General features: G+C 48.2%; 47 protein-coding genes (2 of these 47 cut by a window edge). 17 read left to right on the forward strand and 30 right to left on the reverse strand.

Features of this window, described 5'->3' with window-relative positions; translation table 11 throughout:
* Together wecC and wecB are read left to right on the forward strand one after the other, a co-directional pair.
* Positions 1-741, forward strand: the 3' portion of a protein-coding gene (gene wecC, locus Q3C19_RS07880) for a UDP-N-acetyl-D-mannosamine dehydrogenase (protein ID WP_302728414.1). 462 nt of this gene lie to the left of the window's left edge; 741 of the gene's 1,203 nt are visible here — the last part of the coding sequence; the start codon falls outside the window, past its left edge; its stop codon occupies positions 739-741.
* 19 nt (positions 742-760) lie between these two features.
* A complete protein-coding gene (wecB, locus tag Q3C19_RS07885; protein ID WP_302728416.1) occupies positions 761-1,900 on the forward strand; it encodes a non-hydrolyzing UDP-N-acetylglucosamine 2-epimerase in 1,140 nt (379 codons plus the stop codon).
* A 285-nt stretch (positions 1,901-2,185) separates the two neighbouring features.
* Here wecB and Q3C19_RS07890 read toward each other — a convergent pair whose 3' ends face one another.
* The 6 genes from Q3C19_RS07890 to metG all read right to left on the reverse strand — a co-directional run bounded on the left by Q3C19_RS07890 (position 2,186) and on the right by metG (position 10,379).
* On the reverse strand, positions 2,186-3,424 hold the full coding sequence (locus Q3C19_RS07890; RefSeq protein WP_288911048.1) for a glycosyltransferase family 4 protein: 1,239 nt from the start codon (positions 3,422-3,424) through the stop codon (positions 2,186-2,188).
* 41 nt (positions 3,425-3,465) lie between these two features.
* Complete coding sequence (locus Q3C19_RS07895) at positions 3,466-4,587, reverse strand: glycosyltransferase (RefSeq protein WP_302728418.1); 1,122 nt, start codon at positions 4,585-4,587, stop codon at positions 3,466-3,468.
* A gap of 62 nt (positions 4,588-4,649) precedes the next feature.
* Positions 4,650-5,861: a glycosyltransferase family 4 protein gene (locus Q3C19_RS07900; protein WP_302728420.1), complete on the reverse strand. Its 1,212-nt coding sequence runs from the start codon at positions 5,859-5,861 to the stop codon at positions 4,650-4,652.
* Positions 5,849-6,781 (reverse strand): beta-1,6-N-acetylglucosaminyltransferase, encoded by a 933-nt coding sequence (locus Q3C19_RS07905; RefSeq protein ID WP_302728422.1) that lies wholly within the window; start codon positions 6,779-6,781, stop codon positions 5,849-5,851. The genes Q3C19_RS07900 and Q3C19_RS07905 overlap by 13 nt, the downstream gene beginning before the upstream one ends.
* On the reverse strand, positions 6,778-8,223 hold the full coding sequence (locus tag Q3C19_RS07910) for a lipopolysaccharide biosynthesis protein (protein WP_302728424.1): 1,446 nt from the start codon (positions 8,221-8,223) through the stop codon (positions 6,778-6,780). Before Q3C19_RS07910 ends, Q3C19_RS07905 begins: the two co-directional genes overlap by 4 nt.
* Positions 8,224-8,336: 113 nt before the next feature.
* Positions 8,337-10,379 (reverse strand): methionine--tRNA ligase, encoded by a 2,043-nt coding sequence (gene metG, locus Q3C19_RS07915; protein WP_302728426.1) that lies wholly within the window; start codon positions 10,377-10,379, stop codon positions 8,337-8,339.
* A gap of 165 nt (positions 10,380-10,544) precedes the next feature.
* Between metG and Q3C19_RS07920 the strand changes: the two genes are divergently transcribed.
* The 7 genes from Q3C19_RS07920 (at position 10,545) to Q3C19_RS07950 (ending at position 22,197) form a co-directional block, all read left to right on the forward strand.
* Complete coding sequence (locus Q3C19_RS07920; protein WP_302728428.1) at positions 10,545-11,384, forward strand: PepSY-like domain-containing protein; 840 nt, start codon at positions 10,545-10,547, stop codon at positions 11,382-11,384.
* A gap of 454 nt (positions 11,385-11,838) precedes the next feature.
* Positions 11,839-12,441 carry an RNA polymerase sigma-70 factor gene (locus Q3C19_RS07925; protein ID WP_277120754.1) on the forward strand — a complete coding sequence of 201 codons (603 nt, stop codon included), beginning with the start codon at positions 11,839-11,841 and terminating at the stop codon, positions 12,439-12,441.
* A gap of 125 nt (positions 12,442-12,566) precedes the next feature.
* Positions 12,567-13,550 carry a FecR family protein gene (locus Q3C19_RS07930; RefSeq protein WP_302728431.1) on the forward strand — a complete coding sequence of 328 codons (984 nt, stop codon included), beginning with the start codon at positions 12,567-12,569 and terminating at the stop codon, positions 13,548-13,550.
* A 189-nt stretch (positions 13,551-13,739) separates the two neighbouring features.
* Positions 13,740-16,973 (forward strand): TonB-dependent receptor, encoded by a 3,234-nt coding sequence (locus Q3C19_RS07935; protein ID WP_302728433.1) that lies wholly within the window; start codon positions 13,740-13,742, stop codon positions 16,971-16,973.
* Positions 16,974-16,995: 22 nt separating this feature from the next.
* Positions 16,996-18,672 carry a RagB/SusD family nutrient uptake outer membrane protein gene (locus tag Q3C19_RS07940; RefSeq protein ID WP_302728434.1) on the forward strand — a complete coding sequence of 559 codons (1,677 nt, stop codon included), beginning with the start codon at positions 16,996-16,998 and terminating at the stop codon, positions 18,670-18,672.
* A gap of 244 nt (positions 18,673-18,916) precedes the next feature.
* Complete coding sequence (locus Q3C19_RS07945) at positions 18,917-20,029, forward strand: FN3 domain-containing metallophosphoesterase family protein (protein ID WP_302728506.1); 1,113 nt, start codon at positions 18,917-18,919, stop codon at positions 20,027-20,029.
* A gap of 107 nt (positions 20,030-20,136) precedes the next feature.
* Positions 20,137-22,197 (forward strand): acetate--CoA ligase family protein, encoded by a 2,061-nt coding sequence (locus tag Q3C19_RS07950; RefSeq protein ID WP_071148113.1) that lies wholly within the window; start codon positions 20,137-20,139, stop codon positions 22,195-22,197.
* 142 nt (positions 22,198-22,339) lie between these two features.
* Here Q3C19_RS07950 and Q3C19_RS07955 read toward each other — a convergent pair whose 3' ends face one another.
* The 14 genes from Q3C19_RS07955 to Q3C19_RS08020 form a co-directional block, all read right to left on the reverse strand.
* Positions 22,340-23,173, reverse strand: a complete 834-nt coding sequence (locus tag Q3C19_RS07955; RefSeq protein ID WP_302728436.1) for a fimbrillin family protein — start codon at positions 23,171-23,173, stop codon at positions 22,340-22,342.
* A 22-nt stretch (positions 23,174-23,195) separates the two neighbouring features.
* Positions 23,196-24,671, reverse strand: coding sequence for a fimbrillin family protein (locus tag Q3C19_RS07960; RefSeq protein WP_302728438.1), 1,476 nt, complete (start codon positions 24,669-24,671; stop codon positions 23,196-23,198).
* Between the two features lie 17 nt (positions 24,672-24,688).
* The gene (locus tag Q3C19_RS07965; protein WP_302728440.1) at positions 24,689-25,345 is read right to left on the reverse strand and encodes a YiiX/YebB-like N1pC/P60 family cysteine hydrolase; all 657 of its coding nucleotides are present in this window, start codon (positions 25,343-25,345) and stop codon (positions 24,689-24,691) included.
* 83 nt (positions 25,346-25,428) lie between these two features.
* Positions 25,429-25,833, reverse strand: a complete 405-nt coding sequence (locus Q3C19_RS07970) for a DUF4878 domain-containing protein (RefSeq protein WP_302728442.1) — start codon at positions 25,831-25,833, stop codon at positions 25,429-25,431.
* A 6-nt stretch (positions 25,834-25,839) separates the two neighbouring features.
* A complete protein-coding gene (locus tag Q3C19_RS07975; protein WP_302728444.1) occupies positions 25,840-26,250 on the reverse strand; it encodes a hypothetical protein in 411 nt (136 codons plus the stop codon).
* Positions 26,251-26,386: 136 nt separating this feature from the next.
* Complete coding sequence (locus Q3C19_RS07980; protein ID WP_071148107.1) at positions 26,387-27,163, reverse strand: hypothetical protein; 777 nt, start codon at positions 27,161-27,163, stop codon at positions 26,387-26,389.
* Positions 27,164-27,190: 27 nt separating this feature from the next.
* The gene (locus Q3C19_RS07985) at positions 27,191-28,699 is read right to left on the reverse strand and encodes a hypothetical protein (RefSeq protein ID WP_302728446.1); all 1,509 of its coding nucleotides are present in this window, start codon (positions 28,697-28,699) and stop codon (positions 27,191-27,193) included.
* A gap of 27 nt (positions 28,700-28,726) precedes the next feature.
* Complete coding sequence (locus Q3C19_RS07990; protein WP_302728448.1) at positions 28,727-29,527, reverse strand: hypothetical protein; 801 nt, start codon at positions 29,525-29,527, stop codon at positions 28,727-28,729.
* A gap of 231 nt (positions 29,528-29,758) precedes the next feature.
* Entirely contained in the window at positions 29,759-30,484 is a 726-nt protein-coding gene (locus Q3C19_RS07995; RefSeq protein ID WP_302728449.1) for a hypothetical protein, read from the reverse strand.
* Between the two features lie 10 nt (positions 30,485-30,494).
* Entirely contained in the window at positions 30,495-31,577 is a 1,083-nt protein-coding gene (locus tag Q3C19_RS08000; protein WP_302728450.1) for a hypothetical protein, read from the reverse strand.
* Positions 31,578-31,638: 61 nt separating this feature from the next.
* Complete coding sequence (locus Q3C19_RS08005; RefSeq protein WP_302728451.1) at positions 31,639-32,418, reverse strand: Ig-like domain-containing protein; 780 nt, start codon at positions 32,416-32,418, stop codon at positions 31,639-31,641.
* Positions 32,419-32,443: 25 nt separating this feature from the next.
* A complete protein-coding gene (locus tag Q3C19_RS08010; protein WP_302728453.1) occupies positions 32,444-35,542 on the reverse strand; it encodes a tubulin-like doman-containing protein in 3,099 nt (1,032 codons plus the stop codon).
* A gap of 57 nt (positions 35,543-35,599) precedes the next feature.
* A complete protein-coding gene (locus Q3C19_RS08015; RefSeq protein ID WP_302728455.1) occupies positions 35,600-36,187 on the reverse strand; it encodes a hypothetical protein in 588 nt (195 codons plus the stop codon).
* 1,237 nt (positions 36,188-37,424) lie between these two features.
* Positions 37,425-38,144, reverse strand: a complete 720-nt coding sequence (locus Q3C19_RS08020; protein WP_302728457.1) for a 5'-methylthioadenosine/adenosylhomocysteine nucleosidase — start codon at positions 38,142-38,144, stop codon at positions 37,425-37,427.
* Positions 38,145-38,345: 201 nt separating this feature from the next.
* Here Q3C19_RS08020 and Q3C19_RS08025 point away from each other — a divergent pair, with 201 nt between their 5' ends.
* A complete protein-coding gene (locus Q3C19_RS08025; protein WP_302728459.1) occupies positions 38,346-40,859 on the forward strand; it encodes a YfhO family protein in 2,514 nt (837 codons plus the stop codon).
* Between the two features lie 120 nt (positions 40,860-40,979).
* Here Q3C19_RS08025 and Q3C19_RS08030 read toward each other — a convergent pair whose 3' ends face one another.
* A complete protein-coding gene (locus Q3C19_RS08030) occupies positions 40,980-41,537 on the reverse strand; it encodes a DUF4890 domain-containing protein (protein ID WP_287641963.1) in 558 nt (185 codons plus the stop codon).
* Positions 41,538-41,867: 330 nt separating this feature from the next.
* Here Q3C19_RS08030 and rbfA point away from each other — a divergent pair, with 330 nt between their 5' ends.
* Together rbfA and Q3C19_RS08040 are read left to right on the forward strand one after the other, a co-directional pair.
* Entirely contained in the window at positions 41,868-42,203 is a 336-nt protein-coding gene (gene rbfA / locus Q3C19_RS08035; RefSeq protein ID WP_022163826.1) for a 30S ribosome-binding factor RbfA, read from the forward strand.
* Positions 42,200-43,444, forward strand: a complete 1,245-nt coding sequence (locus tag Q3C19_RS08040) for an FtsX-like permease family protein (RefSeq protein ID WP_302728461.1) — start codon at positions 42,200-42,202, stop codon at positions 43,442-43,444. The genes rbfA and Q3C19_RS08040 overlap by 4 nt, the downstream gene beginning before the upstream one ends.
* On the opposite strand, the gene Q3C19_RS08045 is transcribed toward Q3C19_RS08040, so the two are convergent.
* From Q3C19_RS08045 to aroQ, 3 genes are all read right to left on the reverse strand, one after another.
* Positions 43,428-44,057 (reverse strand): O-methyltransferase, encoded by a 630-nt coding sequence (locus Q3C19_RS08045; protein ID WP_071148544.1) that lies wholly within the window; start codon positions 44,055-44,057, stop codon positions 43,428-43,430. The genes Q3C19_RS08040 and Q3C19_RS08045 overlap by 17 nt on opposite strands.
* A 275-nt stretch (positions 44,058-44,332) precedes the next feature.
* Positions 44,333-45,790 (reverse strand): pyruvate kinase, encoded by a 1,458-nt coding sequence (pyk, locus tag Q3C19_RS08050; protein ID WP_022163829.1) that lies wholly within the window; start codon positions 45,788-45,790, stop codon positions 44,333-44,335.
* 131 nt (positions 45,791-45,921) lie between these two features.
* Complete coding sequence (gene aroQ, locus Q3C19_RS08055; RefSeq protein ID WP_022163830.1) at positions 45,922-46,341, reverse strand: type II 3-dehydroquinate dehydratase; 420 nt, start codon at positions 46,339-46,341, stop codon at positions 45,922-45,924.
* Between the two features lie 68 nt (positions 46,342-46,409).
* Here aroQ and xerD point away from each other — a divergent pair, with 68 nt between their 5' ends.
* The 4 genes from xerD to Q3C19_RS08075 all read left to right on the forward strand — a co-directional run bounded on the left by xerD (position 46,410) and on the right by Q3C19_RS08075 (position 52,033).
* A complete protein-coding gene (gene xerD / locus Q3C19_RS08060; protein WP_302728462.1) occupies positions 46,410-47,369 on the forward strand; it encodes a site-specific tyrosine recombinase XerD in 960 nt (319 codons plus the stop codon).
* A 131-nt stretch (positions 47,370-47,500) separates the two neighbouring features.
* Entirely contained in the window at positions 47,501-49,192 is a 1,692-nt protein-coding gene (locus tag Q3C19_RS08065; RefSeq protein ID WP_302728464.1) for a tetratricopeptide repeat protein, read from the forward strand.
* Positions 49,193-49,363: 171 nt separating this feature from the next.
* Complete coding sequence (locus tag Q3C19_RS08070; protein WP_302728466.1) at positions 49,364-50,422, forward strand: DUF4369 domain-containing protein; 1,059 nt, start codon at positions 49,364-49,366, stop codon at positions 50,420-50,422.
* A gap of 72 nt (positions 50,423-50,494) precedes the next feature.
* Complete coding sequence (locus tag Q3C19_RS08075) at positions 50,495-52,033, forward strand: YifB family Mg chelatase-like AAA ATPase (RefSeq protein WP_302728468.1); 1,539 nt, start codon at positions 50,495-50,497, stop codon at positions 52,031-52,033.
* Positions 52,034-52,595: 562 nt separating this feature from the next.
* Here Q3C19_RS08075 and Q3C19_RS08080 read toward each other — a convergent pair.
* Genes Q3C19_RS08080 through Q3C19_RS08090 form a run of 3 tightly spaced genes read right to left on the reverse strand, consistent with a single transcriptional unit; the run spans position 52,596 to position 53,508 of the window.
* Complete coding sequence (locus Q3C19_RS08080; protein ID WP_071148090.1) at positions 52,596-52,817, reverse strand: hypothetical protein; 222 nt, start codon at positions 52,815-52,817, stop codon at positions 52,596-52,598.
* The gene (locus Q3C19_RS08085) at positions 52,814-53,287 is read right to left on the reverse strand and encodes a DUF3990 domain-containing protein (protein ID WP_277120730.1); all 474 of its coding nucleotides are present in this window, start codon (positions 53,285-53,287) and stop codon (positions 52,814-52,816) included. Before Q3C19_RS08085 ends, Q3C19_RS08080 begins: the two co-directional genes overlap by 4 nt.
* Entirely contained in the window at positions 53,284-53,508 is a 225-nt protein-coding gene (locus Q3C19_RS08090) for a DUF3791 domain-containing protein (protein ID WP_177601701.1), read from the reverse strand. The genes Q3C19_RS08085 and Q3C19_RS08090 overlap by 4 nt, the downstream gene beginning before the upstream one ends.
* A 394-nt stretch (positions 53,509-53,902) precedes the next feature.
* Here Q3C19_RS08090 and Q3C19_RS08095 point away from each other — a divergent pair, with 394 nt between their 5' ends.
* Entirely contained in the window at positions 53,903-54,388 is a 486-nt protein-coding gene (locus Q3C19_RS08095) for an S-ribosylhomocysteine lyase (RefSeq protein WP_022163836.1), read from the forward strand.
* A 130-nt stretch (positions 54,389-54,518) separates the two neighbouring features.
* On the opposite strand, the gene Q3C19_RS08100 is transcribed toward Q3C19_RS08095, so the two are convergent.
* The 3 genes in view from Q3C19_RS08100 to Q3C19_RS08110 are tightly spaced (at most 19 nt apart) and all read right to left on the reverse strand, a layout consistent with a single transcriptional unit that may run on beyond the window.
* The gene (locus tag Q3C19_RS08100) at positions 54,519-55,811 is read right to left on the reverse strand and encodes a zinc-dependent metalloproteinase lipoprotein (RefSeq protein ID WP_302728473.1); all 1,293 of its coding nucleotides are present in this window, start codon (positions 55,809-55,811) and stop codon (positions 54,519-54,521) included.
* Between the two features lie 19 nt (positions 55,812-55,830).
* Complete coding sequence (locus Q3C19_RS08105; protein ID WP_071148086.1) at positions 55,831-57,003, reverse strand: Omp28-related outer membrane protein; 1,173 nt, start codon at positions 57,001-57,003, stop codon at positions 55,831-55,833.
* 19 nt (positions 57,004-57,022) lie between these two features.
* On the reverse strand, positions 57,023-57,671 hold the 3' portion of the coding sequence (locus Q3C19_RS08110) for a DUF6029 family protein (RefSeq protein ID WP_071148085.1). The gene runs 917 nt beyond the window's last position; 649 of the gene's 1,566 nt are visible here — the last part of the coding sequence; the start codon falls outside the window, past its right edge — the gene reads right to left on this strand; its stop codon occupies positions 57,023-57,025.

The following is a 57,671-nucleotide window of genomic DNA, read 5'->3' on the forward strand; positions in this document are numbered from 1 at the left end:
AATACCCTTTACGAACTGGTGCACAACGATCGTGTAATAGGTGGCATCGATGAGGCTTCGACCGACAAGGCCATCGAGTTCTACTCCGCCTTCGTGCAAGGTAAGCTGCACCGTACCAATGCCCGTACGGCCGAGATGTGCAAGCTGACGGAGAATTCCAGCCGCGACGCGCAGATTGCCTTTGCCAACGAGCTGTCCATGATTTGCGACCGTGCCGGTATCAACGTGTGGGAGCTCATCGAACTGGCCAACAAACACCCGCGTGTCAACATCCTGCAACCCGGTTGCGGCGTGGGCGGACACTGCATCGCCGTAGACCCGTGGTTCATTGTTTCCGACTATCCCGAGCAGGCACAGCTCATCAAGCGCGCCCGCGAGACCAACGACTATAAGGCCGACTGGTGTGCCAACAAGGTGCTGGAAGCCTGCCGTAAGTTTGTCGAAGAGCAGGGACGCGAGCCGGTAGTAGCCTGCATGGGCCTGGCTTTCAAGCCCAACATCGACGACCTGCGCGAGTCGCCCGCCAAGTATATTGCCTCGCGTGTGGTTTCGGAGAGCCGTGCCGATGTGCTGATTGTGGAGCCCAACATCGAAACCCATCCCAGCTTCCACCTGACCGGCTATGAAGAGGCTTACCGTCGGGCCGACATCGTGGCGTGGTTAGTGCGCCATACGCCCTTCCTCAGCATCCCTAAGGACAGCTCGAAGATAGAGCTGGACTTCTGCGGGGTAAGAAAATGAAATAAAAACAGACTGACCCATGAAAAAGATACTGCTTGTTTTCGGTACCCGCCCCGAAGCCATCAAGATGGCACCGTTGGTGAAAGCCCTGCAAGGCGACCGTGAGGCTTTTGAAACCCGTGTTTGCGTCACTGCCCAGCACCGCCAGATGCTGGATCAGGTGCTCGAAGTGTTTGACATCGTACCCGAGTACGACCTGAACATCATGGCGCCCAATCAGGACCTGTACGACATCACTTCGCGTGTGCTGCTGGGCTTGCGCGACGTGCTGAAGGACTTCCGTCCCGACGTGGTACTGGTTCACGGCGACACTACGACTTCTATGGCCGCTTCGCTGGCTGCCTTCTACATGCAGATACCCGTAGGACACGTGGAAGCAGGGCTGCGCACGTACAACATGCTGTCGCCCTGGCCCGAAGAGATGAACCGTCAGGTGACCGACCGCATCACTTCGCTCTACTTTGCTCCTACCGATCAGTCGCGGCAGAACCTGCTGCGCGAGGGCGTGGCCGACGGAAAGATATTCGTTACCGGAAACACAGTCATCGACGCCCTGCTGATGGCGGTGGACATTATCGACCACAAGCCGGGCATGAAGGAAAAGGTGCATGCCGAACTCCTGTCCAAGGGTTACGAGGTGGGCCGTCGTCCCTACATCCTTGTCACCGGACACCGTCGCGAGAACTTCGGCGAAGGCTTCCAGCACATCTGCCGTGCCATCCGTGAGATTGCCGGTCGTCATCCGGAGATGGACATTGTCTATCCCGTCCATCTGAATCCCAACGTGCAGAAGCCCGTCTATGAACTGCTGTCAGGACTTGACAACGTACGCCTGATTGCCCCGCTGGACTATCTGCCTTTTGTTTACGCCATGCGTCACTCCACCCTGCTGCTGACCGACAGCGGTGGCGTGCAGGAAGAGGCTCCTTCGTTGGGCAAGCCGGTACTGGTGATGCGCGACACCACCGAGCGTCCCGAAGCCGTAGAGGCAGGAACGGTGAAGCTGGTGGGTACGGATGCCGATGCCATCGTGGCCAACGTGTCCGAACTGCTGACGGATGCGGATATGTATCGCCGCATGTCCGAGACTCACAATCCTTACGGCGACGGCCGTGCCTGCGAACGGATTGTAAAGGCGCTGACCGAGGCCGTACGCTGAGGCTTCCGGTTGGCTTTGGGCTGGGACGGCTGTGGCCGCCAGCCTGTTTTCTGATGCTATTTCCCTGGTGATATGGTTGCTGCACGTCCGCTGCACTGTCTGTGCACGCCCGCTGCAGAGTTACTGCACGCCCGTTGCAGAGCCACTGCACGCCCGTTGCAGAGTTACTGCACGCCTGTTGCAGTGTCACTGCACGCTTGTTTGCAGCGTCACTGCACACTTGTTTGCAGCGCGACTGCAACCTGTGTGCAGAAAGAACGGCACCTGCCTTCGGACCGACAGACGTCAGCGACGGAGGAAATCGGCGAAGGCTTTCAGGTAGCGTTCGCTGACGGTGTCGATGTTGATTTGCTCGCGGATGATGCGTTCCGACTCCTGTCCCATGCGGCGGCACTCCTGGGGCGAGGCCAGCAGTTGGAGGATTTTTTCGGTCAGACTGTCGGCATCGCCGTCGCGGAAGAAGAGACCGTTTCGTCCGTCGGTCACCAGGTCGCGCTCGGTACTGTCGCACACGGAGCAGACCACGGGCAGGGCGTAGGTCATGGCGTCGTTGATGGACAGTCCGCCCATGCCGGCCAGCACATAGACGGTTGCCTCGTTCATGTAAGCTCCCAGTTCCTTCGGGTCGTAAACGGCGCCGATGAAGCGCACGCAGCCACGCCCGTCAACCCCGTTCTCTTCCTTGCTGCGGAGGGGCAAGCCTAAGGAGGCGGCTTGCTTCTTCAGGTTGTCCAGTTCGGGACCGTTGCCCACGATGACTAATTCGGCATCGGGATATTGGGTCAGCGTCCGGGCGAAAGCTTCGATGAGCAGGTCCACGCGTTTCCATTTTACCAACCGCCCGATGTGGAGCAGTCGCCTTTCCGACGGTGGCAACAGGGCGGGGGCAGCCAGTACGGCAGCCTTCTCGCGCCACAGGGCTTCGGTGTCTGTCGAGTTATAGGTGACGTGAATCTGTTCGCGCTTCACGCCGTACGAAGGCAGGATGTCGTAGGCCGCCGTGGAGTAGTTGAGGGTACCTGCGACGCGGGCATAGCAGTACTTGCGGATGCGGGCCGTCAGCCACTGGCGCAGGTAGAAAGCCTTGCCCGTGCTGAGCAGGCGCATGCCTTCGTCGTACATGGGGTGTTGGCGGAAGTAATCGCGTATCTGTCCGTAGGGCGGTGTCTGGAAGGGAATCTCGCGAATCACCAACCGGGCGCCACAACGCTTCAGGGCACGGCGCAGCGACGGCTGGAAGAAGACCTGCAGAAAGTAGGGCCAGCCCAGCACAACGATGTCGGGGCGTTCGTCGGCAATGATGCTGGGCAGGGCAGGGAATCCGCTTTTGCCGTAATACATCTTCTTTTCCTGTGTATTGAGGTGGCGGTAAGCACCTTCTTCCACCATCTTGACGCCTTTGCCGATGGTGGCGTTTCCTTTCTGGGGGCTGACGACGGTGATGTCGGCTCCTTTGGTCTGGAGTTTCTCCAGCATGGCGTTCAGGTAGTGGGGCATTCCGCCGAAGGTGAATAATACTTTCATAATGGTTAATGATAAATGGTTAATGGTGAATGGTGAAGGGTTCAGGTATAGCTTTTCAGGATGGGGACCAGACGTTGCAGGCTGTGCTGTGCGGCGTAGGCGGCCGGTCCTTCGGGGCAGGGCACACCGTCGCGGCAGAGGCGGACGATGGCTTCGCGGCAGGCCTGGGTATCGTCTTCGGCAATGGCAATGCCTGTGCCGTAGTGCTCTACACGCCGTCCCATGCACTGTCCGCTGCTTACCACGATGGGACGGCCGAAAGCAGCGGCCTTGGTCAGCAAGTTGCTGCTGCCGCTGAAGTGGCGGTAGGCGGCAAAGACTACGTCGCTGGCAGCTATCAGGGCGTTGAAGCAGGCTTCGTCGGGAATGCGCTCCAAGGCAAACAGGCAGTTGGCGTGGGCGGCTTCGAAGGCCTTGACCCGGCGGGTCTGCTCTTCGGTCAGCCACGACTTTCCTGCCATCAGGAAGAAGTATTCGTCCGCGGGCAGGGTGGGAATGACGCTCAGTAGCAGGTCGATGCCCTTGCGGGTGCCGATGGAGCCTGTCAGCGAAACGATTTTCCGTCCGGCGGCCCGTTCGCGTAGCGTATGCAGCAGGGGATAACTCTCGTCGGGTTGTGACAGGTCGGCAAAGTCGGGCAGGCAGTCGATGCGGGACTGGAATCTCTTCAGACTGTCTGTGGAGAACTCGTTCAGCACACCTATTCCCTGGCAATGACGGCTGCGCAGGTAGGGACGGACGTCGGGCTGTCCCGGACGGTAGGCAGGCAGCATGGACTGTACCAGCAGCCCGCTCCACGGATAGGGCATCAGGCGGTCGAACAGGGCGAGAGGCCCCAGCGTGGGCAGCAGGTCGTCCAAGCAGGGAAAGTAAACCTGGTCGGGATGGAAATCGCCGATTTGTCTGTTGATGGTGGACAGGTTTTGCAGACGGATGCAGGCGTTGTGCAGCACCGTCAGCTTCTTGCGGATGGGTTGGCCGACGGGCAGCGGACGCAGCGGACGGGTGTCGATGGGCACGAAGGTGGCTGCTTGTTCGGTACCCGATGCCCGTGGGGCGCACAGCAGGACATCGTGTCCCAGACTGGCCCAGGCAAGGGTAAATTCTTTATAGTAAGTCTCGCGGTGACCGGAGACGGAGCAATCGATGACGGCTATCTTCATTTTTTCTTTCTGTTCGTTTCGGTGTTGGGGTTGATGGGGTGTTTGTCTGCTGGTGGTCCTTGTCAGGCCTGTCCGGATTTGTGCGGGGCAGAGGCTTGCGGTGCGGTCTGCAGAGCTGCTTCATAGACAGCCTTTAGCTTCTGTCCCGCCAGTCCGAAGTCGAAACGTTCGGCAATGGAACGGCGGATGGCAGCCTGATCGAAGGTCTCGTAGCGGTCGTACAGCAGTTTCATCTTCTCGGCCAGCAGTCCGACGTCGCCGGGCGGTATCAGGTAACCGCTTTCGGGCGTAATGATGTCCTCCGGACCGCCACAGACGGTGCCGATGGCAGGCATTCCGGTGGCCATGGCTTCGATGAACACGATGCCGAAGGTCTCGGCGTGCGAAGCCAGTACAAAGGCATCGCAACGGGCCAACAGGCGGGCCACTTCTTCGCGGGGCAACCGCCCTGTCAGAGTGACTTGCCGCTCCAGGTGCAGTTGTTGAATCAGGGCTTGCAGATGAGGCTGCTCCTCGCCGTCGCCGGCAATGACGAGCGACACGTGCGGCATCTGGCCAAAGCTGCAGCGGAAGGCTTCAATCAGTTCGGCAAATCCTTTCCGCGGATTCAGGTTGCCCACGCTGACAAAGGTAAAGCTGCGTTCCTTGTCCGTATGGCGGCCGCCGGGGCGGAAGGTGGAGATGTCTACAAAGTTGGGAATCACGGTGGCCTGGTCGGGGCGGACCAGGTAAGGCGTCAGGTTCTTCCGGAGCAATGAACCTACACAGATCACCTTGCGGGCCTGGCTGTAGGCAGTGCGCAACGTGGTGGCCTGGGTAGGCGTCACGTGCCCGTGGTTGATGGACGAAGCGTGCTCGGTGACCACGTAGGGAATGCCGTAGCGGCGGTAGGCCAGACGGGCGGCATAGCCGGCCCAGGTGCCGAAGTGGGCATGTATCAGGTCGGGCTTTCCGTAGTGGCGGATGTAGTTGCGCACGGCCAGCAGGGTCAGGTTGGCCCATATCAGTCCTCCGATGCGGGTAGTCAGTTTGGGGTTCCAGGCATGAAGGCGCAGGGTGACGAACGTGCCGTTGTCCTCGCGGGTCATCTGGAAGTGGCTTTCGTGGCAGAACCGCTTCCAGGTGAAGTCCTTGCGCAGCCGCTGTTCGGTATAGACCAGCCCGACGCGGCATCCGGCACGGGCTATCTGCATGGCCTGTTCGTGGAACATGTATCCGCGATGGGCGGGAGCTCCCGGCTCGGGATAGTACATGGGAAGAATCAGTATGTGCATGAGCTTGGGTTTTGAGGTGAAAGACGGAGGTTGTCGATGGTTTGCGCCAGTGCGTCGGAAGTGCCGCTTATCACTTTCCGGCAGAACATCTTGCCCGATTGCGTCAGCTTCGGCAGGTCGTCGGCGGTCAGTGCCTTGATGGCTTTGCCGTATTCGATGTAGTGCAACGGGGTCAGACCTGACAGGCCGGGATAGTCTCCCCGGTGCAGCAGGGCATGTGCCCCGAACGGGGAGTTGAAGACGAGGGTCTGGATACACAGTTCGCTGGGTACGAAGCTGGTGCGGAAGTAGCGTACTAATTGTTTCTCGGTGCAGAGCCGTTCATATACGTAGCGTGCGCAGGGCAGGGTCAGTGCCCAGTAGTCGGAGCCGAAATAGACTTCCGCTTTCTTTCCTTTTATATAGGTATAAGGCGGTTTGCGGACGGGGAGCAGTTTCATCAGGTGGCGCGAGGCTACGATGAACTTGTTTTTCCACCACTGGCTCCTCCACTCCAGGTCGCGGAAGAAGTGGTAGCAGACTATTTTGTTCCGCTGATAGGCAACGTGGCATTGCGACAGGTTCATGCCCATGATGAATTCCGTGTCGGCATATTCGTCGAAGTAGCGGTGAATCTCCGCATTGTTCCACAGCGGATAGTCCTGTCCGCTCAGGCATACCACGCGGCCGTAGTCCACCCCGCTGCGGATGACGGCGGCCAGCAGTTCCTTCTGGTATTCCACCTGTTCCCAACCACCCCAGCTTACCCAGTGCGAGGGGACGAAGGTGACCTTTCCTTCTAACAGTTGTCGGAAGGGGCGGTCGTCGGCTTTGCGGTCGATGTGGACGTAGAAGTCGGCATTGTCGTCCAGTGCGGCTATTAAGCGTGTTAGGTGGGGCGCATCTTTGTAGGCGGAAAGAATATAGGCTATGCGGCTCATACGATCTTTTTCTTTAAGAGGAATTGAATGCTTTCCTTGAAGATGACGGACTTCAGCCGCCACAGAATCAGGGCATACAGTGCGGCTACGGTGACTATCTTCGTCCCCATGGACAGGTAGAGGTTTTCGATGTTACGGGTCAGGTAGTGCGTACCGATGGTCAGCAGGGCCGAAAGACCCAGATAGGGCGCGATGTCTTTCAGCATGTCTTTCAGCATAAGGCCGATTTCGAGGTGGACGAAACGGAACCATACGAAGAGCCAGCCGATGTTGATTACAACAAAGGCACGCAGCATCCATTGCATGCCAAAGGGGTACAGGGCGCAGGCGGTGACCAGTTGCAGCAGGCAGATGCCGATGGTGTTCCACATGTATACGGACGAATGTCCCCGGCTGATGACCAAGTTGGAGAACAGGCTGCTGATGGGAATGAACGCCCCCCAGATGCAGAGCAGTTGCAGGATGTAGGCACTGGACAGCCACTTCTCGGTGATGGTGATGACAATCAGTTCACGGGCTATCAGGCTGAGCCCGAACATGGCGGGGAAAGAGATGAATGCCGTAAAGCGCAGCAACTTGCGGAACACGGCCAGTTGACGCTCGCGGTCGTCGGAGATGCTGGTAAAGACGGGCTGTGCAATGCCGTTTATCATGTTGGTGATGAGCGTATGACCCATGCCGTTCCATTTGTTGGCTTGCGTAAAGTCGCCGACTTCGTGGGCAGAGTAGAACTTACCCAGTATCATCGAGAACAGGTTGTTGTTGACGATGTTGACGATGTTGGTCACAATCAGCTTGCTGCTGAAACCTATCATGCTGCGGATGGGGCGCAGGTCGATGCTCAGGCTGGGACGCCAGCGGGCAAAGTAGAAGTTGAGCAGTGTGACCACGCTGACGAATGACAGCGACTGAACAGCCAGACCCCAGTAGGCGAATCCGTTGGCAGCCAGCGTAATGCCCACAACGCCCGACACGCACAGGGCGGAAATGGAGATGATGGTGGTTTCTTTAATCTTGAGATGCTTGAACAGATAAGCCCGTGGCGCAATGCTCAGACTGGAAATGACAAACCCCAGAAATAACAGACGCGACAGGGGAACAAGTTCAGGAATCCGGTAGAAATCTGCAATCAGCGGCGCGGCAAAGAATAGAATGAGGTAGAACGTAATGCTGCACAGCGTACTGAACCAGAAGACTGCATTGTAGTCGCGGTGTTCGGCCTGCTTCTTGTTGGTCAGTGCCGAGATGAATCCTCCTTCCTGCAAGGCTGAGGCAACGGCCGAAAAGACCGTAAGCAGTCCCACCATACCGTAGTCGGAACGGTCGAGCAGGCGTGCCAGAAAAATTCCGAAGACAAGGTTCAGCAGCTGTTGTATGCCGTTGCTGAATCCTCCCCAGAACAGGCCGCGGGCGGTTTTCTCTTTCAGAGTGCTTGGGCTCATACGTGCATGGAAAGATTCACCACAGAGGACACAGAGTTTCGCAGAGTCAGTTCATGTGTGTAACCATTGAAAAGAACTCTGTGAAACTCCGTGGTCTCTGTGGTGAGAATAAATTATTTCACTTCACTTCCCGGCTTCACCTCGCGCAGTACGGAAGTGACGGCCAGCGAGCCGTCGTAGTTCTCGGCAGAGAGGATCATGCCCTGGCTGACGAGGCCGTTCTTGAACTGGCGCGGAGCCAGGTTGGCGATGAACAATACTTGCTTGCCTACCAGCTCTTCGGGTTTGTAGTGTTGGGCGATGCCGCTTACGATGGTGCGGTTCTCCAGACCGTCGGCAATCTTGAACTGGAGCAGCTTCTTCATCTTGGGTACGGCCGAGCATTCGAGTACGGTACCTACACGGATATCGAGCTTCTCGAACTCTTCGAACGAGATGACGGGCTTCACAGGGTTTGCCTTGTAGTTGGCTGCCTCGTTGGCTTTCTTCGTAGCCAGCAGCTTGTCTACCTGTGCCTGGATGGCTTCGTCGTCAATCTTCTCGAACAGCAGTTCGGGTTCGCCCAGCTTGTGTCCGGCGGGCAGCAGGTCGGTGCGTCCCAGGTTGGCCCAGTCGAAGCTTTCCATGTTCAGCATGTGGCGCAGGCGTTCGCTGCTGAAGGGCAGGAAGGGTTCGAAGGCGATAGCCAGATTGGCTGTCAGTTGCAGAGCGATGTGCAGGATGGTCTGTACGCGGTTCATGTCGGTCTTTGCCAGCTTCCACGGTTCGGTGTCGGCCAGGTACTTGTTACCGATGCGGGCCAGGTTCATGGCTTCCTTCTGTGCATCGCGGAACTTGAATACGTCGAGCAGTTTCTCTACTTCGGTCTTCACGTCGGCAAATTCCTTCAGTGTTTCGCGGTCGTAGTCGGTCAGTTCGCCACAGGCGGGCACTATGCCGTCGAAGTATTTCTTGGTAAGTTGCAGGGCACGGTTCACGAAGTTGCCATAGACGGCTACCAGTTCGTTGTTGTTGCGTGCCTGGAAGTCTTTCCAGGTGAAGTCGTTGTCCTTCGTCTCGGGAGCGTTGGCGGTGAGCACGTAGCGCAGCACGTCCTGTTTGCCGGGGAAGTCCTGCAGATATTCGTGCAACCAAACGGCCCAGTTACGAGAAGTGGATATCTTGTCGCCTTCGAGATTGAGGAATTCGTTCGAGGGTACGTTGTCGGGCAGGATGTACGAACCTTCGGCTTTCAGCATGGCGGGGAAGACGATGCAGTGGAAGACGATGTTGTCCTTGCCGATGAAGTGGACGAGGCGTGTTTCGGGGTCTTTCCACCACTTCTCCCACGAGTCGGGCAGCAGTTCCTTGGTGTTGCTGATGTAGCCGATGGGAGCGTCGAACCATACGTAGAGCACTTTGCCCTCGGCACCTTCTACGGGCACGGGGATACCCCAGTCAAGGTCGCGGCTCACGGCACGCGGCTGCAATCCCATGTCGAGCCACGACTTGCACTGACCGTAGACGTTGGGACGCCATTCCTTGTGGTCTTCGAGAATCCATTGGCGCAACCAGCCTTCATGCTTGTCTAGCGGGAGGTACCAGTGCTTGGTTTCCTTCATGACAGGCGCGCTGCCGCTGATAGCACTTTTGGGGTTGATGAGCTCGGTGGGGCTCAGTGTCGAGCCGCACTTCTCGCACTGGTCGCCATAGGCACCTTCGGCATGGCAACGGGGGCACTCGCCGGTGATGTAGCGGTCGGCCAGGAAAGTCTTGGCTTCCTCATCATAATATTGCATGGAGGTCTTTTCGATGAATTCGCCCTTGTCGTAGAGCTTGCGGAAGAAGTCGGAAGCAGTCTTGTGGTGCACTTCCGAAGAGGTACGTCCGTAGACGTCGAACGAGATGCCGAACTCCTTGAACGAATCGCGTATCAGGGTGTGATAACGGTCGACGATGTCCTGCGGCGTGCAGCCTTCCTTCTTGGCGCGGATGGTGATGGGCACTCCGTGCTCGTCGCTTCCGCCGATGAAGATGACGTCTTCCTTCTTGAGTCGCAGGTAGCGGACGTAGATGTCGGCCGGTACATAGACGCCGGCCAGGTGTCCGATATGAACAGGTCCGTTGGCATAGGGCAGTGCCGATGTCACGGTGGTACGTTTGAATTTCTTTTCCATATCTGTATGTATCTCTTTTGTTATGAACGCTTTTGGAAATAAATATGTGCAAAGATAGCGGTTTTCTGCCAATTTGGTATATACTTCCAGAATCTTTCCAGATTTAGCCCTCATCTTTGCAGCAAACAAATGAGTATGATTAACTAAAAAAGAAAGGAAATGATTATGAAACTGAAGATGTTTTTTATGTTGCTGGCAGCTGGCCTGTTGAGTCTGAACTTGCAAAGTTGTGACGACGATGATGACAAAGGTATTGCCGTATCGGCCGAATTGCAAAATGCCTTTGCCGAGAAATATCCTAATACACAAGTGGTGAAGTGGGAGACGGAAGGTGCCCACTACGTAGCCGAATTCTATAATGACCGGTACGAGGCCGATGCCTGGTTTACTCCCGACGGCATCTGGCAGATGACCGAGACCGACCTGCCTTACGATGTACTGCCTGCAGCGGTGAGAAGCGCTTTCCAAAGCAGCCAGTATGCCCAGTGGAAGGTAGAAGACGTGGACATGGTAGAACGCAGAGCGATGGAGACAGTCTACGTGATTGAAGTAGAGTCGGGCAATCAGGAAATGGATCTGCACTACAATGTTGACGGTATTCTCGTAAAGGAAGTACCCGATACGGACGGTGGCGCCGGCAGCTACTTGCCTTCCGACCTGACAGATGCCATGCGTACCTTTATCGAAAAGAACTATCCCGGTGCCAGCATTGTAGAGACTGACTACGAGGCCAACTGGGTAGAGGTAGACATCATTCACGACCGCACGGCGAAAGAAGTACGCTTCACTACTGCCGGTGAGTGGGTTTCCACTTCGTGGGACATACGTTTGACCGATGTTCCGCAGGTTGTAAAAGACGCAGCCCTGGCCGCTCATGCCGGTTTCGTGATGGACGATGCCGACTACGTGCAGACTCCTGCCGGCGATTACTACCTGATCGAACTGGAGAAAGGCGAACAGGATGTATATGTAAAGGTGCAGGCGGACGGAACGGTGCTGCAATAACGGTTGTATTTTCTTGACCGTTTTCCAGATAGAGAGGGGCACAGAGTACGAAACGGGTGTTCAATGACCGGCGTACTTCTGTGCTCCTTTTCTTTTTCAGTCCTTTGGTGTGCCTGGATAAGGTCTGTCTTTGTCATGCCCCTCATTACTCCTTTTCCCCTCTCTTCCCTACCTTTCTATCATCTTTCTCATTACTTTCGTTTCATCTCGCATGCCGGGATGCACATCTCGGCAGTCGGGATGCATATCTCAGCACGCGGGATGTACGTTTCGCGCCGCGAGATGTAAGCTGTCTAAAGGATGGGAGCATTCTTCCTGCTACATAGCTGTATGCTTTTACTATATCCGGTTATTCCTTTCCCTTATGTTTGATGTGCTTTCTGTCATATTACACACGTTTGTAACATGGTTGGCGTACTTTTGCAGTGCAAATTGAACCAATGAACAAATCTGTATGTATGCGATTGAAACTTTAAAGGATGAACGTACTTTGGTACTCCGCTTGATTGATGGAGACGAGGAGGCTTTTTGTGAACTTTATGCAGCATATAAGAACCGGCTTATTTATTTTGCCATGCGTTTCCTGAAGTCGCGCGACTATGCAGAGGATGTTTTTCAGGATGCCTTTACCGTCATCTGGCAGGGAAGACGTTTTATCAATCCCGATACTTCTTTTTCTTCTTATCTTTATACCATTGTCCGTAACCGTATTCTGAACCAGCTTCGCAATCTGGAAAAGGAGGAGAATCTGCGTGACTATATCCTGTCACAAGCTGTAGATTATAGTGATGATACCCGGCAGCATATCCTTGCAAACGATCTCCGAAACCTGATTTCTAGTGCCATGCATCAGTTGACTGATCGGCAACGTGAGATTTTTGAAATGAGTCGAGAGGAGCAAATGTCTCATCGTGAGATTGCAGAGGCTTTGGGGATTTCTGTCAATACGGTACAGGAACATATTTCTTCGTCTCTTCGTATTCTTCGGAGTTATCTGAAAAAATATGTTGTGACGTATGCTGACCTTGTATTGTTGCTTATTTGTTTGCGTTTCTAGAAAAGATAAACGATATGGTTAAATGATGTTAATCACACCCTAGTGTTTTCTTTCTATAGTGTATATGTCATATAAATGAAACATGTCTTTAGAAAGAATTTTGTAGTTGCGATTTTAAATTAGGTATGGAAGATAAAAAGAAAGATAGAACACTGTTGCATCGTTATGTAGACAATCTTTATACAACAGAGGAGGCCCGACGGTTATTGGAAGAATGCCGGACAGGTTCATCCGATGAACTGTTCAATGATATGTCGGCAGAGATTTGGGAAGAATCCTCTTTCCACCAGTTTGAAACGGATGTGGAGCGGGAAAAATATAAAGATGAAGCCCGCCAGCTGTTGCATCGTATTAATGGAAACAAGTCGAAAAAATATTACCGTCTGTGGCATGCTGTAGCGGGAGTGGCGGCAGTGTTATGCCTGGTTTGGGGTGGTATTTACTATTTCCGATATGTGGCAGACGGACAGATTACTTATCTGACAGCTTCTACTTCTTTTGGCGAGCATAAGAAGGTTTGTTTGCCTGACGGTACATGTTTGGTGCTTAATGCTTGTTCACAGATACGTTATCCCAATCGTTTTGTGGGCAAGGAACGGCGGGTTTCGCTGGAGGGTGAGGCTTATTTTTGCGTTACCCGTAACGAGAAACAGGCTTTTGTGGTTGATGCTCCCGGCTTGGATGTACGTGTGTTGGGCACTACTTTTAATGTCAAATCTTATTCTTCCGACGAGACAGCCTATGTAGACGTGGAAAGCGGAAAAGTACAGGTGGATATGCCCGAGGCTATGATGAGGCTGAAGGCTAATGAACGGGTAATTGTCAATCGGACACAGGGCGAATATAGCAAGTTGTGCGAAGACTGTGCTGTTGCTACTTGGCGCAATGGTAGCCTGCGCTTTGCTTCTACTCCTATCCACGATGTGGCTAAAGAATTGGAGCGTATGTACAATTGCCGTATTGTTTTTGCCAAGGGGCAGAAGTTCGACAATATAATCTCGGGTGAGCATGAGAATAAAAGTTTGGAGGCTGTTCTTCAGTCTATTCAATACACCAGTGGCATTCACTATAGCATAAAGGGAAACGAAGTACTATTCTATAAGGATTAAAAAAAGTTAATGTCTCCCCAGCATTTTGTGCGTTGGGTGTATTCTTTAGCGGAGACTCCAAAAAAACAACAGGTAAATAAGTAAGAATTAAAAAACGCACAATCTATGAATTATCTTTCTAGACTCAGAAAGAAAAACAAAAATGCTAATTTATTTATTGCATTTTTGTTCTTTGCATGTTTATCGGTTTTGCCAGAGCATGTATGGGCTCAGCAGAAACATGCTGTTTCGTTAGATGTAAAGAATGAAACAGTAGAGAATGTAGTTAAGCTTTTGGGACAACAGACAGGAGTTAAGTTTTTCTATGACCAACATGTCATCAGCACTTCTCCTCGTGTTACGATTAAAGCTTCTGGTGCATCTTTGCAATCAGTTCTTCAGCAGATTTCTTCTCAGACCCGATTGAGTTTCGAGCAGGAAAACAACACGATTACCATCGGTACCCGATCGAATGCACAATCGGTAGAACATCATGCAACCCGGAACGTATCGGGAGTAGTAGTTGATGCTAACGACTTGCCTATTATAGGAGCTAATGTACTGCTGAAAGGCACGTCGACCGGTGTGCTGACCGATATAGACGGCAAATTCTCTATCAATGCCAGCGATGGTGACAAATTGGTGATTTCGTTCATCGGATATGTTTCCGAAGTGTTGACTGTGAAAGCAGGAATGCCTTCGACCGTTCACTTGAAAGAGGACAATCAATTGCTGCAGGAAGTTGTGGTGGTTGGTTATGGCACGCAGACTAAGGTGAATTTGACTGGAGCAGTGGCTTCGGTGTCGCAGAAAGAATTGGAAGGGCGTCCTATTACTGCGCTTTCTACAGCTATTCAGGGCATGATGCCCGGTGTAACAATCACTTCGAGTGATGGTCAGCCAGGTGCTGACGGTGCCACCATCCGGGTACGTGGCCAGGGAACACTGAATAACGCTAATCCCTATATCTTAGTGGATGGTGTAGAGGAAGGTTCCATTAACCAGTTGGATGCCAACGATATTGAGTCTATCTCTGTATTAAAGGACGCTGCGGCTGCTTCCATTTACGGTTCGAAAGCTTCGAACGGCGTTATCTTGATTACGACCAAACGAGGTAGTGAAGGTAAACCCAGAGTGAGCTATAATGGTAGTGTCGGCTTTCAGTCACCTACGGCAAGAGTAGAACGTATGAATTCGTGGGATGCGGCTCTTTACTATAATATGGCATTGGAAAATAGCAATAAAACAGCCCGCTTCAGCGACGAAGATATAGAATTGTTTAAAAGCGGTACTGATCCGTACGAACACGCCAATACGAACTGGTACGATTTGGCTTATAATTCAGGTTTTATACATAAGCATAACGTCAGTGTTTCTGGTGGAAATCAATTCTTCCGGTATATGAACTCCATTGGATTTCTTGGACAAGACGGCGTCTTGCGCAATAGTGGCCGTAAACAGTTTAATGTACGTTCCAATATTGATATTAAGGTAAATGACCGTTTGGAGACCCATTCCAATCTGTCTTACATCAACAATTATTGGTGGGAGCCTAACAACAGCCGTTATAATGATGGTTCGGGACAAATCATCAACTTGGTCAATACACTGGCTACATGGATGCCTTATAAGTATGAAGATGGAACTTACAGTTCGAATTCGGATGGTAATCCCATTGCGTGGTTGGATATGGGACAACGGTGTTTGCATAAAGGACAGAACTTTACAGGTGTGATGAGTGCCGATTATAAGATCATTGATGGCCTGAAGCTGACTGCTAAAGGTGCTTATACCATGAATACATCCGACTACAAGGCGTTTATGAAAGACATTCAATTGAATGAGAATGTATATCAAGGCCCTAATGAACTGGATGAAACCATGACAATGAGCAACCGCTATTCGTTTGATGCTTTTCTGAACTACGACAAGACGTTTAGCGGACATCACCTGAAAGGCTTAGCTGGCTACCGGGTGGAAAAGTACAATTATAAGACCTTAGGTGCTAGTCGAACCGGTTTCCCAACTAACGATATCACAGATATGAACGGTGGTGAGGCTTCTTCGCAAACTAATAGCGGTTACTCTCGCGAACTTGCTTTGATGTCCTATTTTGGTCGTATAAATTATGACTATATGGGTAAATATTTACTGGAATTGAATTTCCGTGCTGATGCTTCTTCGCGATTCAATAAAGATAACCGTTGGGGATATTTCCCTGGAATTTCAGCAGGTTGGCGCATCTCTGAGGAACGCTTTATGGAAAGTGCAAAAAGCTGGTTGCAGTCATTGAAATTGCGTGTATCCTGGGGGCAACTGGGAAATCAAGAGGCTATTGACGATTATTATCCGGCTCTTTCTACCTATAGCATCGGGAAGAACTTTGTGTTCGACAATGAAGTTTACACCGGTATCTGCCAGGTAGGTTACAAACAGGCTGACATAACTTGGGAAACCAGTACAACGACCGGTGTAGGTATTGACATGAGCTTTTTGGATCATTTTAATGTGTCGTTAGACTACTACTATCGTAAGACAACAGATATGCTGATGGATGTACAAGTACCGGCTACTTTTGGTTTCGGAGCTTATATGGCCAATATCGGTTCAATGGAAAATGAAGGTGTAGAACTGTCTGCCAATTGGCAACAAAGTTTTGGAGACTGGACATTGGGTGCAGCTGCTAATTTTGCTTATAACCGCAATGAAATTCTTAACTTGGGCGAAGTAGACGAAATGATTAATGATTATTACATCAACCGGGTAGGGGCGCCTTATAATTCTTATTATACGTATGTTGTAGACGGGATTTTCCGTAGCGATGAGGAAGCTGCTGCTTATCAGGAAAAATACGGTAACCCTTTCAAGTCCGATTTCAAGGCTGGCGATTTTAAATTCCGCGATGTAGATGGAAACGGACAGTTGACATCGAACGATAAAGATCTGGTAGGCACCAATCAACCGGACTTTACGTATGGCATCAGTTTTAGTGCTTCATGGAAGAACTTTGATATGGCTGTAATGGGTCAGGGTGTGACTGGTACGCGCAGATATTTTACCGAACAAGTGGTTGGTGATTTTAAGGGCGACGTTTCACAGCCTTCTACAGCTTGGCTTGACGCTTGGTCTGAAGAAAATCCGGATGGTTCTTTCCCGCGTCCTACTGAGGGAACATCTTCTCCTAACCATCAATCCACCCGTTCCAGCTTCTGGTGTTTTGATACCGATTACTTCCGTGTGAAAAATCTGCAGGTAGGCTATACATTCCCGTCTGCTTGGCTGAGCAGATTAGGTATCAGCCATGCGCGTTTGTATTATTCGGGCGAGAATTTGTTTACGTTCGATAATCTTCCGGTAGATATAGATCCGGAAAGCGGAGATGGAAGTGTGCGTACTTTCCCCAACCTGACTACACATTCTTTTGGTATCAACTTGACGTTCTAACCTTCTTTAACAACAGATAATTATGGTGAATATAATTCGATTATCCAAATATGCAGTATGTGCGGGAGTGTTTTCTTTCCTGCTTTCATCGTGCGATAATTTCTTTGATGTAGCTCCTCACGACGCTATTACTCCGGCAACTTTCTGGAAAACAGAAGCAGATGCCGAGGCTGGACTGACTGCCTGCTACAACTGGTGGTTCGACCAATGTACAGGACCTAATTACATTTTCTTTAATGACTGTATGTCCGATATTTCTTTTAACCGTACAGGATCTTCCAGTTATAAGTATGTAGCCACTGGCGAATTGAATCCAAACAAAGTGCCAAACTATTATAAATATGAATCTATTGCCCGCTGTAATGTTTTTCTAGCAAATATCGGAAAACCGACATTTGCCGATGAAGAAGACCGTAAGAATATGATTGCACAGGTTCGTGTCATCCGTGCTTGGGAATATCTGGTCATTAATTATTGGTTTGGAGGCATTCCTTTGATTACGGAACCGACGGAAACAGCAGAAGCTGCACAGGTTGAACGTTCGTCGGAAGAAGCGGTCAGAGACTTTATCTATAAAGAGTTGGACGAAGCAATTCCCGATCTGCCTGATGCACCGGCTCAGAAAGGCCGTATAGCAAAAGGCACAGCTTTGGCCATAAAGATGCGCGCGCATCTTTATTATGATGATTGGGAAACAGCCCGTCAGGCTGCCAATGATATTTGTGCGCTGAATCTTTATGAATTGGAGCCGGATTTTATCAAGCTGTTTAGTCTTGACGGACAATCTTCTAAAGAAATCATTTATGCCGATCAACATATAGAGGACTTGTATAAGTTTGGTGATGTGGTACGTCTTTACAATAATCAGGATGGAGGCTGGGCTTCGTTTGTTCCTACACAAAACTTGGTGGATATGTTCGAAATGAAAAACGGTCTGATGCCTGAAGAGGAAGGATCGGGTTATGACGAGCGACATCCTTTTGCAGATCGTGATCCACGCCTCTATAATACTGTAGTTTACCCAGGTATGGATTGGGAGGGCAAAAGTGGAAATCGCATTATTAATACTCTTGACAAGGAGATTAACGGTAAAAAGAATGCAGATTACTATGATGCAGCTACCAACGCATCGGCCACAGGTATGATTTATGCGAAGTATGCTTTGCCTACCATTAATCAATATTCTCCTTCGCTGAAGAACGATCGATTGTGTCCCATTCTCTTTCGTTACGCAGAGGTATTGCTGACTATTGCTGAATGTAATGTAGAGTTGAATGAAAACCTTTCGGAAGCACTCGACCTGATTGATCAGTTGCGCCAGCGTGGAGGACATATTAAGGTGGATCGCAGTAAATATAATACGCAGGATAAGATTCGCGAACTGGTTCGTCGCGAGCGGACTATTGAATTGGCTGGAGAGGGACTCCGCAGACAGGATATTCTCCGTTGGAAAGACAAAAATGGTAAAATGGTGGCTGAAACAGTTATGAATGGTCCGTTATACCACATGGTAGGTACTATTGACTATAGTGAGCCCGATCCGACTCGTCGTGCAGTTATTACTCCTGCATCAGAACTGCAAGAAAAAGACCGTCTGATAGAGAATCGTAAATTCGAGCCTTATATGCGCTATTGGCCGATTCCACAGGCGCAGTTGGAAAAGAATCCTAAGCTGGTACAGAATCCGGGATACAATTAATCGTGCCAGATACTTTTTGAAAAATATTGTTTACCAGAACATTTAGCATCATGTTTTTCCTCCTTTTCTTTGTTAATTGCTTTTCTGACGTTGGGCGGTTTATAAGGAAGGGAGGATTTTTTTCTTTAGATACAGAAATAAAATGCTCATTAGTAAACTTGATATAAGTTAAAGATAAATTATGAATGGTACAATTAAAATTTCTTTGTGTTTAGTCCTTCTCTACTTCTGTTGTACGGGAGTAATGGCCCAGAAAGTGACTATCAGTCATTATCCTTATTTGCAGAACTTAGGCGAGAATGAGGTTTCGATAGTATGGTTAAGCAATAAACCTACTGTAGGCTGGGTGGAATTAGCTCCGGATGACAGCTCTTCTTTTTATCTATGTGAACGACCTAAATATTTTGATACTACTAATGGCGTGAAAAAGGTGAGTGATATTCACACCGTAAGAATAAAGGGATTAGAGCCGGGAGTTTCCTATCGTTACCGTGTTTTTGCACAGGAAGTACTTAGTTTCGAAGGATCACAAGTGGTTTATGGCAAAGTGGCTTCTACCAATGTATATAAAAAAGCACCATTAACGTTTACTACAAACGATCGTACGAAAAAGGAAACTTCTTTTGTGATGATCAATGATATTCATGGGCGTAAGGGTGATATTTCTCGCTTACTGAAAGCTGCCAGTTTCGAAAATAAGGACATGATCTTCTTTAATGGCGATATGCTGTCGTATGTACCTGATCGTGACACTATTTTTTCGGGATTTATGGACGAAAGCATTCGGCTTTTCGCTGGTGAGAAACCAATGTATTACGCGCGTGGAAATCACGAAACACGTGGCATTTTTGCAACAGAATTCCAGCAGCTTTTTTCTCCACATGAACCGAATCTGTACTTTATGTTCCGTCAGGGGCCGGTATGCTTTCTCGTTTTAGATACCGGAGAAGACAAACCCGATTCGGATATTGAATACAGTGGAATAACCGATTATGACACTTATCGTACCGAGCAGGCTGCTTGGCTGAAGGAAGCGGTACAGTCGAAAGATTTTCAGGAAGCTACTTATCGGATTGTAATTGCTCATATGCCTCCGTTAACCGACAAAAAAGCTCGCTGGCACGGGCAAGATGATGTGCTCCGTAAATTTGTTCCTGTTTTAAACGAAGCTGGCATTGACGTCATGCTTTGTGGACATTTGCATAGAATGCTTTATCAGCCTCCTTCGCACGAAGTCAAATTCCCGGTTTGGGTGAATTCGTGGAATACGGTAATGGAAGGATGTGTAAAGGATGGTAAGCTGTCTGTAAGAATGCGCGATATGGACGGAAAAATAATAGACGAGCACCAGTTCTGACAGGCAGGCAATATAAATACATTATAAACTTCCGGCTTTTACGTTTTCTTTTCTGTATATTTATTGTATATTTGTGAAATATACGTGAATTAATTCAAGAAAGCTCTATGATTACAACCCAATTACTGCATCCTGCCAGCATCGTCGTGGTAGGGGCTTCGAATAATGTACACAAGCCGGGAGGGGCTATACTGAGAAACTTGATCAGCGGCGGATATGCCGGTGAGTTGCGTGCCGTCAATCCGAAAGAGGCGGAAGTACAGGGCGTCAAGGCTTATGCCGACGTGAAGGACCTTCCCGAAACCAATCTCGCTATACTTGCCATTCCGGCTCCGATGTGTCCCGATGTAGTAGATGTGCTGGCTGCCGAGAAGCAGGTCAGGGCATTCATCATTCTGTCGGCGGGCTTCGGTGAGGAGACGCACGAAGGAGCCTTGCTCGAAGACCGCATACTGGCTACGGTGAACCAATACGGTGCCTCCCTTATCGGCCCCAATTGTATCGGCTACATGAATGCATGGCATCACAGTGTTTTCAGCCAGCCCATTCCGCAGTTGCATCCACAGGGTGTGGATCTCATCTCCAGTTCGGGTGCCACGGCTGTCTTCATTCTGGAAAGTGCCGTGACTAAAGGCTTGCAATTTAATTCCGTATGGTCGGTGGGTAATGCCAAGCAGATTGGAGTGGAAGACGTGTTGCAATACATGGACGAGCATTTCGACCCCGACCGTGACTCACACATCAAGCTGCTCTATATCGAAAGCATAGGCGACCCCGACCGTCTGCTTTTCCACGCCTCTTCGCTCATCAAGAAGGGTTGCAAGATAGCTGCCATCAAGGCCGGAAGCAGCGAGAGTGGAAGCCGTGCGGCCAGTTCGCACACGGGGGCCATTGCCAGCAGCGATTCGGCTGTCGAAGCTCTTTTCCGTAAGGCAGGCATCGTGCGCTGCTATTCGCGCGAGGAGCTGACCACCGTAGGCTGTATCTTTACCCTGCCCGAACTCCGTGGAAAGAACTTTGCCATCATCACCCATGCCGGAGGTCCGGGTGTGATGCTGACCGATGCTCTGAGTAAGGGCGGACTGAACGTGCCGAAGCTCGAAGGTCCCCTGGCCGAGGAACTGAAAGCGCAACTCTATCCCGGTGCGGCGGTGGGCAATCCCATCGACATCCTGGCTACCGGTACGCCCCAGCACCTGAAACTGTGTCTGGACTATTGCGAAAACAAGTTCGACAACATCGACGCCGTGATGGCTATCTTCGGTACGCCGGGTCTGGTGACGATGTTCGAGATGTACGACGTGCTGCACGAAGCCATGCAGACCTGCCGTAAACCGATTTTCCCCATTCTGCCTTCCATCAATACGGCCGGAGCCGAGGTGGCCGACTTCCTGAAGAAAGGCCACGTGAACTTTGCCGACGAGGTGACACTGGGCACTGCCCTGACCCGCATCATGAATGCTCCGCGTCCAGCCGCCAACGAAATCGAATTGTTTGGCGTCGACGTGCCCCGCATCCGCCGCATCATCGATTCTATCGATACCGACGGCTACATCGCCCCCAATCAGGTACAGGCTTTGCTCCATTCGGCAGGCATACCGTTGGTCGACGAGTTTGTGTCGCCCAAGAAAGAAGAAGTACTGGCTTTTGCCCGGCGTGCAGGGTTCCCTGTTGTGGCGAAGGTGGTAGGCCCTGTCCATAAGTCCGATGTAGGTGGCGTGGTGCTCAACATCAAGACCGAGCAGCACCTGGCGCTGGAGTTCGACCGTATGATGCAGCTGCCCGAAGTGACTGCTGTCATGGTGCAGCCCATGCTGAAGGGTACGGAGCTGTTCATCGGTGCCAAGTACGAGGAGAAGTTCGGCCACGTCGTGCTGTGCGGCTTGGGAGGCATCTTTGTCGAAGTGCTGAAAGACGTGTCATCGGGTCTCGCTCCGTTGTCCTACGAAGAAGCTTACTCCATGATCCACTCCCTCCGTGCCTATAAGATAATCAAGGGTACACGTGGCCAGAAGGGCGTCAACGAAGACAAGTTTGCCGAAATTATTGTCCGCCTCTCCACCCTCCTTCGCTTTGCTACGGAGATCAAAGAAATGGACATCAATCCTTTGCTGGCTACCGAAAAGAATGTGATTGCGGTGGATGCACGGATACGTATTGAGAAGTAGGCGTAGCGGGCAATCGTTCTTTAAAGTTTCGAATTTAATATTCCTTTGGAAGTTAAGAAGTTAAATCGAACTTGAATTAGATTGTTAGTCCCGAACGGGAAAGAACCATTGTGATTCGCACCCGGTTCGGGACTGATTGTTTTTACTTTGTATAAGCATTGCAGGATTTGGAATTTCCCCTCTTGGTGTTATCTATCCTGACATATATATTCTTTAGCTCCGCAAGGTCTAATTCTATATCGTTCGATGCCGTGACACGGTAATTCCCGATGTTTGTTTCTATCATTGCAAAAGCAGTGCCTTCCTTTATGGTTTGATAGGGTATTATTGCTTTGAAGGACTTATTACCGTTGGGACACATCACTACGTCACCTTTTGCGGACAACGTGGCAATGGTATTCTTTTCCATATTCAGATTCGCAGCGTAATTCACGTCCGTAAGTGTTACACGATACACTTCAATACCGGAATATTCCAGATTAACAACCGCTTTGGATAGTATATGGATGAATTTCAAGCTGACCGACTGGCTGCTTGTAGATTCATCATTATATGCCACCATCAAATCGCTGAGTGTATAATCAGTGTAATCACTTTGGTCGTGTTTGCACAAGAATGTGAATTCTCTTTGCATGTCAGCACTGTATGGATAGACTGCATAATAAAACAATTTGTCATCTGCATGTTCTAACTCAATCCCTTCGCTCATAGCTATGAATTTGCTTCCGTTGTACGAGTAAGGTACATTATGCGCATAAGGGTTGCTGCCAATGCTGCCGGAGGTATTGTATCCGTTGTCGATTTCAGCAAAAACGCTTATTTTGTCATTCCTGTCGAAAGCGGTATCTGTGGCTCTTGACACGGTGACAGCGGGACTGAAAGTTATATACTCCGGTGAGTGTTCAGGTTGTTCAACTTCGGAACATGCGCAGAAACATAAGACAGGCATCAAACCCATAATCTTGAAAAGTTTCATAGGACTGTTTTAATGGTTCTGATTATTTCAGTTTACTAAATACAGAATAGTAATTACTGCTGTCAACTTCTATAGTGCTTCTGCTTCTTGTCCATGATGTATTTACAGACAGTCCGTCCTTATCCTTGAAAACCCTGAATACCCCTTCTTTCATCAATTCATTGTCAGGGTCATAGCCTTTCTCTACCATTACAAAAGCATAGTACAGGTTGGATATTCCACTGCTTGATTTTGTTCCTGAAATAATCAAGGCTGTCTTAGTACTAATGCCGTTAGTAGAACCGGTAACATTGAAGAAAGCTGTGAAGTTATTTCCTGAACCGCTGATGAATGCACCATCGCCTGCTCCTACATGGCTGCCATCTACTTCTCTTTCATTATAATCAACTGTATTGTCAGAAGTGTTCTGATTGCTGAAATTGATAATAAGAGACTCGACTATATGGCCAGGATCATATCCGCCCATACCTTCATCCTCACAATGAACCGTTTCTAATGGATCAGCGAAATAAGTACCTTCCACTATCGGTGGATTAACTCCTGTGTATATAGGAATCCAGTCATCTAAGGCTTCGCGTATATCATCAGGCACCACATCCTCAAATCTGTCATCTTCCTCACCCCAAGGATAAATATCACCTGTAAATTCTACTGTTACAGCATTGTTGTTGTATGTCAGAGAAATCTCATACTGCATGCCAGATCTCATGGTAAGAGAATTATTGAGTGTAACCAGATAATCCTGACTTCCAATAGATAAGGTTGCAAAATTATCTTTTGCCAATGTCTGTGGGGGAAGAACAGCCTTATAACTCATATTCCCGTTTGCGGCCATAATTACTTCGCCTTTTCTATCTCCATATGAGAAGTTCATTGCATTCAGGTCGACAGATGCATTGGTATAAACGTCGTTTAGTTTCAAAGTATAGTCACCACTGGGCCAGTTGCTTCCTTCCAGATTTACAATCAGCTTGGACAATCTATGACTGAATTTCAAATCAACAAGTTTTGAAGAAGTGGCAGCTGTATGGGCAGTACACAAATCGCTCAGGGTATAATTGTCTCCTGTCTGGTCGCTCTTAATGCTGAACATAAAATAGTCGCTTGCATCTGCAGTATATGGATATACCGCATGATAGTAATATTGGGTTCCGTCCTCTTCAATTTCTATTCCATTAGAAGAAGTAAACCTTGAGCCATTGTAAGTGTATTTCACATTGTCTGCATAATTGCCGGAACTTTGAATAATACCCTTATTGTCATTCCCGTTTGATTTTACAGCAAATACACCAATATTATCCTGCACATCGAACTTTGTGTCCGTAGCTCTGGAAAGAGGATTGATTTCAGCACTGAACGATACAAAATCGTCTTTCTGCTCGATGTCAGGGTTTTCGTTACCCGACTCATTGTCATCAATCTCAGCTTTGGTACACGAATTAAGTGCCAAGATGCCTGCAAAGGCAATCATGCCTGAAAATAAATAAAACTTTTTCATGTTACGAATAATTTAAATTAGTTAGAGCACTGGAATTGTGTCAGCATTGACAAGTGATTGCCCTCTAATAAATCGCCGGGCAATAAGCACTTTTTGTTTATTATAGGTATTGCTAAAGTGTTCTCAATATCCGCCAGCGTCACCCCTTCTTTCTTATAAACAAAGTAAACCAATTCGGTGCAGTACATTTGAGTCGTGTCAGATAGGTCATATTGATGGTCGAACAGGGTATTCCGCTGAAATATATTTAAGGCATGGGTTGCTGCCCGAGCGGCTTTGGCAGAATCCACGTCCACTCGCATCACAGCTCCGCATATGGCTTTCCCATTTCCGAAAAAATCATCTATATGTTCCAGTTTTACCCTATCAACATCACCTTGGTAATCTGGCTCATCAGGTACTGCGTGGATGACCATACAATCTCCGTTCTTATCGAGCACCACAATTCCCACATGCGAATATACCCCATTCTTGTCTGCCTTTTGTACAATGCGGCTTGTCAGCCCTGCGCCTTGCCGGAAAACAATATCGCCCGAACGCAAAGTTTCTTTGGGTATTGTGGGTAAAAAGCCGGTTTTGTTATGGGGAGTGGAGGAACATCCCCATAACAAAACTGCCACAATAATAAATTCTAAGAGCAAATGAGCATTTATTATTGTATTCTTTTTTTTCATTTCATGCGGCTGATTATAAAATTGCTGCGATAATAAGAATTATATCTTTTATAATCTTCTGATATAAAGAGTTTGTATATATACTATTTTCTCATGTCAATAAACCATTTATCATCTTTCTTGATCATCTTTTGGCTTTGTTTTTCTTCTTCTCCGTTGCCGAAGGTTTGTTTATATTCCACGACTGCAGATTTGCCGTCTTCCGAAATGGTTTCTGATAAAATCTCGATGCTCTTCACTCCTCCTTTTTTCTCATATTCTTTGGCTCCTTTCTCTTTGATTATTGCTAACAGCTGAGCTTCATCTTTCTTTTTACGTTGTTCATCCATATCTTCTGGAAAATATACGCCTTCTATAAAAGATTCGTAATCTTCGTCTGCCAAATCATTCAAGTAACCTTTCAATGCCTTTCCTGGACTACTTGGTGAACACGAAATAAAGCTCAAAACAGCTACTACAAGGAAACTTAAGGTAATTAATTTCTTCATAATATTTTATTGATTGTTATTATTATTTTCTGTTGGAGAAAGAGTAAAGCTGTGTTCTTCCTGCTTTACAGTTATCGTATGCTCATTGGAGTTATAGAGTAGAACACGATCATTTTTGTCATCGGGACTTCCATAGCGCCAACTGTATACTTTTACATTGGCCGAATCTTTGGTAATATTTGTCACTTCGTCTATAATCCAGTAATCGGCGGCATACTCGTTTTCGGTTTGCAGATACCCGAAGCAGGAACCGCTTTCGTCAGGTAGCTTTACCGTTTTCTCATACAGGTCTATTTTCAGTACATTGAGTTCTTCGGCTGTTTCTTGTTTCCATTCACCTTTAAATGGTGATGATTGCTTGGAAGTGGCGGTACACCCCACTACCACACAGAGCAGGATAAATAAAAGTTTCTTCATAATTTTAAGTTTTTGTGGCTTTAAATGCTTGGTGAAAAGAGCTAAAGCCTGCCACTTGTTTTGTGTGAAATGGTTTTAGCTCTTTTCGTTTGAATACCAGCAAAGTTTGGTTTAGTTAAAGTTGAGAACCCTTACATCAGGCTATATCCTCAAATGCGTCCTCATCCGCATCTTTCGCATTGGCATTTTCTTGCTTTGCTTTTTCCAGTTCTTGTGCCAATTCTTCGGAGGGTTTTGTGATAGTAGGTACATCATTCAGATTGACACCTTCCAAATTAGAAACATCTGCTTGAGGGTCAATTAATTCACCAGATTCCGTGAAACTGTTTTTATAAGCGCGGATGGCTTTTGCTTGTGTTCTACATTTACTTACGATTTCTTTTATTTCTACAGCACCATCTTTGGCCATAATGGGACCAGCCTTCAGATACTTCCCGTAAGAAAGTGCTTTCAGACCTAATGAAGGAAGGGCTGTAGTGGCGGTTGCTGTAAGTACAGTTATGTTTGCCATGTCTAAAATGATACTTGTGCCACTCAGAATCATATCCGCATACTGGAATATCGCTTCTTTTGAACCCCGAATGTGATTTTCATTATCTACTACGGCATAAATTTCTTTGGGTTTGCCGTTTTCGTCCATTATGACATTGCCATTAGCATCTGTCTCTTGGATTTTCTTCACTTCATAAAAGACAATGCTGTCACAATATGCGCGAATTCGGTTGTTTAGCGTATCGCAGGTAAGAAGATATTTGTCGAAATCCTTGTTTTTAGTAAGTTCTGGCAGTTCCCAGACAAACTCTTTCTTTGCCTTTTTTTCTTTTTTTTCTTTTTTCTTTTGGGCTTGCATAGAAGTAGGTGCAGCCACTGCTATTGCAAGAACCAATAGCATTAAATTAATTAAACGTTTCATTTTTGTAGATATTTAGTTAGACAATTGTTATTCTTTTATTCTTACTTTTGTTTTCAGGTGCTTTCGTTCATGAAGTGAGACCCAAGTATTATTTTTTCCATCATCAGGCACAAATAGGAGACCGGCATAAACATATCGGTCTACTTGTACGTGGAAATTTCCTTTTGCGTCCACTCTACCTATATATGTTCCGTGTTTTCCTTTTTTCATGTCTTTATTAAACCCACTTGTGCATGCGTAAATGGATACGTCCGTAGCTGGTTCTTCAAGCAAACGCCCTTGTTTCATGTCGGTTTTGACAACGCTACCTTCTATAACTAACCCAAGTCTGTCTAATGCATTTTTTAATACGGTAGCTCGTCTTTGGAATTCTTCATCGTTTCGTATTTTGTATAGAGATTCATAGTTAGCTATGGCTACTTCATAACATTCTTCAATCATTCCATAATCGGCTCTACCTCCCTGTCCTTGAAGTTCTTTAAGTTTCTTCAAGACTTGGTTGGCCATGTTCCAATAACCTGCACATTCTTTCATTTCCAAGGCTTTGGCTCGACATGCAGACTTTTCTTCTTCGGTTGCATCGGTTGCATTTGCCCCTTGTTCGTAAAATTCTTGTGCGGTATTGAATTTTCTACTTTTTTCAGCCTGCTGCGCACTGCCCACATACTGGTCATAACTGCGGTTATAGATTTCAACCTTTTCGAGCAACGGAAGAATTCCGTACAGTAATTTCTGCTTTACAGATAAATCTCTGATGGACACGGACAGGTAATTGGAGTTATCCGTATATACCGTGAGCGAGGAGATGGAGTTGAAAGCAACATCGGCAGCATCTGTCTTTTTCTGTAGCTCATCAAGCTTTTGCCATTCTGCTTCAGGAATTTCTATTCCTTTTTCTCCCATTTCCTGGATTTTCTCATCTTGTGCACCATATTCTTCGGCAGCCTGGGTCATGGCATTGCGGAGCTTATCAAAAACGACCATGTCTACAATAACCGATGTGACATAGGCACCTGCTTCCGATTTGGAATGTTGGATGGTGCAAGGCAGTCCTTGGGGATGTTTCACCTTTAAGTTTTCTATTGCAGTTGTAAACTCCACGCATGCTTTGCCGTCAACCAGATAAGCTTCTGCCCTGCCGCCCTGCTCATTCAAGATGATGGGATTGGCTACGGCTTCGACCTTAAAATAATAGCGTTGGTTTTTTTTAGTAAATATCTTCTTTACTTCTGCAGTTAATGCGGTATTTTTACGCATAACCTTGAAGGTTCTGTCGCCATCCGTAATATCAATTTGCGTTTCGTATTCGTACATTTGTCCGTTTTTCTTCTGTGTAAACTTATCTTCTTTTTTGTTCGATACGATGACCAGATCCTCCATGGAAGATACGAATACGGCAGATGCTTTGCCTCCAAGGTCCATGTAGCGTTGTAATTCCGTCTGTTCATCGATTGTCATGAACACATTTTGAGCTTGAATAGTGGGAAGCGAAAACAGAATAAGCCCCCAAATGATCAATATTAGTTTATTTTTCATTATTATTCGCATTGTTGTTATAAATCATTATAAATCGAAATCACTTAAAGAAAATATATCGTTTTCTGGGAGTTTCTGTCCGCCTACCCATTCCGGTTGCCACGTACGGACATGGATGACCGGTGCTTCCTCAACAGTGAAATCCCATAGCAAGAACACGTAGCCTTCGTCGCTATAATTGCTTGAACGCCATTCCTGACGTAGGCGCACTCCGTACATATTGGGATTCTCGGTAGAGCGTGTAATGGCATCCGGTCCACCGGTTTCTCCTTTTTCTCCGATTTGGAAAAATTTGACATCTATCCATTTGTTGCGTAAGAAAGCCCGTTTAAGGTTGGCCAGATATTGCTGTTTGTTCTGTTTCTTGTACAGGACTTTTTCTCCTCCTATTCCCATTTCGTTCGGTTTGGTTTTTACTACTGTTCCTGTAATGATTAATGCATCATCGCTGAAAATCTGGTTCAGGAAGTTCAGGTCTTTAGTGTTATAAGCTGTTCGGAAGCGTTCGCAATAGCTGAGAATCTTCATACGTCTTTCTGTTTCTACTACGCCGTTGCCACCTTTTTCCATACTTTCACCCAATTGTGCATCCAAAGCAAAACGGAAGTCGGAGATGGTGCCTGATGGTGTGAATTCCACGATTGCCTCCTGATAAGTGCCGCTTCCGAATTCTTCACCTTCGGGGGTGATAATGAGTGGTATGCGGCGAAGCAGGTAACCATTGGTTAATGGCCAGCATCTTTCTACTACTTCTTCGTCATCGCAATAGAAATGGATGTTTGCCCAAAGCATAGATAGTGAGTTGGCTGCAAATTCATTTAGTGGCATACCTACTAAATTTAGTGGACGGTTTTCTTTTTGTGCCCGGTTGATTTCAGTCAAAACTCTACCTAAATTGGTTTCTAACTTTTCAATCATCGCAGGATTATCAAAACTTGAGTCTGTGGTAAGAGTGACCGTTACCGTTTGGGCATCTATTTGGATGCCGCCGTACAAGCAGAGTAAACAGAATAGTATTAAAAACTTCTTCATGTACTAAATAATATAAATAGTTGAATATTAAAATTTAAATCCAATAGCACCTCTTCCTTTGTAATTGCCAATGCTGTCGGTACCTTTTGTTTTCAGATTTGTGCGAGTATCTTTTCCAGGTGCCAGGACTGCTTCTATTATTCCTTGTCGGTTGTATACGATAAGGTAGTAGTTAGCAGGTTGCGTGAGGGAGGAGTATTTTCCGTATTCTTTTATTTTCCCTTCTCGTTTTAAAGAAGTCAGACAATCTTTCAATTGGTTAAAATCTGTTAGCTTTAGGATAGCTTCCAAAGTAGTTTCCTGAGTTGATGTCAGTCCGCTTTTTGAGGGAGCTTTGTTGGTATTGGGAGTACTGGCCTCTGTGCGTGAATTGTTTGGGGCATTTTCGGTAGCTACCACCGTTACATTATCTGATGGAATGATATCGCTCTTTTTCACGTAGACAAAAGCACGGTGCATGTTTCCTCTGGGCAGTGTCATCTGCTGGGAAACTTCGTTGATATTCTTAATTACGACATTATTGGATTCGCGGAGTTTTTTCTTTTCTTGAATCCAAGCGTCTATTTCTTCTCTTAATATTTCATTGGCCAATTTTATGGCATCTTCCGTGGATGCCAACGTTGCTTCTCCATATAAGTATGAAGAACTTTTTTTAATTTTATTGATTTGAGCCTTTGCCTCTGCATTGCTTGTTTGTGCAATGCACGGAAAGGCAATCAATAATGACCATAAAAAGCAAAATACGTATTTCATTCTTTTATAGTTATTTTAGAGTGTCAACATTAGGTACTTTTGTATAGGACTGGAAATAATCGTCCGATACATTGTGTAAGGGAATATAGGCATACAGACGCGAATGAATGTCCCCTTTACGACGAGCGATGATGTCTTTGTCCAATTCGATTGTGAGCATGTGATTATACCCCATTTTCTCATTGACCATAAATACTGTACCGGTTATCGTTTTATCTTGGTGGGTCTTAATTCCCACATACGTTTTACATCCTTGGTCGAGGCAGAAAGCAATCCATTTCTTTAAAGGAATAGTTAACTCTGTCTGATGATAACCGTATAGGTCGACTACCATATCAAGGTTGTATTGATGCTCGATATTTGTAGATAACATCAGGTTGAACGTGCTCCATATGGGATGAGAAATATCGCAAACTAAGCTCCATTCTTCCTTTTCCTTTCTTTCGTAATACAATGTATGGCGAATCTCGTCTAAAATGTAGCTTCCTTTGTCTACTTGCCAAAAGTTGTTGCCGGTTACATCTGTTTCCGGCAGATCGTCGGTTGGTTCATATATCTCTTGCTGGCGATAACGCCGGAGTTCGCGTATTAATTTCTTCTCGGCTTCAATCGCATTACATCCTGACAGAAGCTGATAGTCCATGTCAAAAGCAACGGTTAATACATTCCGGTCGTTTCTCGACCATGATACCTGATACCTTTTCAGACTGAGCATATCCACTTGCAGTTTCTCCGTTCCGTCAAGCGTATGGATGATTTCTGGAGTCTTTACATTCAGCTGTACTTTGTCAAGCGCCAACCGCATGGATTTGTCAATGTCTTTTAGCAAATCGAGTTCCAGAAAATACCTTTCCAGGAAATCGTAAACGGGAGAGGGACTGCTTTTGCGAATGTCTGCCGGGAACAGCTTGTATCCGATGTGCGTTACTTCATTCCATTCATTTACGTAAATTGTCAATGGATGGCCAGAATACGTAAAACCATTGTTTTCCCCATAGACCAGTTTGCTCCAGTCAATTGGCAGCTGTTGTGCCATCGATTGCAAGCGTGCGGTTGCATACTGTACTTGTCCCCATGCCACTGTATGTAGCATGAGGAACAAGCATATGAAGCAAAAACCAGTCTTTCTCATCGTATTGTTAATAAATAGTTTCTTATTTATGTTTTACGACTACTCGGTTGCCGTTTTTCTGGTACAAAGTGCCCATATTGATTTCACCGTCCCGGAAGGCACCGATAACCTGCTCACCTGCTTCGGCATAGCTGTCTTTGGTGCCGGGGATGAGGTGTCTGGACTTGAACATCAGGGTACCATTGCCATGCGGCTTCCCGTTCTTTGTGTCGCCTTGGTAAGAAGCGTAGCCTAAATTTATATCTGTTGATGGTTTTTCGCCTCCACCTTCGCCTCCTGTTTCTCCTTCCGGCTCTTCTTCCTTTTTAGTGACCGTATAGGTACAAACGTCTGTCAGTTCCTCTGCTCCTGCCACTTGTACACTTACTTGGGCTTTACCTTCAGCCAGTGCTTTGACTATACCATTATCGACGCTTACGATGCTTGCGTCGCTCGATGTCCATTCCAATTGTGCTGTTGCTTCTTTGGGAGTCACCGTTGCTTGCAAGGTGTCTGTTTGACCTACATTTAGTTCCGATGCCGACTTCGTTAGCGTAACTTGTTCCGGCTGTGGAGTGGTGTCGCCAGAAGACAGGAAATAGTAAGCTCCACCTCCTCCGACAACAGCCAGACCAGCGATTGCTGCCAAAATAGCCTTTAATTTATTGCCACCAGTTACGGGACCTTCTTTACATTCAGTTAAAGGTTTTCCACACTCTTCGCACACAAAGTTTGTACTGTCAGCCTCTTGTACTACGGGCGGTTTGCTGTCAGCTTTGTCACATTCACCGTAGTTCTTGCATATACCTTTTTTAATTGCCATATTGTTTCGTTTTTAAGTAGGTTAATTATAAGTCTTGTAATTTTTCCGTAATGATTTCCATTGCCAGGTTGCGGAACTTCGTGTAGTTCGGGTTGAACTGGTTGTTCTCGCAAAGCGAACTTGGCAGAATCTTGGTCTGGACAACCTGACCGATGGCCTTGCGAAGAACGGCTTTCTGGTCGTTGCTGCGTGCCTGCTTCGTCAGTTCGATGTCTACCTGCTTTTTCAGTAATTGAGCCAATTTGAAATCTTGTCCTAATGCGTTCCACGATTCCACGAATCCTTTCCCCATGGGTTTCCAAGTGTCTCCAAAGGTCTCGTCGGGAATACGGATGGCATCGAACTTGGCTTGTGTGACAGGATCCTGTTGCTCGGCAACGATACCTAAGGCATAGGCTAACATAAGCGGTTTTACCATCTTATATTTGGTAATTTCAGGACTTTCTTCGTAGAGGTCGGGCAGCTCTTCTTTGAAACTTTCCGTATGCAGAACCATCGTATTCAGCTGATGTTTCTCGTTCTGTCTGGTTACCAAGGCATCGTATTTTTCCTTGGCAGTCTTGACATTGGCCAAGAAACGGAGCGGGAAACCGGAGTTGGCAGAAATGACTACAATCTGATTGTCTTTGTAGTTGACTGCAACATCCTGTTTGGGGTCAAATCCGGATACTTCTTTCCTGAAAGCATCAATCAGTTTCTGGCGGAAATCGCTTGTACGTTCATCGGCTTCCGGCAAAGCCAACTGCACCATTGGCATCATGGCTCCAACGTTTCCGGGTATGACCATGGCACGTTCGGTAGGATCGAACTGGACGTATGTACGCGATGTCTGGGTGACGAGTTTGACAAATTGTTCCATCTTTTCCTCCGTGTTCAGCTCCGATTTCAGCTTCTCCAAGATGTTGACTCCTACCATTTTGTTGAGTGGGTCGCTCTTGGCAGCATTCTCCATGTTGCGCAGCGCATTTTCTTGGCAAACATCCAGCACGATGTCAATGGCTGATTCGTAATCGGTTTTGTCGTAAAGATTGGCAAATGTACGTTCTCCATCTTCTCCCAGATTAGCCACCATACGGGTACGGATAGAAGCCGCATTCGAAGACATTTCTTCTTTATTGCTGATGAATTGCCGGCAAATATTGCGGACGGCTTCCGGGTTATATTTCTTAATATCTGTATCTTTCTGTTCTTCGTTTGTCTGGCATTTGCTGGATGCTTGCTTCAACACTTCTTCGTTGATAGCGTTTAGCTCATCTTTGAAAGCTAAAATGCCGTCCAGCATTCGTCCCAGCTCCTCGATGATGTCTTGAAGCAGTTCTTTGGCATAGCCGTATGCAACTACTCGGGTGGCAGCTGCATAATATTCGCTCTTGGTTGCTTTGTATTGCGAGAATACTTCCTGATGCTTGTTCATCAACCCTCTCAAAAATCCTATGCCTCCCCAGTTTTGATTGATTTCGTTAATTTGCTGACTCAGGTTTTCCTGCTCTTCTTCTAATCTTGCCTTTTGTGTGTCGAATTCGGCTACGCGGCTGCTGCAGTTTTCTATTAAGAGGCGGGTGTATTTTTCAATTTCCAGGATACTTTTACTGTTTTCCGCACCGCTGACCCATTCGTCGAACAGTTTTTTTTCAATGTGGCGACGGATGGTGCGGGCATAACCTTTACGTTCCTGTTGCTGTATCTTGTAGAAATTAACCACTCCATGTTGGCGGAACTGTTGGTTAAAGAATTCTTCGCAGCGGGTTGAAAAATTGCTCAGCCATTGTTTTTTGTCCACAGTGGCCATGACATCATCGGCTTCAGCCTGAGTACGTGCTTCCCAAGTTTCGTCAAACAGTTTCCATCTTTTTGTTGCCGGGCTTTCCACAATCGGTTTGGCTAAGGTCAAGTAATTGTTGCTTAGCATTAGACCTTCCCGGTTTTTCTTGTTTTGAATTTCGTCTGCAAAGCCCATGCCTACTTCTTCCATGGTGCGTTCTCCGTAGCCTATTCCATCTTGCCACATGTTATAGGTTAGCTGGCGTGCGGCTTGCAGTGCATAGCTGTAGGTCATGAATTCCCGGATTTCCGCCTCGGGAAATTCTACCCGTGTGATGCCGAACGAAAGGAATTTGCGGCTGTGGGCTATTTCACCGGCTTGGTTCTTTTCGGGTTCGGCACCGTCGTTCTCGCAACCCACCAATCGGTTCAGCTGTCCGTTAGTTCCACCCATTTCGCTGGCAATGGTAGTCTGGAAGATGAAGTCTGCTACTGCGGCAGGCAGTCCTTGCGACAAATCCAATACCTTTCCCTGCTCGTTGACATTGGTGTAAATATAGGCCACTTCGAAAGCTTCTTGGTTTTCGAGCAACCGGCGGATTTCACCGGAAAAGAGATCTTTTTCTCCTTTAACATCCGTAGGGTGATACTTGCCGATGCTCAGCGCGTTCAGCTCGGTCAGGGCTGCATAACCGTTGGCTTGGTAGAAACCCGCATCGTGCTTGGCACTGACCAAGGTTCGTTCCGGTGTGTAAAGGAACAGACGGATTTTGAACGCATGTGTATCTTGTTGGTAAGGAAACCATGTCCTTATCTGGGCGATTGCGTCGATGATGGAGCCGGAACCTGTTCCTCCTGCCAGACCGGCACAAATGTGGAAGGTGATGTCTTCGTTGCCGCTGGCTTGCTGGATTCGTTGTACGGCACCACGGATTACTTGTTCGAAATTGCCCGGATTGTTTTTGTCGAAGATATTGTTCGCCATCAGCGTTCGTCCCAACCGGCGGCGTTGTCCACCTATGCCCGCACTGATCAGGGCTCCCATCTCTTGCTGCATCAATTGCAGGTCGGTGGGGTTGAGGAATCCCTTCAACCCCGGATACAGGTTGATATTGCCAAGCACGCTTGTACCGATACCGTTGATGTTGACTTTCTGTGCCGTGCCTAAATGTACGCTTTTACCTAATACGCTCCAGCCGGTGCGGTCTTCCAAATCCGATGGAGAAGAGTCTACATATACATAGTCCAAAAAGACTCCATTACCGGGGTCATTGCCGTGGAACTCTTCATACACTCGTTTTCTTAACTCACGCAGCACTTTGCCTCCGGTGCCGCCAAGTCCGATGATTAGATGGTTTGCCATATTTGTTGATTTTTATATTGTTATCTTTACATTTTGTATTAGCCGATTTGAAGAATATCAGAAATCGTCAAAATTCTTCCGGGGATTTGTTCGGACTCCTTTAGTTCCCCTTTTGCTTTTGCCATTGTTGCGGTTACCTTCTCCTTTGTCGAAATACAAGGCTACAAGCATGGCCGCTATAATGAATCCTAATGACCAGAATAGTCTGCTCCATATCATGCTGTTCATTTCTTCATTAATTACCTCGTAAAATACCTGTGGTAATTCTTCTATTGGGTGCCCGCTCATGTCGAACAGGTTGAGGAAACATCCGGATAAGGGGAACTGTTCGTTCAGCATATCGCCTACTTGCTGACTGGATTGAAGATCGGCTGTTCCGTGGATGCCGTCAAGTCGCTGCGTCAGCCACAAGCGCATGGATTCTGTTTCGCTCTTTACTGTGAAGGCTCCAACCAAGAGGGTCATATTGACCATAAGTAGCAATGCCAGAATAGGACCGGTTATGAAAAATGGGATGGAACGGACAGTACCTTTGCTCAAAGTGGAAAGGATGAAATAGAGCGTGGCCATGATGAAAGCTGTGATTACAATGCCATAGAAAAGGCAGGTGATGCCTTCGCTCAAAATAGAAAAGAAAATGCCCATTGCTGTGAAACTATTTTAGAAGGTTCACACTATTCTTTCTTACAAGGGCTTTGGCGTAGTGGCTGATATTGGACGAATATCCAAATTCTACAGGATTCACATTACAAGGTGTGTTCATATCTTATTCATTTTTAGTACCGTAAAAAGGTTAAATACGGACATAAAAAAGCGTGGAATCGTCCTGTTGTCCATTCCACGAACCGAGGCTCTCGCATTGCCTATTGTAGTCGAACAGACAACGTCAGAGCCCACGCCGATATGAATATACGTTAGCCACACGGTACAATCATATATAAACACACTTGCATGCCAAAAGGATGCAATACATGCTTATACGATATACCATGGGCCGTGATATAATCACACCCGGGGCATCTACCGTTGCTAAGTTCAAGACTACAATACCGTAATTTGCGAGATTCCAGTTCGTCAAGAACAGAGCGTCAAGTAAACGCCTTCATATGTCTGTCCTCATTGACCCTCCCAATACCACATCACATAGATTTTCGCTTCTCTATATGTTGCTTCGGCGTGGGGGCATTCCTTTTGTATTTTAACAAAAACAAAAGGATTTTCACATGAGAACACGGCAAATGTAATGATTCTTTTTTTATTAGTATAAAATCATGAAAGATTAAGCCTTTTATTAACATTATTTAGTGCTACTATTCTGCAGCTGTTTCATCTTAACTATTTTTCCTAACGAAACATTATTCTTTAATTGATTTTTTGTGATATGTATTGTATGTATTATTAGTTAAATATAATGAGGTAATATTTTGCTCTTTCTCTCTTTTTTAGATAGCTTCTTGTATAACTTAATATTTCATGTTTTAGGCTATGTGAACCTACATCTTCTATAATTCTTCTCCGTGACGTTTCACAGTAAGTGCTTAATAAATAGCGAGTTGCTGTGAAACGTGAATCTTAAATCTTTTTGTTGAAACGTGTTTGTGCGTGGATTTTGTGTTTCACGTATTGGTCGGTAGAGGGATGATGGGGTAAGGGAAGTATCGAAGAATTGTTGTATAAGGGCTAGTTGTCGTCAAAATGAATTGGGGCGTTTGGCGCTGGAAAAAGTTGCCTTTTCGTAAAGTCCTTTTGGGGGCGGTTGTCAATCATTGCTTGTACCATTTTCTGGATCGCAAGTGTCGTTCATGAGCCATGCAAGTGTGGCTCGTGAACAACACAAGTGTCTCTCGCGAGCCGCACTTGTACGGCTCGAAGGAGGCGGAAATCAAAGCTGTTTCACCTCACCAAGTCCTTCTAGGAAAGCCCAGGTGGTGCGGAACGAACGCTCGGCCATCGTGGCCCAGAAGTCACGATACTGCGAAAAGTTGTCGTCGTGCGCTCCTGGTGTGTCGCTGATGATGCGGAAGCTGAGGAAAGGTACACCATAGATGAAGCACGTCTGTGCAATGGCGGCCGACTCCATGTCGACGGCCAGTCCTTCGGGGAAATGGCTCTTGATGTCGGCCAGTTCGGCGGCGGCTTCCACAAAACGGTCGCCCGTACAGATAAGTCCGCCGTGTATGCGGCTTTCCAGTCCGGCACCGTCGTTCAGGCTCAGGGCGTGTTGCAGCAGCGGGGTGCTGGCTTCGTAATACAAGGGCATGCCCTGTACCTGTCCGTAGCTGGTTCCGTCGTTGCCGCAATAGACGTCGTGATACACCAGACGGTTACTGGCCACCACGTCGCCCACCCGCAGGCAGGTATCAATGCCTCCCGCCACACCGGTGCTGACAATGCAGTCGGGACGATGGCGGCGTATCAGTTCGGCCGCCCCTACAGCGGCGTTCACCTTGCCGATGCCGCACTGCGTTAGTACCACGTCGTTCTGGCCCAGCAGGCCTTCTACATAACGGAAACGGCCCTCGCCGCTCTCTTTCTTCTCCGACAGACGGCCCGCCAGCTGGCGGTGCTCGCTGTCCATTGCGCTGATAATACCTATTTTCATTGTTTCTATACAGTCTTTATGGGTAAGCAATTCTTTGCATAAGCCAAGCCTCAGCCCCACAGCTCATCGCTTGCCGCCCGCGGCTTGTGGCTCATCGCTCCGGCAAAAGTACGACATTTCAGCGAAATACGTCGGCACGATATGTGGAAAATACGAGGGGATGCGTTATCTTTGCACGGATTATCAATCAAGAAGAAGATTATGACACTGAAGAAAATTCTACCCGACGTGATTGCCATCGTGGCCTTCATCCTGATATCGTTTGCCTACTTCTTTCCGGCCGACGTAGAAGACCGCGTGCTTTTCCAACACGACACCGTGGCCGGAGTAGGCGCAAGCCAGGAAGCCACCGAGTACTACAACCAGACCGGCGAACGCACCCGCTGGACCAACTCCATCTTCGGCGGTATGCCTACCTACCAGATAACGCCTGCCTACGACTCGGCACAGCCGCTGCAATGGATTCAGAAAGTCTATCGGCTGTTTCTGCCCAACTACGTCTACCTGACGTTTATTCTGATGCTGGGCTTCTATATTCTGCTACGAGCCTTCGGCATCCCCGTCTGGCTGGCTGGCTTAGGGGGCGTGATGTGGGCTTTCTCGTCCTATTTCTTCATTCTTATTTCGGCGGGGCACATCTGGAAGTTTGTCACGCTGGCCTATATTCCGCCCACGCTGGCGGGCATTGTGCTGGCCTATCGGGGCCGGTTGCTGGCCGGAGGCATCCTGGCTGCCATCTTTGTGGCTCTGCAGGTGTCGTCCAACCACGTACAGATGTCCTACTACTTCCTGTTCGTCATCCTGTTCATCGTAGGCGCTTACTTCGAGAAGGCGTGGCGCGAAAAGACCCTGCCCCAGTTCTTCAAGGCAAGCGCCGTGCTGGTAGTGGCCGCACTGATAGGCGTCGCCACCAATCTGTCGAACCTGTATCATACCTATACTTATAGTAAAGAAACCATGCGCGGCAAGAGCGAGCTGGTGCAGACGGGCGATGCCGCCAAGCAGACCAGCAGCGGATTGGACCGCGACTACATCACGCAATGGAGCTACGGCGTCGGCGAGACGTGGACGCTGCTTGTCCCCAACTTCAAAGGCGGCGCTTCGGTGCCCCTGTCGATGAGCGAAACGGCCATGTCGAAAGCCAACCCCATGTACAGCGGCCTCTATGGCAGCCTGACGCAGTACTTCGGCGACCAGCCCATGACGTCGGGTCCTGTCTATGTAGGCGCTTTCGTGCTGTTCCTCTTCCTGCTGGGTTGCTTCATCGTGAAAGGGCCGCTGAAGTGGGCGCTCATCGGAGCCACACTGTTCTCCATCGTGCTGTCGTGGGGTAAGAACTTCATGCCGCTGACCGACTTCTTCATCGACTACGTGCCGATGTACAACAAGTTCCGCGCCGTGTCGTCCATCCTCGTCATAGCTGAATTCACCATTCCTCTGCTGGCCATCTTCGCACTGAAGAAGATACTGGAAGAGCCCACCGTGCTGCGCGCCAACCTGAAGGCCCTGGGCATCAGCCTGCTGCTGACGGCCGGCGTGGCCCTGTGGTATGCCATACCCTCGTCGGGCGGTTCCTACGTGCCTGCCCAGGAGGCGCAGATGCTGCAACAGGCCGTCGACGGAGGCATGATTCCGGCCAGTGAGCTGAACGGCATCCTGGCCAATCTGGGCGAGATGCGCGCCGCCCTGGTACAGGCCGACGCCCTGCGCAGCTTCCTCATCATCGCCATCGGCCTGCTGCTGCTCATGCTCTACACCACGGGCAAGCTGCGGCAGTCGTTCACCGTGGCCGGCATCGCCGTGCTCTGCCTGGTGGACATGTGGAGCGTCAACAAGCGCTACCTGAACGACGAACAGTTCGTGTCCCGCTCCATCCGCACCGAGAGCTTCAGCAAGACGCCGGCCGACGAACAGATCCTGCAGGACAAGGACGCCGACTACCGCGTGCTGAACCTCGCCTCGAACACCTTCAACGAGAACAACACCTCCTACTGGCACAAGAGCGTGGGCGGATACCACGCTGCCAAGCTTCGCCGCTATCAGGAAATGATAGACCACCACATCAGTGGTGAAATGCAGGCCGCCTACCGCGAGTTTGCCACTTCGGCCGGAGAGGTAGACAGCATCGACCCAAGCAAATTCCGCGTACTGAACATGCTGAACACCCGTTACTTCATCTTCCCCGCCGGACAGAAAGGCGAAACTATGCCCATGCGCAACCCCTTTGCCTACGGAAATGCCTGGTTTGTGAACAACGTACAGTATGTGGACAATGCCAATCAGGAAATAGATGCCTTGCACGACATTTTGCCCACCGAAACAGCCGTTGTGGACAAACGCTTCAAGGACGCACTGAAAGGCATGACCGATGCCCATAAGGACAGCCTGTCCGCCATCCGCCTGACTAGCTACGCGCCCAACCGCCTGACGTACGAAACCGAAAACAGCGGCGACGGTATTGCAGTATTTTCCGAAATATACTATCCTGACGGCTGGCAGGTAACTATCGACGGCCAGAAAGCCGAACTGGGTCGTGCCGACTACATTCTGCGTACCCTGTACGTACCCGCCGGCAAGCACACCATCGAGATGCGCTTCGACCCGCAAAGCCTGCACGTGACCGAAGGTATTGCCTACGGAGCCTTCATCCTGCTGCTGATAGGAGTGATTGCAGTTGTATGGATGGAACGGAGAAAATGTGCAAAGGAAGCTTAAATCATAATAGACAGAAAACCGCCCCTACCTTCACAGGTAAGGGCGGCCGAAGTCAATAATACATGAAAAAACGCTATTTAGAGAGAGTCTCTTCTTTTTGTTTCAAATAGATTACAAGATTCAGATTTTATCTTTCTGGGGAGCCTCTGCATTGTTGTGCGGTCTACGAGGCGGTTTCTGTTCATCCCGCATTTTCTGCCACTTGGCAAACTGCTCTTCAGTCAGAATCTTCTTCAGTTTCTTCTCTTTGCTGGCAGCAGCTTTCTGCAACTCTTCAGCAGAATCTTTAGCCATGTGAGGCATTCCCGGACCACCCATCGGTGGACGGCCACCACCCATACCAGGCATCATTCCACCTTCGCCCATCGGCATTGGCGGACGTTCGCCGTTCATATCGGGCATAGCTCCCATTGGCGGACGCATTCCTGCCAGCCGGGTCGAAAAGATTTTTTTCTGCTCCTTCAGGTTCAGTTTATACACCTTCTTATATTGTTTGTCGGTCAGTTGCAGTTCTTTCTGCATTTGATCTGTAATCCGTTGGGCAGCCTTTTCAGGTGAGGGAACTTCGCGCGGAAGTTCTTTTTGTTCTGCTCTCGGTTCGGGCTCTTGTGCCTGTAACTGAACTGCACCGCATGTTAGGCAAACAGCCAGTAACCATAATGAAGCATATCTTTTCATAAGCTTTTCGTTTTAATCCGATGCAAATGTAAATGATTCAACGAGACTGCAAAAATCGAATCTACTAATTGGCGAGTTTTATCGACTAATTGAATAATCTTGTGTCCTGAAACAACATTCGTATGAAGAGAAATTTCTGATTCTACACCTTCTTATATTAAGAAACACACAGCCTGTCACTACAAACATGAACCTGCTTTCCCGACGAAGGCCGGCTGCTATCAGAGCAATATTAAGGAAATCCGCAGCTTATCTTAAGGTTATTCCATGAAAATTCCGTAACTTTGCTTTCTAATTTACAAAAAAGAATCAATCGTAAAGAATACATATATGGAAACTACCCGTCAGAATAAAATAGCCCGACTGCTGCAAAAGGAACTGAGTGATATCTTCCTGTTGCAGACCAAGTCTATGCACGGTACGCTGGTTTCGGTCAGCACCGTACGTATCAGCCCGGATATGAGCGTGGCACGTGCCTACCTCAGCGTATTTCCTTCGGAAAAGGCCGACGAAATAGTCAAGAACATCAATGCAAATATGAAGTCCATCCGCTATGAACTGGGTACACGTGTGCGCCACCAGCTACGTATCATTCCGGAACTGAAGTTCTTCATTGACGATTCATTGGACTATCTGGAAAGAATAGACGAACTCCTGAAACAGTGAACCTGCCCTTCTACATAGCCCGCCGCTATCTTTTCTCGAAGAAGAAGCACAATGCCATCAACATCATTTCTGCTGTGTCGGTATGTGGAGTGGCATTGGCCACTTTGGCATTGGTATGCACCCTGTCTGTCTTCAATGGGTTTCAGGACATGGTAGCGGGATTCTTCACCGCTTTCGATCCGGAACTGAAAATTACCGTCCGCGAAGGCAAAGTGTTCGATCCGCATGAATCGCGTGTGGCACAGATACATGCTATGCCCGAAATAGAAGTATGGACCGAAACACTGGAAGAGAATGCCATGGTGCAATACAAGGACCGGCAGACAATGGCCGTCATCAAGGGAGTGGAAGACAACTTCGAACAACTGACTGCTATTGACAGTCTGTTGTATGGTACCGGAAAGTTCGTACTGAACGATTCGGTGGTTGATTACGGCATTTTGGGTGTGGAACTGATGTCCGAACTGGATACCGGCATCCAGTTTGTAGACCCGTTGCAAGTATATGCTCCCAAACGGAATGCACGAGTCAACATGGCCAATCCTGCCGCCTCGTTCAACAGCGACTATCTGTTCTCGCCGGGAGCTGTGTTTATAGTCAACCAGCAGAAATACGATGCACGCTACATACTTACATCGCTTGGCTTTGCCCGCCGTCTGTTTGACTATGATACCGAAGTGTCGGCCATCGAAATCAAGCTGAAGCCCGGCAGCAATATCGATGCCGTCGAAAAGAAAATGGAAGAGATACTCGGCGAACGGTTTGTTGTACAGAACCGTTACGAGCAGCAGGCCGATGTTTTCCGCATCATGGAAATCGAGAAATTCATATCCTACCTGTTCCTGACTTTTATTCTGGCTATTGCCTGCTTCAATGTCATCGGTTCTCTGTCGATGCTGATACTGGACAAGCGTGACGATGTGGAAACACTGCGCAATCTGGGTGCCGGTGACCAGTTGATAACACGCATATTCCTGTTCGAAGGACGAATGATATCTGTCTTCGGTGCAAGTATAGGAATTGTTTTAGGATTGCTGCTTTGCTTTCTGCAACAAAAGTTCGGACTCATTTCATTGGGTGGAGGAAACGGTAGCTTTGTAGTCGATGCTTATCCAGTTAGTGTACATCTGACGGATGTATTGCTTGTTTTCGTTACCGTCATTGCGGTTGGTTTCCTGTCGGTATGGTATCCGGTGAAGTATCTTAGCCGTCGGTTGTTGTCGGCTACTTCTTCCGAATGATAGTCAACCCGTCACGCAACGGGAGAATTACCTTTTCTACACGGCTGTCGGCTGCTACCAAATCATTGAACTCCTTGATGCGGATGGTCTGCAAGTCGGAAGCATGCGGATGCTCTTCGAGTACATGTCCGTCCCACAACGTATTGTCGGCTATGATGTAACCACCGTCGGAAAGGCGCGGAAGCACCATTTCATAATAGTCGATGTATTTGCGCTTGTCCCCATCGATAAAAGCCAGATCGAATGTTATATCTAATTCAGGTACCAGCTTCAACGCATCGCCTATATAGAATTTTATTTTGTCAGCATACGGCGATCCTTCCAGCCAGGGACGTGTAAAGTCCTCCTGTTCGTCGTTGATTTCGAAGGTATGAAGCATTCCTCCTTCGGGCAGGCCTTCGGCCATACAAAGAGCGGAGTAACCGCTATATGTTCCTATCTCCAGTACTTGTCGGGGACGTATCATCCGTACAAACATCTTCAGCATTCTGCCCTGCAGATGGCCCGATGCCATGCGCGGATAAAGCAGTTTCAGATGTGTATCCCGATAGAGAGCGCGAAGATAATCGCCTTCATCATCAATGTGCTGTAAGATGTATTCGTCTAAAGACATGGACATAGAAATAAAAAATTAATAGTTAATAATGAGGCTGTGTCAAAACTAAAAGTAACTGACATCTTGTTATTTTTAGGCACGGATTACACGGAAAACGCGGAGAAAGAAGAATAATCCATCCGCGAAATTCCGTGTAATCCGTGCCTAAAGGAAAGCGGTTTCCTAATTTGACACACTTAGGAGTTAAAAGCCAATAGAAAGTAAATGGTTTACAAGGTATCGGCTTAACTCCTTAACTGCCAAATGAATATTAAAACCGAAGCTTTAGAAGTTTATAAATAACGGTTGCAATTAGGCAATACGCTTTCGTTGGCGTGCTTCAAGGCGTCTTCTACTACGTTGATTTCCAAGAAGGAAGTCTGCGTACCGGCCTTTCCGCTGCTCAGATATCCCACCATGTCGGTAGGTTGCAGACGGCCCTCCTGCAACAGGCGACGCAAAGCGGCAAAATAATATTCCTGACCGTTGGCCAGTTCGGGCATATAGATCGCTTCTACACCGTAGGACAGAGCCAGATGGCGCATGGTCTTCTCCTTATAGCAGATGGCCAGTACCGGATACTTACCACGGAAAGCAGCCAGATTGCGTGCTGTACGTCCGCTGTAGCTGTCGGTAATGATGGCGCGGATTTTCAGCTTTGTAGTGGCTTTTACCGCCTGCTTGGCAAGGAAAGCTGTCACGTCGTTGCTGTTTTCGTCGAGCGGTATACGGATGTCGTTATCGGGCAGTTTGTCTTTTTCGGCCTGTGCAGCAACTTTCGTCATGGTCTTTACAGCTTCTACCGGATATTTGCCGTATGCTGTCTCGCCACTCAGCATCAAGGCATCGGTGCGGTAGTAGATGGCATTGGCGATGTCTGTAACCTCGGCACGTGTAGGACGTGGATTATTGATCATGGTGTGAAGCATCTGAGTTGCTACAATTACCGGTTTCTTGGCCAGGATACACTTGCGTATCAATATGCGCTGGATACCCGGTATACGTTCCTGCGGTACTTCGATGCCCAAGTCGCCACGGGCAATCATCACACCATCGGCTACTTCCAGAATCTCATCAATGTTGTCGACACCTTCCTGGTTCTCTATTTTGGCAATGATCCGAATGTCGCTGCCGTGAGCATCCAGAATTTCTTTGATGTCAAGTACATCCTGTTTGTTGCGGACGAAAGAGTGAGCAATGAAATCTATATCTTTCTCGATGGCATAGAGAATGTTATTGCGGTCCTTTTCTGTCAACGAAGGCAGGTTGATGCGTACACCCGGTACATTGACGCTCTTACGGCTTCCTAAACTTGCCTCGTTTTGCACTTCACACAGCAGATAGTCGTCACATTTTTCGATAACAGCCAGTTCCAGATCACCGTCGTCAATCAGTATTTGTCCGCCTACGTTCAGATCACGGACGAAATCGGGATAAGAAACGGAAATGCACTCGCGTGTAGTTTCCTGTTCGGGGCGGCCTACTACCTTCACACGGTCACCTACCTTGAATGAAATTGGTTCGGCCAATACAGTAGTACGCACTTCGGGGCCTTTTGTGTCCATCAAAATGGCGATTCGGTTAGACACTGTCCGTACATTGTTTATCAGCTTTTCAGCTCCTTCACGACCCAGGTGAGCTGTATTCATACGCACCACGTTCATGCCGGCTTCGAACAACTGTTTTATAAAATCTACTTCACAACGCTGGTCCGAAATGGTTGCTACGATTTTAGTCTGCTTCAATAACATAATCTATATACCTATTTATTAGTAATGATTTAAATTCGTAATTTGTCTTTTATTTCAGTTTCTTCCACCTCTTCGAGAGTGCTCATGGATTCTCGGCTCTTCTTTTTTCAAGAGGAGTCGGAGGGGATGAATCAATGGTTTAGCAAGGCTTCTAATGCCAGACGGTAGGAATCGAGGCCAAAGCCCAGAATGACTCCTTTACATGCACAAGAGATCATGGACGTATGACGGAAAGTCTCACGGGCATGTACGTTGGATATATGTACCTCGATGACTGGAGAAGTAACCGCACGAATAGCGTCCTGCAGAGCAATCGACGTATGAGTATAGGCACCTGCGTTTAGAATAATGCCATCTACATCGAATCCAGTTTCCTGAATCTTATCAATCAACTCTCCCTCAATGTTCGACTGGAAATAGTCAATCTGCACATCCGCATATCGGGAACGAAGTCCGGCAAGGTAATCTTCAAAAGTAACGCTACCGTAGATAGTCGGTTCGCGCTTGCCCAAAAGATTTATATTCGGGCCATTAATTATTTGTATCCTCATAACACAATTTTTTATACCTTTGTCTCCACAATGATTGTTCATTCTGAGTGCAAAGGTAGGAAAAAGAAATGAAATCGGAAGTAAAATCAGCGAATAAGGACAGGCAAACGCTGATAATCAGCAAATATAAGCAATACTTGAGACTGGAGAAATCGCTTTCGGCCAACACCTATGATGCTTACCTGAGAGATTTGGAAAAGTTACTGCATTTCACTGAAAGTGAACAGATTGGAATAGATGATATTACGCTGGACGACCTGCAGAGATTTGCAGCCGGACTGCACGACATTGGCATCCATCCCCGCTCGCAGGCGCGCATCATTTCGGGTATCCGTTCGTTTTTTCACTTTCTGGCGTTGTCCGACTTCCGCAAAGATGATCCCAGCGAACTGCTGGAGGGACCGAAAATAGGATTCAAACTGCCCGAAGTGCTGTCGGTCGAAGAAATCGATGCCATTATCGGCGCCATCGACCTCAGTAAGGACGAAGGACAACGCAATCGTGCCATACTGGAAACACTCTACAGTTGCGGACTTCGTGTATCGGAACTGTGTAACCTGAAGTTGTCGGATCTCTATTTCAAGGAAGGCTTCATCAAAGTAGAAGGGAAAGGCGACAAGCAACGGCTGGTACCCATTTCGTCACGCGCCATCAAAGAAATTGAAAATTGGTTTATCGACCGCAACACCCGCTGGAAAATCAAAAAGGATTTTGAAGATTACGTCTTTCTGGCGCGATGGGGAAAAAACATATCACGTATCATGATTTTTCATCTGATCAAAGAGCTGGCCGAGAAAGCCGGTATCACCAAAAACATCAGTCCGCACACCTTCCGGCATTCGTTTGCGACTCATCTGCTGGAAGGCGGAGCAAACCTTCGCGCCATCCAGTGCATGTTGGGGCACGAGTCAATCGCAACAACAGAAATCTACACTCACATCGACCGCAATATGCTAAGAAGTGAAATCATAGAGCATCATCCACGCAATATCAAGTATCGTGAGAATAAGAATTTCATTAAATTATAATAAATCTATCCAATCCATTAACAAAATGTCTTAAGAATTAATATCTTTGCCTTGTATATGCCCGTGGGAGCAGAGTACAATAACAAAAGAATAGACAAATTTCAATTACAAACAATTAATTTATACCTAAAATGACTAAGAAACTGTATTTGCCGCTGTTAGTGGCATTAGTTGCTGTCCTCACATCGTGTGGAAGCAAAATGGGAGAGTTGTCATCAGATTACTTTACCGTAACACCTCAAGTTTTGGAAGCTGTAGGAGGCAAAGTACCTGCTACCATTAACGGTAAGTTCCCCGAGAAGTATTTCAACAAGAAAGCCGTTGTAGAAGTAACTCCGGTTTTGAAATGGGAAGGTGGCGAGGCTAAAGGCCAGTCTGCCGTATTCCAAGGTGAAAAAGTTGAAGGTAACGAACAGACTATTTTCTACAAGATGGGTGGTAGCTATACAATGAAGACTTCTTTCGACTATGTTCCCGAAATGGCTAAATCAGAACTTTATCTGGAATTCAAAGCTACTATCGGTAAAAAGACAGTTGAAATCCCTGCCGTTAAGATTGCCGACGGTGTAATCTCTACTTCTGAAATAGTTGAGCAGACTTTGGGTAGCGCCACTCCGGCTTTGGGTGCTGACGCATTCCAACGTGTTATCAAAGAAAAGCACGATGCACAGATCATGTTCTTGATCCAACAAGCTAACGTACGTGCCAGCGAGCTGAAGACTGCCAAGGAATTCAACGAAGAAGTTAAGAATGTCAGCGAAGCTGCTAACAAGAAGATCAGCAACATCGAAATCTCTGCTTATGCTTCTCCCGATGGTGGTTACGATCTGAATAAGGGTCTGGCCGAAAACCGTCAGGACAACACTGCTAAGGTTATCAACAAGAACCTGAAGAAAGACAAAATTGAAGCTACTGTAGATACTAAGTATACTGCACAGGACTGGGAAGGTTTCCAGGAACTGGTTTCTAAATCCAACATCCAGGATAAGGAACTGATTCTCCGCGTTCTGTCTATGTATCAGGATCCTGAACAAAGAGAGCAGGAAATCAAGAACATCTCTTCTGTTTACAAGACTTTGGCTGACGAAGTTCTTCCGCAACTGCGTCGTTCTCGTCTGACTTTGAACTACGAAGTTATCGGTAAGTCTGACGAAGAAATCTCTAAGCTGGCTGAAAGCGATGCTAAACAGCTGAACCTCGAAGAACTGCTGTACGCTGCTACACTGACTAACGATGCTGCAAAGAAAGAAGCTATCTATACAAAAGCTACTCAGAACTTCCCGAATGACTACCGCGCATACAACAACCTCGGTAAGCTGGCTTACCAGGCAGGCAACCTTGACAAGGCTGAAAACTACTTCAAGAAAGCCGCTTCTATCAAGGACGCTCCTGAAGTGAACATGAACCTTGGTCTGATCGCTCTGAACAAGGGTGACAAGGCTGCTGCTGAATCTTATCTGGGCAAGGCTGCCGGTGCTGAAGAACTGAACGAAGCTCTGGGTAACCTTTACATCGCTCAAGGTCAGTATGACAAGGCTGTTAACGCATTCGGCGATATCAAAACTAACAGCGCCGCTCTGGCACAGATCCTGGCTAAGGACTACAACAAGGCTAAGAACACACTGGCTGGCGTAGCTACTCCGGATGCTTACACTGACTACCTGATGGCAGTACTGGGTGCAAGAACCAACAATACTTCTATGGTAACAAGCAGCTTGAAGAACGCTGTAGCAAAGAACCCGGCATTGGCTAAGAAAGCCGCTTCTGACCTGGAATTTGCTAAGTACTTCACAAACGCTGACTTCATGAACATTATCAAATAAGAAAGGTTTAGCTGGTGAGTTTATAAGTTCGCTTGTTAAAGCAACAACTCAATAACTCCAAACTAAATAACTATAAAGAAGTTGCCCGGCATACGAAATTATGTCGGGCAACTTTTTTTTATATCCGGCAAAAGAAGTACATTCGCAGCAAGTATCAGAAGAAACATCATAATGAAGAAAATCAACCTCGTATACACACTGCTTTTCATCCTCGCGGCTTGCGGCGGAAAACCAACCGTAACGACCAGCATCAGTGGCGAAATCAAGGGACTGGGCAATGACACCCTTTACCTCTTTGGTGCCGATCCCATTTACGACGGGATGGACACGCTGCCCGTAAAGGAGGGCAAGTTTTCGGCCGAACTGTCGGTCGACACACTGGTAACAGCTTATCTGCTCTTTGACGACGGAACCAGATACCCGATATTCATTGGCAAAGGCAATTCCATACTAATAAAAGGAAACGTCTCCGACCCAACTTTGCTGGAAGTGACCGGCAACACCGCCAACGATGAACTGACCGCCTACCAGAAAGATCTGAAAGGACTGGGCAAACCGTCTGAAAGGGCGTTGCAGGAAAAGGCGGAAGCCTTCATTACGACGCATCCGTCATCGCTGGTTAGTGTCTACCTGCTGGAAAAGTATTTCGTAAAGACAGCGCAGCCCGATCTGCGACGTATCGAACGTCTGATAAACAGCCTGACCGGTGAGCTGAAAGACCGTCCTACGGTGGACCAGCTGGCCAAGCAAATCCTGGAGGAAGAGAAAACCGATGTCGGTAAAACAATTCCTTACTTCAAGCTGCCCGACACCGAAGGAAAAGAAACCACTCGTACTGACTTCAAGGATCAGTACATTCTGATACACTTCTGGGCATCATGGGATTCGCTCAGCATGAAGCAGAACGAGATATACAAGCGTATCTATAAGAAAGAACAGAAAAACAAGAACTTCGCCCTACTGGGCATCTCGCTCGATACCGACCGGAAGGCGTGGCTGGACGCCATCAAGCAGGATACGCTGAAGTGGAAACAAGTATGCGACCTCGACGGATGGCACTCTACATTCATCGGCCAGGTATCGCTGCACAGCCTGCCCGCCAACATCCTTGTCAGCCCCTCGGCACGAATCGAAGGAAAAGACCTCGACGAAGATGCCATCCTGAAGAAAGTGGAAGACATCGACCAGGAAGCCAAAGAAAAGAAAGCACAGGCAAGGAAAAGGAGATGACACAACATCCCACCTGTCTGCCGCAAAAACACCACATACCCCATTAACCTCACTAATACGAATAAAAACGCCATGTTGATTAAAGTTTTCGGCGCAGCCGTGCAAGGCATCGACGCCACCCTCATCACCATCGAAGTAAACAGTTCGCGAGGCTGCATGCTCTACCTCGTCGGACTGCCCGACTCTGCCGTCAAGGAGAGTCAGCAACGCATCCGTTCGGCCTTGCAGGTCAACGGTTACCGCATGCCCACGTCCACCATCACCATCAACATGGCTCCTGCCGACATACGCAAAGAAGGGTCAGCCTACGACCTCCCGCTGGCCATCGGCATGCTGGGAGCTACCGAAGTCGTACACCCCGACAAGCTGGAAGAATATCTGCTGATGGGCGAACTCAGCCTTGACGGAAGTCTGCAACCCATCAAGGGCGCACTGCCCATCGCCATCAAGGCGCGCGAACTGGGCTTCAAAGGTCTGATTCTGCCTCGCCAGAACGCACGCGAAGCAGCTGTGGTGAACAAGCTCAACGTGTACGGCGTGGAAAACATCAAGGAAGTGGTGGAATTCTTCAACGGGGAGCGCGAGCTTGAAGCCACCATTGTAAACACCCGCGAGGAGTTTTATGCCCAGCAGACCATGACCGACCTCGACTTTGCCGACGTCAAAGGGCAGGAGAACGTGAAGCGTGCCCTCGAAGTGGCAGCGGCTGGCGGGCACAACATTCTTCTGATCGGTGCTCCCGGCAGTGGAAAGTCCATGCTGGCCAAGCGACTGCCGTCCATCTTGCCTCCGTTGTCGCTGGGCGAGAGTCTGGAAACTACCAAGATACATTCCGTAGCGGGAAAGTTGGGCAAGGACGGTGGACTGATAACCAAACGCCCCTTCCGCGACCCGCACCATACCATTTCGACCGTGGCTATGACGGGTGGCGGTACTTTCCCCCAGCCAGGCGAAATCAGTCTGGCGCATAACGGTGTCCTCTTCCTCGACGAGTTGCCCGAGTTCAATCGCAACGTGCTCGAAGTGTTGCGCCAGCCGCTCGAAGACCGCAAAATCAGTATCTCGCGCGTGAAGTGCAACATCGACTATCCCGCCAGCTTCATGCTCGTAGCCAGCATGAACCCTTGCCCGTGCGGCTACTACAACCATCCCACCAAAGCCTGCGTATGTACGCCCGGCCAGGTGCAGAAATACCTGAACCGTATCTCGGGTCCGCTGCTCGACCGCATCGACCTGCAGATTGAAGTCATCCCCGTACCCTTCGAAAAGATGTCCGACGCCCGCCCCGGCGAAGCCAGCGCCGTCATTCGCGAACGGGTGATACGTGCCCGTCAGATTCAGGAACAGCGCTACGCCTCCATCCCCGGTGTCTACTGCAACGCCCAGATGACCAGCCGCCTGCTTTCGCTCTATGCCCGCCCCGACGACCGTGGTCTGGCTTTGCTGAAGAACGCCATGAATCGCCTTAATCTTTCGGCCCGCGCTTACGACCGCATCCTAAAGGTATCGCGTACCATTGCCGACCTCGAAGGCATCGAGCATATCCAACCCGCTCATTTGGCCGAGGCCATCGGCTATCGTAACCTGGATCGTGAGGACTGGGCAGGCTGAGATACAGGACACTTGCATTTCATTTATACGACACAAGTGTGGCTCGCGAGAGACACTTGCACGGCTCGCGAGCCATACAAGTGTTGTTCAGCGGGGTTGTTAATGAAAACCTGTGGGGTTGTCAGTGAGAACCTCAGGGGTTGTTGGTGGAAACCTGTGGAGTTGTTCGTGAAAACCTGTGGGGTTGTTGGTGAAAACCCGTGGGGTTGTTTGCGAAAACTCGTGGAGTTATTCGTTACCCCTTTCGGCTAAAGAGGATGTTTGCGTGCGTAAAGTGTTACTTGACGGACGTAAAGTGCCACTTTACAGACGCTGAAACCTACGTTAGCAGGGTAGAAGTCTACTGTTTGGGAGATGTTTTCCCGTTTTTGCCTTCACGCTTTCACCTTTCTCTTTTTCCGACTGAAAAACAGGTAGATAGGGTGAAAGATGAGGCTTCACGCCCGGTTCACCGTTCATTTCCAGATAACCCCCAATAGCCAAAACCAGAATTATGTCATTATCAAAGAATGAAATAATATGAAAATAGCCAAAGTCTTTGCCCGTCCAAGGATTTTGGCTATTATTGAAACTTGCCTTTCGTCAGTTCCTCTTTCAGGAAAGCGAACACATAGTAGTAGCTTTGATGATAGAAATGTGTCCGTTCATCCATTATTTTCCGATAAGTTTCCGAATTGAATACTGTGGCAAGTGCCTCTTCCATTGTTATTCTGCTGTCCTGCTCAGTTAGCAGGATGGCAAGGTTCTTTACCATATCCACCATCATTTCCGTTTTCTCGCTCATATTCTCTTCAACAGTTTAATGGCACGTTCCGTACCGAAGAAATATTGGAAAGTTACTCCTTTCATGTACTGCAGGTTGCGCACAAGCGTAGGAAGGTTTATCGAACGGTTCTCGTATCGCCACAACTGCACGCCTACCCGGTCGTTGGCTATGGGGCCGATTACCACGTCATATTCATGTACAGGCTTTTCAGTCGGATTGTTCCGATTTAGCAGGATAAATTTTGCCCATTCTTCAGAATAACCGTCAAAGCGGAGTACATTCAGATCATTCAAGACATCGTCCTCAACAAGGTAGCTTTGTACAATTGGGCTGCCAATCTCCAACTGTTCAACTTTCACTTGTGCCATGTTCAAAGCCTGCTCATAGTCCGCAGATAGGTAAAATCCACGTCCGAAATCTTTATTCGGTTTCGATTTCAGCAAATCTATTCTATCGAAATCCTTGTTTGTTCCATGATAAAGTTTCATACCAATGCCCCTCCATGACGATGACAATATTCCGCGATGTCGTCCACCATTGAGGCAAACGACTGTGTATGCACATATCCGTAATTGCGGTCGATGAAATCTATTCCTTTATAGCGACTCAGGTAGTTGAAGGCCTGTTTCATCGTCAGTCCGTACTTGCGTCCGAACTCCAGGATGAAGATGACCGTCCATTCCAGTTTGTCCTTTACATTATATTCCATTGTGATATTCCTTAGACCTTTTGGACAAAGGTAGCAAAAGGTTCGGCATAAAGAACAAGCTCATTTGATTTTTTTATGTTGAATCGAATTTATCTTATTTCATTGAGTCCACTTTAAAAAGTCTGTTTCCCATGAGTCTCTTTATAGTTACTATCACTTTGACACACCCGTTTCGAAGGAGATCCTTCACTGTGTTCAGGATGACAGAATGACAACTACGTTATGCTCTAAGGCAAAAAGTGTACTTTTTAAAGTGGACTCATAAACCTGAATAAGATAGGTTCGGCATAGTCAAAAACTGAAAACTTTGTTTTCTTTTTGCCTCTGCGCTCACCTTTCGCTATCTTTGCCCCCAAATAATATCTATCATTAAGGTTTTAAAATATAAGCAGCAATGAAGAAGATACCCAGTTTTACTATCGACCACATCCGCCTGTTGCGTGGCATCTACGTATCGCGCAAGGACGAGGTGAACGGTGAAGTGATCACCACTTTCGATATCCGTATGAAGGAACCCAACCGCGAGCCGGCTCTCGGTCAGGGTGCCCTGCACACCATCGAGCATCTGGCAGCCACCTACCTGCGCAACAATCCGCAGTGGCAGGACCGCATCATCTATTGGGGACCTATGGGATGCCTGACAGGAAACTATCTGTTGATGCGTGGCGACCTGCAACCCGAGGACATCGTACCGCTGATGCAGGAAACCTTCCGCTTTGTAGCCGAATACGAAGGCGAAGTGCCCGGTGCTGCTCCGCAGGATTGTGGCAACTATCTGCTGCACGACCTGCCCATGGCCCGTTGGGAGTCGGCTAAATATCTGCATGAGGTACTGGAGCACATGACCGAAGCCAACATGCGCTATCCCGAGAAAGACTGATCGGGGCAGCAGAGAGAACGGCATAAGAAAACGACCACCAACTGTTGCCGCAGGATGTAAAATCCGGGCGGGGCAGTTGGTGGCCGTTGCTTTTATAATATGATTGTCAGACTGGTTTCGTGTATGCTTCTTATTCGATGTAGTTCGGTGTGAACTGGAAGTCGGAAGCACCCTTCGTAGCCGTGAAGTCTGTACCGGTATAATCCTTCGGACCCGGCATGAACAAGGCGTGTTGCAGGATGTATCTTACACGTTCCTTCTGCTGCTCGCTGAAGCTGTTGGCATCGGAGATGGCATAGTCCATGATGTTGGTAGAGCGGAACTCCTGGCCGGTCTGACTGTTGGTACGCATCACGTACGTCTGATAGGCTTCGGACGACTTGGATGTGATGGCAGGGTTGAAGGTCAGATAGTTTGTGAGACGTATGTCGTACTGGTACTTGTTGTAAGGCGGTGTGTCCGTACAATAATCCGTATCCTGGCTGGTGTTCGTATTGCCGTTATTCAACTGGTTGAAGGCATGATACAGACCCAGGAAGTGTCCCAGCTCGTGTGCCAGCGTTACGCCTATGTCCGAAACAGAGTATGCTTCGTCATCATTGGTCAAGTCGTAGATGTACTTGTTGTTGATGCACACGCATTGCGGATAAGGGTTATCTGCTAAATTGGCTCCTTTTTTGGCAATGCTGATGCCTTCTAATTCATATGGCTCGGGCAACCAGGGGAATTGCGAGATACCTAAAATCTGACTGTCGGAGAAATTGTAGAGCATGATGTTGACATATTTGCTTGTGTCCCATAACAGCGACTTGTATTTGGCGTCGCCACTACCCATGAACGAGGTGCAGTCCATGGTGGTGTACTGCCACTTTTCGCGGCTCACACCCGGTTCTTCCAGGCGGTTACCTTCGGGATCTTCGGTAGCCATGACAAACTCCAGGTTCATGTCTACTCCGCACTCGCGGTAGTATTGGTTCACGCGGTCAATCAGCTTCTGCAGGTGTCCGGCTTCTATGTAGTGCTGGGGGTTGTTGGCATTCCAGTAGAGTACGTGGAAGACGACAGGCAGTTTGTAGTGGTGGTTGGCACTATAGGTGTAGGCTTCTTGCTCAATAAGGATGGACTGATTGATACCCTCTTCGTTGGTCAGGGTGATTGTACCCGTACGTTTGTCCTGATTCAGGTTTTCGTCCACGGTCAGCGTCAGCAGGGTTTGCGATTCGTTTACCTGCCATTCTACCCATGCTGGTGCGGCCGATACGGTCCATGCGCTGGTACTTGTTACGGTTATTTCGAACTGACTGCCTTCGATTTCGGCAGTCAGTTCGGTTTCATCTATTGTTAGCGCCGGCGTTACATCGTCGTCGGAGCAGCTGAAGCACAAGGTCATTGTGAGCAGCAGGAACAGATATTTCAGTTTCATGTTTCGTCAGTTTGTTGGTTTATTCATATTCGAATGCTACAGACTTGTTTACACCGCAACTGATAACGTTGTCCACAGTGTAACGCGAACCGCTTGCGTTGCGCGATACGATGATGAGTACACGTACGTTGGACAGATTTTCGATGTCCATACTGTTCAGGTCGAACTCGTGTACGAACATCTGTGTTTCGCCTGCCTGGCACTCTTCTTTACCGCCCAGGTTGCCACCTGTGATGGGGCTGGTCGATGAGATGCAGCGCAGTACGTTGCTGTGATGGGTGAAGTCGTAGGTTTCTTCCAACGACGGGTAACCGTTCATCTGTCCTTTGGCATAGATGTCGTCTTCTACCACCCAGGCAGATACACGGTATTTTCCGGTTTGGCCTACCTTGACAGAAGCTGTAACGCTGAGGCTGCCCGATGCTTCTGTGCCCGATACGGCAGCACTGATGCCAGTGTTGGCAGTTGCTTTTAGTTGTTCCTGAGCTTCAGACTGAATACGTCCGCATACGCTGGCTGGAGAATCAGAGCCAAAGATACCCATGATTTCGCTACTTGATTGCAGGTTGAAGAGCAGTGCCGGGATGCCGGAGTTGGAGATACCTGTTTCTTTCAGTACAGAGTTGCTATAAGTGGAAATCATATCGTCGCCCGACATAACGCCGTGTGCGGCAGCCACTACAGTACTTTTGTATTCCTCGGTTTTCTCGTATTCAGTCAGTCCGGCAATCATCATCGGACAGTAAGTACAGCCAAGGCTTGTGCCTTGCAGGGCAAGGATGCGGTGTTTGAATCCGTCGAACTTGGCAGGTTGCGGATCGGCAGGCAGTTCAAGCATCCCTCCGATTACGGTCACAGTGATTGTGGTCGACATTTCGCCGTTGTAGCTGGCAAAGAAAGAGTATTCACCAGTAGTGGTCGAAGTAAATGTTGTGCCGCTGAACTGTTCGAAGGAGCTTCCTTTCTTCTGGTAGATGGCAGCCTGGTCTGTAACATCTTTGTCACCTTTCAATACGGTGAAGACGGCGGCGTCTGTTCCGTTGTTCTCGATGTAGGCGGCGGATGCCTTGAGCGTCAGTGTGCCCTCGCCATTGCCTTCGTCTGTTGGATCGTCCGATCCCGAGTTGCCTGTACATGCGGCGGTGAATGCCAGAATGAACAGACAGGTCAGTAAATTCCAGTATTTTTTCATAATGTTCTTTTGCTTTTAATTAAAATGAAGTGGTTAATGTCAAGTTGGCTCCTGTATAGGCAGGGGTATATCGGCATACACCTCCCGAGCATACATATCCGGCGCGGTTGCGTCCGTAGCTCAGTTGCAGGCGTGTGTTCTTTTGCGTGTAGCTGACGGAGCCGCTGTAGTAGTGCACTTTGGTAGTGCCCAGGTTGTACATGTCGCTCACCGAAAAACTCCAGCGGGGCGCAAGGCTGAACTCAACCAGTCCGGCCACCCAATCTTTCTCGTAATCCTGTGAGTAGAGGTATTGCACTTCGGCACGGAGCGACTTTTTGCGGTCGAACTTGTAGAGACCGTCCAGTACAACGATGTTCGATGCGTAAGTCACGTCATCCATTCCGTGTGTGGGGCTCCATTCCTGTACCGAGACAAGCAGGGTGGTCTTGAACTGTTTGTTCCACTGACGTTCAACGTCGCCGTTGATGTCGCGCCACAGCAGTCTCGATTTTTTGGTAACAGCTTTGTCCGAGTAGAACATGGAAGCGTTGGCGTGGAAGTTCCAGTACTGGCTGCGGTTTTTCTTGTTGCGCAGGGAGTAGTAGATGTCCACCTGTCCGCCCCGTTCGCCTTCGCCGTTACTCTGGTAGGGATTCAGGTTGGCCAGCATGTAAGTATATTGACGG

It is taken from the genome of Bacteroides sp. ET489 (genome assembly GCF_030518095.1).
GTDB lineage: Bacteria > Bacteroidota > Bacteroidia > Bacteroidales > Bacteroidaceae > Bacteroides > Bacteroides ndongoniae.

Coding starts and splice junctions, on each gene's coding strand:
- Q3C19_RS07920 (WP_302728428.1), top strand. CDS start 10,545: ATGAAACTGAAGATGTTTTTTATGTTGCTGGCAGCTGGCCTGTTGAGT.
- Q3C19_RS07945 (WP_302728506.1), top strand. CDS start 18,917: ATGGCCCAGAAAGTGACTATCAGTCATTATCCTTATTTGCAGAACTTA.
- Q3C19_RS07950 (WP_071148113.1), top strand. CDS start 20,137: ATGATTACAACCCAATTACTGCATCCTGCCAGCATCGTCGTGGTAGGG.
- Q3C19_RS07975 (WP_302728444.1), bottom strand. CDS start 26,250: ATGAAGAAACTTTTATTTATCCTGCTCTGTGTGGTAGTGGGGTGTACC.
- Q3C19_RS07980 (WP_071148107.1), bottom strand. CDS start 27,163: ATGAAACGTTTAATTAATTTAATGCTATTGGTTCTTGCAATAGCAGTG.
- Q3C19_RS08080 (WP_071148090.1), bottom strand. CDS start 52,817: ATGAGCGAGAAAACGGAAATGATGGTGGATATGGTAAAGAACCTTGCC.
- Q3C19_RS08085 (WP_277120730.1), bottom strand. CDS start 53,287: ATGAAACTTTATCATGGAACAAACAAGGATTTCGATAGAATAGATTTG.
- Q3C19_RS07990 (WP_302728448.1), bottom strand. CDS start 29,527: ATGCCACTAAATGAATTTGCAGCCAACTCACTATCTATGCTTTGGGCA.
- Q3C19_RS07895 (WP_302728418.1), bottom strand. CDS start 4,587: ATGAAGATAGCCGTCATCGATTGCTCCGTCTCCGGTCACCGCGAGACT.
- Q3C19_RS07910 (WP_302728424.1), bottom strand. CDS start 8,223: ATGAGCCCAAGCACTCTGAAAGAGAAAACCGCCCGCGGCCTGTTCTGG.
- Q3C19_RS08065 (WP_302728464.1), top strand. CDS start 47,501: ATGACTAAGAAACTGTATTTGCCGCTGTTAGTGGCATTAGTTGCTGTC.
- Q3C19_RS07955 (WP_302728436.1), bottom strand. CDS start 23,173: ATGAAACTTTTCAAGATTATGGGTTTGATGCCTGTCTTATGTTTCTGC.
- Q3C19_RS08030 (WP_287641963.1), bottom strand. CDS start 41,537: ATGAAAAGATATGCTTCATTATGGTTACTGGCTGTTTGCCTAACATGC.
- Q3C19_RS07930 (WP_302728431.1), top strand. CDS start 12,567: ATGGAAGATAAAAAGAAAGATAGAACACTGTTGCATCGTTATGTAGAC.
- Q3C19_RS07940 (WP_302728434.1), top strand. CDS start 16,996: ATGGTGAATATAATTCGATTATCCAAATATGCAGTATGTGCGGGAGTG.
- Q3C19_RS08100 (WP_302728473.1), bottom strand. CDS start 55,811: ATGAAACTGAAATATCTGTTCCTGCTGCTCACAATGACCTTGTGCTTC.
- Q3C19_RS08025 (WP_302728459.1), top strand. CDS start 38,346: ATGACACTGAAGAAAATTCTACCCGACGTGATTGCCATCGTGGCCTTC.
- Q3C19_RS07925 (WP_277120754.1), top strand. CDS start 11,839: ATGTATGCGATTGAAACTTTAAAGGATGAACGTACTTTGGTACTCCGC.
- Q3C19_RS07985 (WP_302728446.1), bottom strand. CDS start 28,699: ATGAAAAATAAACTAATATTGATCATTTGGGGGCTTATTCTGTTTTCG.
- Q3C19_RS07995 (WP_302728449.1), bottom strand. CDS start 30,484: ATGAAATACGTATTTTGCTTTTTATGGTCATTATTGATTGCCTTTCCG.
- Q3C19_RS08000 (WP_302728450.1), bottom strand. CDS start 31,577: ATGCTACATACAGTGGCATGGGGACAAGTACAGTATGCAACCGCACGC.
- Q3C19_RS07900 (WP_302728420.1), bottom strand. CDS start 5,861: ATGCACATACTGATTCTTCCCATGTACTATCCCGAGCCGGGAGCTCCC.
- Q3C19_RS08090 (WP_177601701.1), bottom strand. CDS start 53,508: ATGGAATATAATGTAAAGGACAAACTGGAATGGACGGTCATCTTCATC.
- aroQ (WP_022163830.1), bottom strand. CDS start 46,341: ATGAGGATACAAATAATTAATGGCCCGAATATAAATCTTTTGGGCAAG.
- Q3C19_RS08095 (WP_022163836.1), top strand. CDS start 53,903: ATGAAGAAGATACCCAGTTTTACTATCGACCACATCCGCCTGTTGCGT.
- Q3C19_RS07970 (WP_302728442.1), bottom strand. CDS start 25,833: ATGAAGAAATTAATTACCTTAAGTTTCCTTGTAGTAGCTGTTTTGAGC.
- Q3C19_RS07960 (WP_302728438.1), bottom strand. CDS start 24,671: ATGAAAAAGTTTTATTTATTTTCAGGCATGATTGCCTTTGCAGGCATC.
- Q3C19_RS08045 (WP_071148544.1), bottom strand. CDS start 44,057: ATGTCTTTAGACGAATACATCTTACAGCACATTGATGATGAAGGCGAT.
- metG (WP_302728426.1), bottom strand. CDS start 10,379: ATGGAAAAGAAATTCAAACGTACCACCGTGACATCGGCACTGCCCTAT.
- xerD (WP_302728462.1), top strand. CDS start 46,410: ATGAAATCGGAAGTAAAATCAGCGAATAAGGACAGGCAAACGCTGATA.
- Q3C19_RS08010 (WP_302728453.1), bottom strand. CDS start 35,542: ATGGCAAACCATCTAATCATCGGACTTGGCGGCACCGGAGGCAAAGTG.
- Q3C19_RS08105 (WP_071148086.1), bottom strand. CDS start 57,003: ATGAAAAAATACTGGAATTTACTGACCTGTCTGTTCATTCTGGCATTC.
- Q3C19_RS07890 (WP_288911048.1), bottom strand. CDS start 3,424: ATGAAAGTATTATTCACCTTCGGCGGAATGCCCCACTACCTGAACGCC.
- Q3C19_RS08015 (WP_302728455.1), bottom strand. CDS start 36,187: ATGGGCATTTTCTTTTCTATTTTGAGCGAAGGCATCACCTGCCTTTTC.
- Q3C19_RS08075 (WP_302728468.1), top strand. CDS start 50,495: ATGTTGATTAAAGTTTTCGGCGCAGCCGTGCAAGGCATCGACGCCACC.
- pyk (WP_022163829.1), bottom strand. CDS start 45,790: ATGTTATTGAAGCAGACTAAAATCGTAGCAACCATTTCGGACCAGCGT.
- Q3C19_RS07905 (WP_302728422.1), bottom strand. CDS start 6,781: ATGAGCCGCATAGCCTATATTCTTTCCGCCTACAAAGATGCGCCCCAC.
- wecB (WP_302728416.1), top strand. CDS start 761: ATGAAAAAGATACTGCTTGTTTTCGGTACCCGCCCCGAAGCCATCAAG.
- Q3C19_RS08005 (WP_302728451.1), bottom strand. CDS start 32,418: ATGGCAATTAAAAAAGGTATATGCAAGAACTACGGTGAATGTGACAAA.
- rbfA (WP_022163826.1), top strand. CDS start 41,868: ATGGAAACTACCCGTCAGAATAAAATAGCCCGACTGCTGCAAAAGGAA.
- Q3C19_RS08020 (WP_302728457.1), bottom strand. CDS start 38,144: ATGAAAATAGGTATTATCAGCGCAATGGACAGCGAGCACCGCCAGCTG.
- Q3C19_RS08070 (WP_302728466.1), top strand. CDS start 49,364: ATGAAGAAAATCAACCTCGTATACACACTGCTTTTCATCCTCGCGGCT.
- Q3C19_RS07965 (WP_302728440.1), bottom strand. CDS start 25,345: ATGAAAAAAAAGAATACAATAATAAATGCTCATTTGCTCTTAGAATTT.